This is a genomic window from Massilia polaris (assembly GCF_012927275.1).
Classification (GTDB): domain Bacteria; phylum Pseudomonadota; class Gammaproteobacteria; order Burkholderiales; family Burkholderiaceae_D; genus Telluria_A; species Telluria_A polaris.
The window spans coordinates 115,344-171,542 of sequence record NZ_JABBGG010000008.1 but is presented as its reverse complement, the minus strand read 5'-3'; the positions used below and the strand labels follow the sequence as shown (position 1 = coordinate 171,542).

General features: G+C 63.3%; 53 protein-coding genes and 2 pseudogenes (2 of these 55 running past the window's edge). 33 read left to right on the top strand and 22 right to left on the bottom strand.

Annotated elements, in window-relative coordinates; translation table 11 throughout:
- The 5 genes and pseudogenes from HHL21_RS15420 to HHL21_RS15400 all read left to right on the top strand — a co-directional run.
- Positions 1–1,390: the 3' portion of a PAS domain-containing hybrid sensor histidine kinase/response regulator gene (locus tag HHL21_RS15420; RefSeq protein WP_169467419.1), read on the top strand. 293 nt of this gene lie to the left of the window's left edge; the window shows 1,390 of its 1,683 coding nt (coding positions 294–1,683); its start codon lies off the left edge, out of view; its stop codon occupies positions 1,388–1,390.
- A gap of 200 nt (positions 1,391–1,590) precedes the next feature.
- A pseudogene (locus HHL21_RS15415) lies at positions 1,591–1,818 on the top strand (Hsp20 family protein); the annotation flags it as partial.
- Between the two features lie 136 nt (positions 1,819–1,954).
- On the top strand, positions 1,955–3,475 hold the full coding sequence (locus tag HHL21_RS15410; RefSeq protein WP_169467417.1) for a DegQ family serine endoprotease: 1,521 nt from the start codon (positions 1,955–1,957) through the stop codon (positions 3,473–3,475).
- A gap of 41 nt (positions 3,476–3,516) precedes the next feature.
- A complete protein-coding gene (locus tag HHL21_RS15405; protein WP_169467516.1) occupies positions 3,517–4,179 on the top strand; it encodes a response regulator in 663 nt (220 codons plus the stop codon).
- Entirely contained in the window at positions 4,176–5,507 is a 1,332-nt protein-coding gene (locus HHL21_RS15400) for an ATP-binding protein (RefSeq protein ID WP_169467416.1), read from the top strand. The genes HHL21_RS15405 and HHL21_RS15400 overlap by 4 nt, the downstream gene beginning before the upstream one ends.
- A gap of 42 nt (positions 5,508–5,549) precedes the next feature.
- Here the strand turns inward: HHL21_RS15400 and HHL21_RS15395 are convergent, their stop codons facing one another.
- Positions 5,550–6,446 carry an alpha/beta fold hydrolase gene (locus tag HHL21_RS15395; protein ID WP_169467414.1) on the bottom strand — a complete coding sequence of 299 codons (897 nt, stop codon included), beginning with the start codon at positions 6,444–6,446 and terminating at the stop codon, positions 5,550–5,552.
- 81 nt (positions 6,447–6,527) lie between these two features.
- The gene (locus HHL21_RS15390) at positions 6,528–7,244 is read right to left on the bottom strand and encodes an ArsR/SmtB family transcription factor (protein ID WP_169467412.1); all 717 of its coding nucleotides are present in this window, start codon (positions 7,242–7,244) and stop codon (positions 6,528–6,530) included.
- Between the two features lie 78 nt (positions 7,245–7,322).
- Here HHL21_RS15390 and HHL21_RS15385 point away from each other — a divergent pair, with 78 nt between their 5' ends.
- The 5 genes from HHL21_RS15385 (at position 7,323) to HHL21_RS15365 (ending at position 10,030) form a co-directional block, all read left to right on the top strand.
- Entirely contained in the window at positions 7,323–8,510 is a 1,188-nt protein-coding gene (locus HHL21_RS15385; RefSeq protein ID WP_169467410.1) for a cytochrome P450, read from the top strand.
- Positions 8,510–8,854, top strand: coding sequence for an antibiotic biosynthesis monooxygenase family protein (locus tag HHL21_RS15380; protein ID WP_169467408.1), 345 nt, complete (start codon positions 8,510–8,512; stop codon positions 8,852–8,854). Before HHL21_RS15385 ends, HHL21_RS15380 begins: the two co-directional genes overlap by 1 nt.
- Positions 8,855–9,004: 150 nt before the next feature.
- Entirely contained in the window at positions 9,005–9,292 is a 288-nt protein-coding gene (locus HHL21_RS15375; RefSeq protein WP_169467514.1) for an ArsR/SmtB family transcription factor, read from the top strand.
- Positions 9,293–9,300: 8 nt separating this feature from the next.
- The gene (locus HHL21_RS15370) at positions 9,301–9,558 is read left to right on the top strand and encodes a hypothetical protein (RefSeq protein ID WP_169467406.1); all 258 of its coding nucleotides are present in this window, start codon (positions 9,301–9,303) and stop codon (positions 9,556–9,558) included.
- 31 nt (positions 9,559–9,589) lie between these two features.
- Positions 9,590–10,030: a hypothetical protein gene (locus HHL21_RS15365; protein WP_169467404.1), complete on the top strand. Its 441-nt coding sequence runs from the start codon at positions 9,590–9,592 to the stop codon at positions 10,028–10,030.
- Between the two features lie 50 nt (positions 10,031–10,080).
- Here the strand turns inward: HHL21_RS15365 and HHL21_RS15360 are convergent, their stop codons facing one another.
- Positions 10,081–11,901 (bottom strand): M61 family metallopeptidase, encoded by a 1,821-nt coding sequence (locus HHL21_RS15360; protein WP_169467402.1) that lies wholly within the window; start codon positions 11,899–11,901, stop codon positions 10,081–10,083.
- A 150-nt stretch (positions 11,902–12,051) separates the two neighbouring features.
- Positions 12,052–14,445, bottom strand: coding sequence for a TonB-dependent receptor plug domain-containing protein (locus tag HHL21_RS15355; RefSeq protein WP_370659737.1), 2,394 nt, complete (start codon positions 14,443–14,445; stop codon positions 12,052–12,054).
- Between the two features lie 201 nt (positions 14,446–14,646).
- On the opposite strand from HHL21_RS15355, the gene HHL21_RS15350 reads away from it, so the two are divergent.
- Positions 14,647–17,823, top strand: coding sequence for an error-prone DNA polymerase (locus HHL21_RS15350; RefSeq protein WP_169467398.1), 3,177 nt, complete (start codon positions 14,647–14,649; stop codon positions 17,821–17,823).
- A 1-nt stretch (position 17,824) separates the two neighbouring features.
- Here the strand turns inward: HHL21_RS15350 and HHL21_RS15345 are convergent, their stop codons facing one another.
- Positions 17,825–19,540: a methyl-accepting chemotaxis protein gene (locus HHL21_RS15345; RefSeq protein ID WP_169467396.1), complete on the bottom strand. Its 1,716-nt coding sequence runs from the start codon at positions 19,538–19,540 to the stop codon at positions 17,825–17,827.
- A 202-nt stretch (positions 19,541–19,742) separates the two neighbouring features.
- Entirely contained in the window at positions 19,743–20,147 is a 405-nt protein-coding gene (locus HHL21_RS15340) for a PRC-barrel domain-containing protein (protein WP_169467394.1), read from the bottom strand.
- 229 nt (positions 20,148–20,376) lie between these two features.
- Here HHL21_RS15340 and pyrG point away from each other — a divergent pair, with 229 nt between their 5' ends.
- The 7 genes from pyrG (at position 20,377) to HHL21_RS15305 (ending at position 26,015) form a co-directional block, all read left to right on the top strand.
- The gene (pyrG, locus tag HHL21_RS15335; RefSeq protein ID WP_169467392.1) at positions 20,377–22,065 is read left to right on the top strand and encodes a CTP synthase; all 1,689 of its coding nucleotides are present in this window, start codon (positions 20,377–20,379) and stop codon (positions 22,063–22,065) included.
- Positions 22,062–22,916 (top strand): 3-deoxy-8-phosphooctulonate synthase, encoded by an 855-nt coding sequence (gene kdsA / locus HHL21_RS15330; RefSeq protein WP_169467390.1) that lies wholly within the window; start codon positions 22,062–22,064, stop codon positions 22,914–22,916. The genes pyrG and kdsA overlap by 4 nt, the downstream gene beginning before the upstream one ends.
- Before the next feature lie 89 nt (positions 22,917–23,005).
- A complete protein-coding gene (eno, locus tag HHL21_RS15325) occupies positions 23,006–24,289 on the top strand; it encodes a phosphopyruvate hydratase (RefSeq protein WP_169467388.1) in 1,284 nt (427 codons plus the stop codon).
- Positions 24,290–24,330: 41 nt separating this feature from the next.
- Positions 24,331–24,678 (top strand): cell division protein FtsB, encoded by a 348-nt coding sequence (gene ftsB, locus HHL21_RS15320; RefSeq protein ID WP_169467386.1) that lies wholly within the window; start codon positions 24,331–24,333, stop codon positions 24,676–24,678.
- 131 nt (positions 24,679–24,809) lie between these two features.
- Positions 24,810–25,094 carry a ribbon-helix-helix protein, CopG family gene (locus HHL21_RS15315; RefSeq protein ID WP_169467384.1) on the top strand — a complete coding sequence of 95 codons (285 nt, stop codon included), beginning with the start codon at positions 24,810–24,812 and terminating at the stop codon, positions 25,092–25,094.
- A 1-nt stretch (position 25,095) separates the two neighbouring features.
- Positions 25,096–25,392, top strand: a complete 297-nt coding sequence (locus tag HHL21_RS15310) for a type II toxin-antitoxin system RelE/ParE family toxin (RefSeq protein ID WP_169467382.1) — start codon at positions 25,096–25,098, stop codon at positions 25,390–25,392.
- A 176-nt stretch (positions 25,393–25,568) separates the two neighbouring features.
- Complete coding sequence (locus HHL21_RS15305) at positions 25,569–26,015, top strand: RcnB family protein (RefSeq protein ID WP_169467380.1); 447 nt, start codon at positions 25,569–25,571, stop codon at positions 26,013–26,015.
- A 77-nt stretch (positions 26,016–26,092) separates the two neighbouring features.
- On the opposite strand, the gene HHL21_RS15300 is transcribed toward HHL21_RS15305, so the two are convergent.
- The 4 genes from HHL21_RS15300 to HHL21_RS15285 all read right to left on the bottom strand — a co-directional run bounded on the left by HHL21_RS15300 (position 26,093) and on the right by HHL21_RS15285 (position 28,752).
- Complete coding sequence (locus HHL21_RS15300) at positions 26,093–26,515, bottom strand: NUDIX hydrolase (protein WP_169467378.1); 423 nt, start codon at positions 26,513–26,515, stop codon at positions 26,093–26,095.
- 57 nt (positions 26,516–26,572) lie between these two features.
- Positions 26,573–27,460, bottom strand: a complete 888-nt coding sequence (locus tag HHL21_RS15295) for an RNA polymerase sigma-70 factor (protein ID WP_169467377.1) — start codon at positions 27,458–27,460, stop codon at positions 26,573–26,575.
- 48 nt (positions 27,461–27,508) lie between these two features.
- The gene (locus HHL21_RS15290) at positions 27,509–27,973 is read right to left on the bottom strand and encodes a carboxymuconolactone decarboxylase family protein (protein WP_169467375.1); all 465 of its coding nucleotides are present in this window, start codon (positions 27,971–27,973) and stop codon (positions 27,509–27,511) included.
- Positions 27,974–28,092: 119 nt separating this feature from the next.
- Positions 28,093–28,752 (bottom strand): glutathione S-transferase family protein, encoded by a 660-nt coding sequence (locus HHL21_RS15285; protein ID WP_169467373.1) that lies wholly within the window; start codon positions 28,750–28,752, stop codon positions 28,093–28,095.
- Positions 28,753–28,883: 131 nt separating this feature from the next.
- Between HHL21_RS15285 and HHL21_RS15280 the strand changes: the two genes are divergently transcribed.
- Both HHL21_RS15280 and HHL21_RS15275 read left to right on the top strand, forming a co-directional pair.
- Complete coding sequence (locus tag HHL21_RS15280) at positions 28,884–29,096, top strand: FitA-like ribbon-helix-helix domain-containing protein (protein ID WP_169467371.1); 213 nt, start codon at positions 28,884–28,886, stop codon at positions 29,094–29,096.
- 8 nt (positions 29,097–29,104) lie between these two features.
- A complete protein-coding gene (locus HHL21_RS15275; protein ID WP_370659736.1) occupies positions 29,105–29,416 on the top strand; it encodes a PIN domain-containing protein in 312 nt (103 codons plus the stop codon).
- 73 nt (positions 29,417–29,489) lie between these two features.
- On the opposite strand, the gene HHL21_RS15270 is transcribed toward HHL21_RS15275, so the two are convergent.
- From HHL21_RS15270 to HHL21_RS15260, 3 genes are read right to left on the bottom strand one after another with little or no spacing between them, the layout of a single operon-like run.
- Positions 29,490–29,969, bottom strand: coding sequence for an acyl-CoA thioesterase (locus HHL21_RS15270; RefSeq protein ID WP_169467369.1), 480 nt, complete (start codon positions 29,967–29,969; stop codon positions 29,490–29,492).
- Positions 29,956–30,909, bottom strand: a complete 954-nt coding sequence (gene hslO / locus HHL21_RS15265) for an Hsp33 family molecular chaperone HslO (protein ID WP_169467367.1) — start codon at positions 30,907–30,909, stop codon at positions 29,956–29,958. The genes HHL21_RS15270 and hslO overlap by 14 nt, the downstream gene beginning before the upstream one ends.
- Before the next feature lie 3 nt (positions 30,910–30,912).
- Positions 30,913–31,437: a gamma carbonic anhydrase family protein gene (locus HHL21_RS15260; RefSeq protein WP_169467365.1), complete on the bottom strand. Its 525-nt coding sequence runs from the start codon at positions 31,435–31,437 to the stop codon at positions 30,913–30,915.
- Between the two features lie 145 nt (positions 31,438–31,582).
- On the opposite strand from HHL21_RS15260, the gene HHL21_RS15255 reads away from it, so the two are divergent.
- From HHL21_RS15255 to bamC, 9 genes are all read left to right on the top strand, one after another.
- Entirely contained in the window at positions 31,583–32,464 is an 882-nt protein-coding gene (locus HHL21_RS15255) for an alpha/beta fold hydrolase (RefSeq protein ID WP_169467362.1), read from the top strand.
- Positions 32,465–32,558: 94 nt separating this feature from the next.
- Positions 32,559–33,392, top strand: coding sequence for a 3',5'-nucleoside bisphosphate phosphatase (locus HHL21_RS15250; RefSeq protein WP_169467360.1), 834 nt, complete (start codon positions 32,559–32,561; stop codon positions 33,390–33,392).
- 200 nt (positions 33,393–33,592) lie between these two features.
- Positions 33,593–34,471, top strand: coding sequence for a protease HtpX (gene htpX / locus HHL21_RS15245; RefSeq protein WP_169467359.1), 879 nt, complete (start codon positions 33,593–33,595; stop codon positions 34,469–34,471).
- A gap of 17 nt (positions 34,472–34,488) precedes the next feature.
- Positions 34,489–35,112, top strand: a complete 624-nt coding sequence (locus HHL21_RS15240; RefSeq protein WP_169467356.1) for an L-threonylcarbamoyladenylate synthase — start codon at positions 34,489–34,491, stop codon at positions 35,110–35,112.
- 68 nt (positions 35,113–35,180) lie between these two features.
- A complete protein-coding gene (locus tag HHL21_RS15235; RefSeq protein WP_169467354.1) occupies positions 35,181–35,834 on the top strand; it encodes a site-2 protease family protein in 654 nt (217 codons plus the stop codon).
- A gap of 4 nt (positions 35,835–35,838) precedes the next feature.
- The gene (locus HHL21_RS15230) at positions 35,839–37,041 is read left to right on the top strand and encodes a tryptophan--tRNA ligase (protein ID WP_169467352.1); all 1,203 of its coding nucleotides are present in this window, start codon (positions 35,839–35,841) and stop codon (positions 37,039–37,041) included.
- Positions 37,041–37,613 carry a class I SAM-dependent methyltransferase gene (locus HHL21_RS15225; protein WP_169467350.1) on the top strand — a complete coding sequence of 191 codons (573 nt, stop codon included), beginning with the start codon at positions 37,041–37,043 and terminating at the stop codon, positions 37,611–37,613. Before HHL21_RS15230 ends, HHL21_RS15225 begins: the two co-directional genes overlap by 1 nt.
- Before the next feature lie 84 nt (positions 37,614–37,697).
- Entirely contained in the window at positions 37,698–38,582 is an 885-nt protein-coding gene (dapA, locus tag HHL21_RS15220) for a 4-hydroxy-tetrahydrodipicolinate synthase (protein WP_169467349.1), read from the top strand.
- 51 nt (positions 38,583–38,633) lie between these two features.
- The gene (gene bamC / locus HHL21_RS15215; protein WP_370659735.1) at positions 38,634–39,797 is read left to right on the top strand and encodes an NlpB/DapX family lipoprotein; all 1,164 of its coding nucleotides are present in this window, start codon (positions 38,634–38,636) and stop codon (positions 39,795–39,797) included.
- Positions 39,798–40,266: 469 nt separating this feature from the next.
- Here the strand turns inward: bamC and HHL21_RS15210 are convergent, their stop codons facing one another.
- From HHL21_RS15210 to HHL21_RS15200, 3 genes are all read right to left on the bottom strand, one after another.
- On the bottom strand, positions 40,267–40,560 hold the full coding sequence (locus HHL21_RS15210; RefSeq protein ID WP_169467347.1) for a hypothetical protein: 294 nt from the start codon (positions 40,558–40,560) through the stop codon (positions 40,267–40,269).
- 305 nt (positions 40,561–40,865) lie between these two features.
- Positions 40,866–41,345, bottom strand: coding sequence for a DUF7931 domain-containing protein (locus HHL21_RS15205; RefSeq protein WP_169467345.1), 480 nt, complete (start codon positions 41,343–41,345; stop codon positions 40,866–40,868).
- 9 nt (positions 41,346–41,354) lie between these two features.
- On the bottom strand, positions 41,355–42,476 hold the full coding sequence (locus HHL21_RS15200; RefSeq protein ID WP_169467343.1) for a cupin domain-containing protein: 1,122 nt from the start codon (positions 42,474–42,476) through the stop codon (positions 41,355–41,357).
- 80 nt (positions 42,477–42,556) lie between these two features.
- On the opposite strand from HHL21_RS15200, the gene HHL21_RS15195 reads away from it, so the two are divergent.
- Both HHL21_RS15195 and HHL21_RS15190 read left to right on the top strand, forming a co-directional pair.
- The gene (locus tag HHL21_RS15195; RefSeq protein WP_169467341.1) at positions 42,557–43,102 is read left to right on the top strand and encodes an FKBP-type peptidyl-prolyl cis-trans isomerase; all 546 of its coding nucleotides are present in this window, start codon (positions 42,557–42,559) and stop codon (positions 43,100–43,102) included.
- A 102-nt stretch (positions 43,103–43,204) separates the two neighbouring features.
- Positions 43,205–44,428 (top strand): MgtC/SapB family protein, encoded by a 1,224-nt coding sequence (locus HHL21_RS15190; protein WP_169467339.1) that lies wholly within the window; start codon positions 43,205–43,207, stop codon positions 44,426–44,428.
- A 69-nt stretch (positions 44,429–44,497) separates the two neighbouring features.
- On the opposite strand, the gene HHL21_RS15185 is transcribed toward HHL21_RS15190, so the two are convergent.
- The 3 genes from HHL21_RS15185 to HHL21_RS15175 all read right to left on the bottom strand — a co-directional run bounded on the left by HHL21_RS15185 (position 44,498) and on the right by HHL21_RS15175 (position 48,705).
- Positions 44,498–45,454 (bottom strand): hypothetical protein, encoded by a 957-nt coding sequence (locus HHL21_RS15185; protein WP_169467337.1) that lies wholly within the window; start codon positions 45,452–45,454, stop codon positions 44,498–44,500.
- Positions 45,451–48,108 carry a DNA mismatch repair protein MutS gene (gene mutS / locus HHL21_RS15180; RefSeq protein WP_169467335.1) on the bottom strand — a complete coding sequence of 886 codons (2,658 nt, stop codon included), beginning with the start codon at positions 48,106–48,108 and terminating at the stop codon, positions 45,451–45,453. The genes HHL21_RS15185 and mutS overlap by 4 nt, the downstream gene beginning before the upstream one ends.
- Before the next feature lie 117 nt (positions 48,109–48,225).
- Positions 48,226–48,705 carry a DUF29 domain-containing protein gene (locus HHL21_RS15175; RefSeq protein ID WP_169467333.1) on the bottom strand — a complete coding sequence of 160 codons (480 nt, stop codon included), beginning with the start codon at positions 48,703–48,705 and terminating at the stop codon, positions 48,226–48,228.
- A gap of 119 nt (positions 48,706–48,824) precedes the next feature.
- On the opposite strand from HHL21_RS15175, the pseudogene HHL21_RS15170 reads away from it, so the two are divergent.
- Positions 48,825–49,573, top strand: a pseudogene (locus tag HHL21_RS15170) (MBL fold metallo-hydrolase).
- Here HHL21_RS15170 and HHL21_RS15165 read toward each other — a convergent pair.
- From HHL21_RS15165 to HHL21_RS15155, 3 genes are all read right to left on the bottom strand, one after another.
- Positions 49,574–50,017 (bottom strand): DUF29 domain-containing protein, encoded by a 444-nt coding sequence (locus tag HHL21_RS15165; protein WP_169467331.1) that lies wholly within the window; start codon positions 50,015–50,017, stop codon positions 49,574–49,576.
- 84 nt (positions 50,018–50,101) lie between these two features.
- The gene (cphA, locus tag HHL21_RS15160; protein ID WP_169467329.1) at positions 50,102–52,672 is read right to left on the bottom strand and encodes a cyanophycin synthetase; all 2,571 of its coding nucleotides are present in this window, start codon (positions 52,670–52,672) and stop codon (positions 50,102–50,104) included.
- Positions 52,673–52,763: 91 nt separating this feature from the next.
- Complete coding sequence (locus HHL21_RS15155; protein WP_169467327.1) at positions 52,764–54,935, bottom strand: cyanophycin synthetase; 2,172 nt, start codon at positions 54,933–54,935, stop codon at positions 52,764–52,766.
- Between the two features lie 222 nt (positions 54,936–55,157).
- Here HHL21_RS15155 and HHL21_RS15150 point away from each other — a divergent pair, with 222 nt between their 5' ends.
- Positions 55,158–56,199 carry the beginning of a cyanophycin metabolism-associated ABC transporter gene (locus tag HHL21_RS15150; protein ID WP_169467325.1) on the top strand. Its footprint extends 1,241 nt past the window's final position, so 1,042 of the gene's 2,283 nt are visible here — the first part of the coding sequence; its start codon is at positions 55,158–55,160; its stop codon lies beyond the right edge, outside the window.

The window sequence follows — 56,199 nt, the reverse complement described above, 5'->3', positions numbered from 1 at the left end:
GATCTTTAAGGCCTCGCGCGGCATCGAGGACAGCTACGAACTGACGTATGTTCGCAAAGATGGCAGTCGCTTCCCGGCAATCGTCTCGGTGACGGCACTGAGGGAGCCGAACGGAGACATCATCGGCTATCTCTTGATCGGCACCGACAACACCGTCCGCAAGCAAGCGGAACTGGAGCTCGAGCTGTTGAACCGAACCTTGCGCGAAAATAGTGTCGAGCTTGAGAACGCCCGCGCGCAGGCTGAAAAAGCCAACGTCGCCAAATCGGAGTTCCTATCGAACATGAGCCACGAATTGCGAACGCCGCTCAACGCGGTGCTCGGCTTCGCCCAGTTGATGGAATCCGCGATTCCGCCACCCAGTGCGCCACAACAACGTTCGCTCGATCAGATTCTCAAAGGTGGCTGGTATTTGCTGCGGCTAATTAATGAAATTCTGGATCTGTCGATGATCGAGTCAGGCAGGGTTGCCATGTCGCGTGAGGCCATGGCGCTCACCGACGTGTTACGCGACTGCGAGGCAATGATCGCGCCGCAGGCGCAAAATCGTGGTATCACACTCACGTTTCCATCTTTCGATACTCCATTTTTCGTGCACGCCGACTTGACGCGAGTGAAACAAGTGATTATCAACCTGCTTTCGAACTCGATCAAATATAACCGCATTGGCGGCAGCGTAGTGGTGGAATGCGAAATGTCTGGCAGCGAGCGGGTACGCGTAAGTGTACGGGACACAGGCAACGGCCTGGCCCCAGACCAGTTGACGCAGCTATTTCAGCCGTTTAATCGACTCGGGCAGGAAGCCGGCGTCGAGGAGGGTACCGGGATTGGACTCGTGGTTACCAAGCAGCTAGTGGAACTCATGGGTGGTACCGTGGGTGTAGAAAGCGAGGTGGGTGTCGGCACGCTTTTTTGGGTCGAACTGGCGGCTTCATCTGCGCCTGAGCTGCTGTTCGGCGACCATCCGCCGGGTATGGGCTTGAGACAGTCCTACGACTCGCTACAACGCACGGTGCTTTATGTGGAAGACAATCCGGCCAATCTACTCTTGGTCGAGCAACTGATCGCCCGACGGACGGATTTGAGAATGCTCAGCGCCATTGACGGACATCTGGGAATCGCGCTAGCGCGCAAGTACCAGCCAGATTTGATTATTATGGACATCAACCTCCCTGGCATCAGCGGCACCGAGGTTTTGGGTTTGCTACGTCACGATCCACTGACCGCGCGTATTCCAGTAATTGCGTTGTCGGCTAATGCATTGCCGCGTGACGTGCGCAAGGGTCTTGACGCTGGCTTCCTGCGCTACCTGACCAAACCCATCAACGTGGCCGAATTCATGGACGCGCTCGACACCGCGCTCAGCTTGTCGGCACAGCGCTTGCAATGAGGGCTGAAGCTGGATGGCTTGCCGATATGATCCGTCATTTGCAGTTAGCGTGAGCCGCTCGCCATCGAATGCGAGCCGGCGCCGTCGATTGCAAGCTCGTTTGCAGATAGCGTAAGCACTGGCGCCCGTCATTCGCAGTTAATTCGCGCCGAAAACGGCGTTGAATGCGAGCACGACCACTTTCAAATGCGAGCGGTTACACCTACCTGCACCGCGGCATCGCGGCACGCGATTTCGAACAGCGCTTCCAGCTGGCCAACCACGTCAAGGTCACCACGGCATCGTTCGACAACGGCATGCTGACCATTGAACTGGTGCGCGAAGTGCCTGAAGCGCTCAAGCCGCGCAAGATCACCATCGGTGGCGGGGACGCCGCCATCAACAGCGGTGACAACGTGCAGGCGCTGGAGCAGCGCCAGGCCGCGTAAGCACGGCAGGAGCCGGATAGGAAAGGGGGCGCTCGCGGTTGGGGCGCCCCTGTCTACGACCAGCTTTAAGGAAGCATTAAGTCTGGTGCTGCACTATGAAGCCATCGAAAACCCTTTCAATCCAGGAGTACGTTAAATGCAAAACGTCGGTGCCACCACTGCCATCAGCGCGAAGCGACTCACCCTGGCCCTTGCCGCCGCAGGCGTCATCGGCGGGGCGGTTGGTGCGGTCGCAGTCAATCATAACAATGCGGTAGCGTCGGGCGCTGCCGCAATCCTCGCAGCGCCTGCGCTGCCGGCCGCCGTTGGCGCGCCGGCCCCGGCAGCGGCCGCCGTGGTCCTGCCGGACTTCACGCAGATCGTCTCGCGCATGGGACCGGCGGTCGTCAACATCCAGGTCACCGGCAGCACCAAGACCAGCGCCGGCCCGGATGCACGGCTGCCGCGCGGCAGTGAAAACGATCCGTTCTTTGAGTTCTTCCGTCGCTTCCAGGACCCGCGCGCGCAGCGCGGCCAGCGCGACGTTCCCGTTTTTGGCGCCGGTTCCGGGTTCATTATCAGCCCGGACGGTGTCATCCTGACCAACGCGCACGTGGTGCGCGACGCTTCCGAAGTCACGGTCAAGCTGCAGGACCGGCGCGAATTCCGCGCCAAGGTGCTGGGCTCCGATCCGAAAACCGACGTGGCGGTGCTCAAGATTGACGCCAGCAAGCTGCCGGTCGTGCCGATCGGTAAATCGAACGACCTGAAGGTCGGCGAATGGGTGCTGGCGATCGGCTCGCCGTTCGGCCTGGAAAGCAGCGTGACGGCGGGCGTGGTGAGCGCCAAGGGCCGTTCGATCGATGAGGGCAACGTGCCGTTCATCCAGACCGACGTAGCCGTGAACCCCGGTAACTCGGGCGGTCCGCTGTTCAACACCCGCGGCGAGGTCATCGGCATCAACTCGCAGATATACAGCCAGACCGGCGGCTACCAGGGCCTGTCGTTCGCGATCCCGATCGATGTGGCTTACCGCATCAAGGACCAGATCGTCACGACCGGCAAGGTGCAGCACGCCAAGCTGGGCATTGTGATCCAGGAAGTAAACCAGGCCTTTGCCGATTCGTTCAACCTCGCCACGCCCGAAGGCGCGCTGGTGTCGAATATCGAGCGCGGCGGTGCGGCGGACAAGGCCGGCCTCAAGTCGGGCGACGTGATCCGCAAGCTCAACGGCCAGACTATCATCGCCTCGGGCGACCTGCCTGCGATGATGAGCACGTCCAAGCCAGGCGACCGCGTCGTCCTCGACGTCTGGCGCGACGGCAAGATCGTGCAGGTCCCGGCCAGGCTCGGCAACGCCAGCGACAAGGTGGCCGAGGCCGAACCAGAGGCGGTCGAGGTCGCCGATGGCGGCAGCAAGCTGGGCCTGTCCCTGCGCCCGCTCGAGCCGATCGAAAAGCGCCAGTCGGGCATCGCGTCCGGCCTGGTGATTGAAGACGCCGGCGGCGCCGCGCTCAACGCGGGCGTGCAGGCGGGTGATGTACTGCTGTCGGTAAATGGCCGTCCGGTCAGCTCGGTCGCCCAGGTGCGCGACGTGGTGGGCAAGTCGACCAAGTCGGTAGCCTTGCTGATTCAGCGCGGGAGTGACAAAATCTTCATTCCTGTGCGGATCGGTTAATTTCTTGGCCGGCACCGCATTAATCGAGAAACGGGGAAGTGATGCGGCTACTGCTGGTGGAAGACGATACGATGATCGGCGAAGTAGTGCTCGACCTGCTCAGGGCCGAGCACTACGCCGTCGACTGGGTCAAGGATGGCGAGATGGCCGACACCGCGCTGCTGCAATCGCAGGCCTACGACCTGGTGCTGCTGGACCTTGGCCTGCCGCGCAAGGACGGCATTGAAGTGCTGCGCGCGATGCGCACGCGCAAAGACCAGACCCCGGTGCTGGTCGCCACCGCGCGCGACTCGGTCGAACAGCGCATCGCCGGCCTCGATGCGGGCGCCGACGACTACGTCCTCAAACCCTACGATCTCGACGAACTGCTGGCGCGCATCCGCGCCTTGCTGCGCCGCTCCGCCGGCCGCGGCGAACCGGTTTTCGAGTACAAGAACATCACCATCAATCCCGCCACCCGCGAAGTGCAGGTCGACGGCGCCATGGTCACCCTGTCGGCGCGCGAATGGGCCGTGCTGGAAGCGCTGATCGCACGGCCCGGCGTGGTGCTGTCGCGGCCACAGCTCGAAGAAAAGCTGTACAGCTGGCGCGATGAAGTCAGCAGCAATGCGGTCGAAGTCTATATCCACGGCCTGCGCAAGAAGCTCGGCAGTGAACTGATCCAGAACGTGCGCGGGGTCGGCTACATGGTCCCGAAACAATGAAGGTATCCCACTCGCTGCGCGGCCGCCTGCTGTGGTTCCTGCTGGCCGCCATTTCGATTGCCACGCTGGCGCAGGCGACGATCGCGTACCGCACCTCGCTGAGCGACGCCGACGAGATCTTCGACTACCACATGCAGCAAATGGCGCTGTCGCTGCGCTCCGGCGCGCCCCTGTCGAGCATGGAAGCGCGCGAATCCGCCGAAGCCGCCGCCGAAAACAATGACCTGATGGTGCAGGTCTGGACCCCGGACGGCGTGCAGGTATTCCGCACCTTCTCGCGCGCGCGCCTGCCGCAGCGGGCGGTGCTTGGGTTTTCCAACGTCAAGGCCAACGGCACCACCTACCGCATTTTCTCCGTGCAGACCCACAACCAGACGGTGCAAGTGGCGCAGGACATGGCGGTGCGGCGCAAGATCGCGGGCAACCTCGCGCTGCGTACGGTAGGGCCGATCGCGGTGATGATGCCGATCCTGATGCTGGTGGTCTGGTTGGTCGTCAGCGGCTCGCTGGCGCCGGTCGCGCGCGTGCGCAAGCAGGTGGCGGCACGCCAGGCCGACGATTTGTCGCCCGTCTCCGAGGCGGAGCTGCCCGATGAAGTGCTGCCGCTGGTGCAGGAACTGAACCTGCTGTTCGGGCGCGTGAAGACCGCGTTCGACGCGCAGCAGCATTTTGTCGCCGACGCGGCCCATGAACTGCGCACGCCGCTGGCCGCGCTGAAGCTTCAGGCACAAAGCATTGAAAGAGCCGAGTCGCCCGAAGCACGCAGCGTCGCAGTGGGACGCCTGACGGCCGGTATCGAACGCGCGACCCGCCTTGTGGAGCAGTTGCTGGTGCTGGCACGGCAGGAAGCCAGCGCAGCGAGCGGGGCCAAGGTGGAGAACATCGCGCTCGCGGACCTCGCGCGGCGAACGCTGGGCGACCTGGCTGGTTCCGCGCAAATGAAGGGCATCGATCTCGGGCTGGAACGCGCAGATGACGTCAGCATCCAGGGCCAGCCCGACGCGCTCGCAATCCTGATGCGCAACCTGGTCGACAACGCGATCAAGTACACGCCGGCGGAAGGTAAGGTCGACGTTGAAGTGCGCGCCGGCGATAATGGCGCGACCCTGATCGTCGAAGACAGCGGTCCCGGAATTCCGGCGGACGAGCGCGAGAGGGTATTCGACCGCTTCTACCGCATCGCCGGCAGCGAAGCAGGCGGCAGCGGCATCGGCATGGCCATCGTCAAGGCGATCGCCGACCGGCACGGCGCAAGGCTGGTGCTGGACCAGTCGGAAAAACTAGGCGGATTGCGCGTGCGGGTGGAGTTCCCGCACCTGCGTCCGTAGTTTGTAAAAGCGATTCCAGGCCTGTCCGGCGCACCCTCGACGCTATTTGCCGAGGAACTGCCTGACTTCGGACTGGAACTGTTCGGACTGATCCCACATGATGAAGTGTGCACTTGAAGGAATGCGCTTGAGCGTCGCGGCTTTCAAGGGCGCGTACGCCGCCGTATATGCGCTGTCGATCGCGGCTTCGGTCACGCCCGGAGTCTTCGCCATGACGTACAACACCGTAGTCGGCACGGCGATCTTGGCCAGCTCCGGCCTTAGGTCCGTGACGATCAGTTCGTGGAAGGCGCGCGCAACGACGTCCGGGTCGCTTTTGAGCGAATCATCCAGCGCACCGGGCCGCATCGCGACGTTATCGACCATGCTGTCGATGGTCGCAGCCGAGCGTGCCTGGCGAGCCACCGGATCGGCGGTGCGCAACTTCGCAATGAAGGCGTCGGCCGTCGGCTTGACGCTTGCCGTTGTCGTACCGGGAGGCCCGAACATCGCGCCGAGGAAGGGGAGCATGTCGACGACCATCAGCCTTGACAGCGCGTTCGGATGCCGGCTCGCCAGCATCAGGCCGATGGTGCCTCCCATCGAATGGCCGATGATCGCGGGACGATCGAGGCCTTGCGCAGCGATGTAGCGCGCGATCTCTTCGGCCACCGGCGCGGCCACCGTACCTTCCGCATTTTGGCCGCGCGCGTGGCCTGCAAACCCGGACACCTGAACGAGGTGGTAACGGTATCCCGGCACCGCCCGCACCAGTTCGCGCCAGACGCGTGGAGACGACCCGAGGCCGGGAATGAGGATGACGTCGTTCCCCTTGCCTTCGGTGCTGACAGTAATGCGTTCGGATTTGAATTCGGCAGCGTTGGCGGGCGCCAGTGCTGCGCAAGCGACGGCAAGCAGGGAAATCAGGAACAGGCGGCGGGTCAGGGCGGATCGCGACATGGGAGGTCTCCTCATTGGACACGGAGATACTCGATCAATTTGTTCAATATTGTCAAGTGCCTGTCGCGGCGGCGCCGGCGATCAGGCGGCGAAGCGAGCGTCTTTCTCGTGCACGCCAAAGCGGGCGCGAAACTGCCGCAGGCCCGCACTCGTCACGGTCAGGGCGCGGCTATCCATATCCTGCTCGACCCAACCGCGCTTGAGGGTAAGCTGGAGCAGTGCAGTGCCAAGAGCGCCCGCCAGGTGAGGCTTTCGCTCGCTCCAGTCCAGGCATGCGCAGGCAAAGCGCCTGCGCTTGGTGCGTGCGCCTGCGACATCGACGCCAAGCGCCGCCAGCGCCAGCTCGCCTTCATCGGAGAGCGCGTAATCCGTGCCTCCATTCACCGTGGCCAGCCAACCCTGCGACATGAAATGGTCGTTCAGCGCAACGGCCAAGGACCCCGCCATGTGGTCGTAGCAGGTGCGTGCCTGGCGTAACCGGCTTGGCGTGGTCGGTGTGAATTCCTTCACGGGTGCGCCCGCCACGACCAGCAGCGCTTCGAGCGCGGCCCCGACATCCGTTGACGCCAGCTTGTAATACCGATGCTTGCCCTGTGCGACCAGCTCGACCAGGCGATGCTGTTTGAGGCGGGCAAGGTGAGCACTCGCAGTGGACGCACTGACCTGCGCCACTGCCGCCAGTTCGGTGCTCGTGCGCGCATGCCCGTCCATCAGGCAGCACAGTATGCGCGCGCGGGAAGGCTCGGCTATCGCGGCTGCGACGGCTGGCAGGTGGGTGTCTGACATGTCTGCATTCATACTTCGGCGGTGAACGAATCGTTATGGGTCGGGAGTGAGTATAGTCCAGCCAAAACACCAACCAAGAATCTCATTCCTATGAACCCGATCAATGCGCTAACCGCAGTCACGCACCACGCACCTTATCCTTATTACGCCGGCCTGGTTTCAGGGCCACCGTTAATCTTCGATCGGGAGCTTGGCTTATGGATAGCGTCGAGGGCCGCGGTTGTGACCGAAGTCCTCGAAAATCCGCACTGCCGGGTGAGGCCGGCGCTCGAACAGGTGCCGCGCGCGTTAGCCGGGCTGCCCGTCGGGGATATCTTTGGCCATCTCGTTCGGATGAACGATGGCGAAAAGCATGCACTGCCGAAGATCGCATTGCGGCGCGCATTGGCGAGGCTGGACCAGGCGCGCGTCGCTGGATGCGCGCGCAATGCGGTGCATGCGCTAAACGAGCTATATGATCTCCGGTCCGAACAAGCATTCGCTCCCTGGTCGCACTCGCTGCCGATCTATATCGTCGCCAGCCTGCTGGGATTCGACGAGGCTGCGCTGCCGAAGATCGACGCGTGGATGTCCGCTTTTGTCGCGAGCTTGTCGCCATTGAGCACTGGCGAACAGATCGCGCTCGGCGCTGACGCAGCACACGCACTGCTTGAACGGTTCGCAGCATTAGCCATGGAAGAGGGGACGCAGGAAGGCAGTTTGCTTCGCCTCGTCCGACAGGAAGCGCACATCGCTGGCTGGCATGACGCCTCGGCTATTTTGGCCAACGCCATCGGGCTTTTGTCGCAGACGTACGATGCAACCGCCGGGTTGATCGGCAATAGCGTGGTGGCCTTGCTTACCCAGCCAGGGCTGGAGGAGATCGTGCGCGATCGGCCTTCGGCAATTGCTGAACTGGTGCGGGAAGTGAGCCGCTTCGATCCCCCCGTGCAGAATACGCGCCGCTTCGTGGTTCAGCCGACTTCGATTGCCGGGATCGGCCTTGCCGCAGGCGATGTCGTGTTATTGTCGCTCGCTGCGGCAAACCGCGATCCGCAGGCGAATGCGCGGCCCGGCGAGCTCCTGCTCGAACGGCCGGACCGCCGGGTCTTCGCATTCGGGCACGGACCCCACGCCTGCCCAGGCCAGGCGCTTGCTGCGTCAATCGCCGCTGCCGGTATCAGCACGCTGCTGCAAACCCCGACAGCGATACGGGGACGGGCCGTTAGCTGGAGCTACCGTCCGTCGCTGAACGGACGCATTCCCATTTTTAAATCCGCACCCGCCATGGAGTCGTGATGATCGCTGTAATCTTTGAAGTTGTGCCGCACCCGGAGCACAAGCAGGAATATCTCGACATTGCCGCAGCGCTCAGGCCACTTCTGGCCGAAGTCGATGGCTTTATTTCCATTGAACGGTTCCAGAGCCTGACGCAACCTGGGAAAATTTTGTCACTCTCGTTTTTCCGGGATGAAGAGGCGATCCTTCAATGGCGCCAGCTGGAAGCCCATCGCACGGCGCAATCCGCTGGACGGGGCAGCATCTTCCAGGATTACCGCCTGCGCATCGCCTCAGTCGTCAGGGATTACGGCATGAACGAGCGCCAACAGGCGCCCGGGGACAGCCGTGTACGGCACGGCTAACTGAAGACACGGCCACCCGCAATCCATCACACCTGGGGTGCAAATAACTACATCACCTGCGGATTAGCGCTTGACTCGCTTTCACGTGTCAAGTATTGTTTACATGTGAAAGCGAAAAACCATTCATTAGACGGAGACCAGTTGCTGGCGATGCTGTCGGCCCTGTCCAGTCCCCACAGGCTGCGGATCATCGCGTTCCTGGCGTCCGGCGGCCGCAATTACGTCAGCCAGCTGGCGCGGGAGATTGGCATCAGCCGCCCGCTGCTCCACCTGCACCTCCAGAAGCTGGAAAGCGCGGGCCTGGTGACAAGCCAGCTGGAAGTATCGGACGATGGCAAGGCGCTCAACTACTTTGAAGTCAACCGTTTCAACATCGCGCTCACGCCGGAAGCGATCGCAGAGGCCGTGAAGACCCTGACAACCAACCTTGAGAAGTAGAGAACGATATGTCCGAACGTATTTACCTGCTGACGATCTTCCTCCCATTCGGCGCCGCGCTGATCATCTTCGGCATGAAGTACTACGCCGCGATCCAGCAAGCCAGGGCGCGCCTTGCCAACGACGAGGCTTACCGTCAGCTGGCGGAGCAGGCGGCAGCGGCGCAGGCGGAAACGGCGGCCACGCTGGCGTCGATGAGCGCAATGCTGGGCGACGTCAAGGCGCGCCTTGCGGTGGTCGAGAAAATTCTGAGGGAAGTCGAGTAGAGCAGTCCAATAAACCGTGAAAGGAATTGCCATGTCTGAAGTCAGCACAGTAAGGCTCTACCTGTTAAGGGCGATGTACCTGTTGATCTCCGTCGGCCTTGCATTCAACATCTGGCCCCTGATCATCGCGCCGCCAACGCTTGTCGCGAACGCGAACACGGTTGTCTGGTCGCTGCTCGGCGGGCTGGCGCTGGTGTCGTTATTTGGGCTGCGCTATCCGCTGCAGATGCTGCCCTTGCTTATCTTTGAGCTGGTTTGGAAGGTCATCTGGGTCGTCGCGTTTGCGCTGCCGATGTGGATGGGGCCGGGGCTGGATGCTTATGCGGCCGAGACGCTGTTCGCGTGCGGGATGGGGGTCGTGCTGGTCCCGCTGGTGCTGCCGTGGGGGTATATCGTCAGGCACTATATCAAGGCGCCGTCGACGCCGTGGGGCAAGGTCGGGAGTGGGCCGGTGGGAAGCCACGCGGCTTGAGTGCGTAGGGCGGATAAGCGAAGTGCATCCGCCCTACGTTTAGACAGCGCTTACTTCTTCTTCGCTTCGTCTTTCGGCCACGCCATTCCGAGCCACGCGGCGTTCAACGCCTTCTGCTCCGCGGTCGGCTTATCCAGCGCCTTCACCTTGGCCTTGCCCTTCGGCTGCAGCACAGGATTCAGCGGCACCTCGCGCAGTTCATCGCGGCGGAACATGTGCAGCTTGAACGGTCCGGCCTTCGACAGGTACAGCTTCTCGGACAGGTCCTTGGCCGATACCTTCAGGCCGTTCACCGCCACCAGCACGTCGCCGGACACGATACCCGCCTTCCATGCAGGGCTGTCGCGCTCGACTTCGGTCACAAGCGCCGGGTCGCTGCCTTCGCGCATCTTCCAGCCGGCCCACCATTCTTCCTTCTGCTCTTCGTCCTTCGGCACGTCGATCAGGTACTGCATGCCGACCGTCTTGAGCAGGTCGGCGAACGGGATCTCGGCGGTGCCGTCGACGTACTGGCTCCACCAGCCGCTCCAGTCGTTGCCGCTGACCTGGCGCAGCGCAGCCTTGACCGTGACGGGATCGTAGCCGCCCTGTGCCACCGAGTGCTTGTCGAACAGGATGCGGTGCATGTCTTCGAGGCCCCTGGCGCCCTTGGTCTGGCGGCGCAGTTCGATATCCATCATCAGGCCCAGTACCTGGCCCTTCGAGTAAATGTTGACCGACGCATTGCGCGCCCGCTCGCCGCCTACCGAGATCCATTCATCGAAGCTCGACTCGGTGGCGCTTTGCTGGAAGCGGCCCGGCTGATGCAGGTAGTCGTCGATGGTCTTCGCGTACTCCTCCATGAATTCGTCGCGCTTCTGCAGGCCGGCGCGCAGCACGATCATTTCATCGAAATACGAGGTGTGGCCTTCGGCGATCCACAGCAGCGGATTGTAGTTCTCCTTCTGGTATTCGTAAGGGACCATCTCCTTCGGACGGTAAGCCTTGACGTTCCAGGTGTGGAAAAACTCGTGCGCCGCGGTGCGCAGGAAGCCGAGATAATCTTTGCGCTTGGCGAACATCCAGCGCGGACGCTGGATCACGGTGGAATTCAGGTGCTCGGTCGCGCCGCCGGCGCCATCGGTCGCATGGACGATAAACAGGTAGCGCTGGAACGGCCACTTGCCGCCATACAGATTGCCGCCTTCGATCACGATCTTCTTCAGATCGTCGGTCATCTTCTTGCCGTCGTAGTTCCCGCGGCCCCAGATCGCGACTTCGATGGTGCGGCCGTCGACGGTCGTTGTGTGGAATTCGTGGATGCCCGTTTCAATCGGCGAGTCGACCAGCACGTCGTAGTTCGGCGCGACGAAGCAGTGGCCGCATGCGCCCGCGTCCATGCCCGACCGCGACTGCCAGTTGGCAGGGACATCCAGCTTGACCTTGACCGGCTCATTGCGGAACGGCGCCGCGTACACAAACACGCCGCTGGCGTCGAGGTAGGCGTGGGTGTCGTCGATGTGGCGGGTGCGCTCGCCCAGCACGTTGGCGTACACCTCGTAGCTGACCGTCACCGCGTCGCCCGGTTTGGTCTGGACCTGCCAGGTGCCCTTGTCGGTCTTCGCGACCGGCAGCGCTTCCCCCTTGGCGTTGACCGCCTTGAAGGTGCGCACCCCGTTGGCGAGGTTGAGGATCTGGTAGCGGCCGGTGCGCCAGTTCGGCATCTGCACGTCGAGCGTGGCGCCGTTCACTGCGGGGAAGGCGGCGCTTACTTCAGCCAGGTGCTGGGCGGCGTTGGTGATGCGCAGCTGGTAATCGACATCGGCGCGCGCGGCAGGTGCGGCCGCGAGCAGGAACAGGGGGAGGGCGTAGGCGAGGAGATTCGGTTTCATGTCCAGCGTGGGTAAATGGCGTAACGCGCAAGTGTATATCACGCGAACAAGCCAGGCTAGCGTGGTGTTGCGGTGTATTTATACCGGAGCGGGATGAAAAACGGCGCCCTGTGCCTGGAGGCAGAGGGCGCCGTCGTTACGCTTAAGCGCTTAGAACTTGTGCCACAGGCGCGCGAAGTAGGACGCGCCGTTCAGGCCGAACTGCACTGACTCGTACTTGAAGCCGTTGTCGGTCTCGTTCTCGTCCTGCACGGTCGGCTTGACGTTGAAGATGTTCGCGCCGCCTACTGTCAGCTTGGTCTTCTCGCTGAAGTTGTAGGTGAGGCTCAGGTCCGCCGAAGTCTTTGGCTTGTAGTGCTGGTTCGGTACCGATTCGCTGCCCGACCAAGTGCCCAGCGTCTGCGAGCCGAAGTGGATGATCTTGAATTCGGTGCCGACTTTGCCAAGCAGGTATTCGAACGCCAGCGTGGCCTTGCGGCGCGGGCCGCCCTGTTCGATGAACAGGCGCTCGCGCTCCGACAGCAGCACGTCTTCGAAGCCCGTGAACACTGCCGGTGCGTGCACCGCGGTGACTTCGGTCTTGCTGATGTTCATGGCCAGGAAGGTATTCAGCTTGCCCGGTCCGACCGCGGCGCGGTGCGCCACCGTCAGGTCGAGGCCCTGGGTCTTGGTGTCGATCGAGTTGACGAAGAACTGCGCTGCGCCGACGCCGAGGGTGTTCAGCAGCGGCACGATCGGCGCGAAGTTGTCGGCGTCGAAGCGGCCCGAGAACACGATGCGGTCATCGATGGCGATGCGATACAGGTCGGCGGTCACCGAAGTCGATTGGGTCGGCGCCCAGGTCGCGCCCAGCGTGAAGCTGGTCGATTCTTCTTCCTTCAGCTTCGGAATGCCGATGGCGTTGGCCACCGCGCCGCCGTTCGGTGCGAACACCGAGTCGATCGGACGGCCGTTGACGAATTCCGTGAAGGTCGACGAGAAGTAGGCCTGCTGCAGTGACGGTGCGCGGAAGCCGGTGCTGGCGGAGCCGCGCAGCAGCACGCCGTCGGCGATCTTGTAGGCGGCGGCCAGCTTGCCGGTGACGCTGCTGCCGAAGTCGCTGAACTTTTCGTAGCGCACGGCGCTCAGCACCTTCAGGCGGTCGGTGACGTCGGTTTCGACGTCGACGTATGCAGCCACGCTGTGGCGGTCACGGTCGGTCACGTCGGCAGGACGGAAGCCGGGGAAGCCCTGGCTGCCAGGGTCGCCGCCGAAGCCTGGACCGTCGGCGTCGATGTAGGAGCCAGCTTCGCCGGCGAAGATCTCGTAGTTCTCGGTGCGGTACTCGGCGCCGAATGCGAGGTTCAGGCCATTCATGATGCCCGGGTAGAAGCGCGCCACGTCCACGTTGGTGGTCATCTGCTCGGCCGAGAAACCGCCGGCGTCGAACTCGGACTTGCTCACGCCGCGGCCGCCGGCCAGCAGGTCGGCATTGGCGATCGACGCGTTCAGCGTGTTGCGGATCGTGTAGTGCATCTTGTTGTAGCCGTAGGTCTGCGACAAGTCCGCAGTCCAGTCGCCCAGGTTGGTGCGGTAGCCGATGGTGCCGTACTGGTCGTCGATGATCGCGTCGATGTAGGGCGCGAAGCCGTTCGGGTACATCGCCTGTGCATTGCGGGTTGGGATCTGGTCCGGGCCGCGGCCGAAGGCGGCCGACGACGCGTCGCGCTTCTGCAGGCCGGCGGTGAAGTACACCTTGCCGGGGCCCGCCGGGATTTCGCCGTTCAGGTAGACGGTCTGGTTCTCGACTTTCGAGTCGCCGATGGTGCGCAGGCTGCCAGGATCAGCGCGGTTGGAGCGGTCGCGGTCGAGGTATTCGGCGGTGATGCCGACGACGCCGCCGGCGACAGGAACACCGCAGTAGCCGGAAGCCAGCAGGTTCTCGCCATCGCCTTTGGAGTACTGGCCATAGCCCAATACCGTTTCGCAGCCGAGCGATTTTTTCAGTTCGACGTTGATCACGCCGGCGATTGCGTCGGAGCCGTACTGCGCTGCCGCGCCGTCGCGCAGCACCTGGATGTTCTTCACTGCCAGCAGCGGGATCGCGTTCATGTCGGTGCCGGTGTTGCCGCGGTTGCGCGCACCGAAGATGTTCACCAGCGAGGTGCTGTGGCGGCGCTTGCCGTTCATCAGCACCAGCGTCTGGTCCGAACCGAGGCCGCGCAGCGCGGCCGAATCGACCAGGTCGGCGCCGTCCGCGCCGGTCTGGCGGGTCGAGTTGAACGATGGAGAAATGTAGGTCAGGGTCTGGGCGAGGTCGAACTGGCCGCCTTGTTCGGCGAGCTTGGTCATCGGGATGAAGTCCACCGGCACCGCGGTTTCGGTGGCCGACGTGGTGGCGACGCGGCGCGAACCGACGATGCTCACGGTCGGCACCACGTCGCCGGACTGCGCTTGCGGGGCGGAAGTGGCCTGGGCGTAGGCGGTTGGAGCGAGTGCGGCCAGGGCGACACTACCGTAAAGGCTGATGAGAACCGAACGGCGAAGGGGGGTGAGTTTGAACACGCGGCAGTCTCCGAAAACGAAAAAATTCATTCTAAACACTTATCACTGAGGAAAGTGTGGCTAGGTGACAACATCGCAAATAAAGCGGCGTGCACCGTCCGGCAGTCGCCGGGGCATGGTAGGGACGGGCGACAAGGCGGAATCGGTATTTGTTCCTCCTTGATTCATGGTTTATACTGGGTTTTTATACAGTCTATTTCCATGTTTCCTGCCCCTCTGGCGCAGAGCCTGCCCGACTACGCCGAGCTGTTCTGCCTGACCAACTTCTCCTTCCTGCATGGCGCCTCGCACGCCGAGGAACTGGTCGCGCGCGCCGTGCAGCTGGGCTATTCGGCGTTGGCGATCACCGACGAATGTTCGCTGGCCGGCGTGGTGCGGGCGCACGCGGCGGCCAAGCGCGAGGGGCTGCCGCTGCTGGTCGGCGCCCACTTCCATTTGCAGGACCGGGACGGCAGCGCGGCGCTGTCGCTGGTGGTGCTGGCGCAGAACCGCAACGGCTACGGCAACCTGTCCGAGCTGATCACGCTGGCGCGCACCCGCAGCGAGAAAGGCAGCTACCTGCTCACGCCTGCCGATTTCGCCGAGCCCGCGCCCGGCCAGGCGCACCTGAAAGGACTGCCCGACTGCCTTGCGGTCCTGCTGCCGTCCTATCCCGGGCATGACGCGGCCGACGTCGACCGCCTGCACCGGCAAAGCGCCTGGATGGCGGCCACCTTCCCGGGCCGCGCGTGGGTCGGCCTGAACCTGCTGCAGCGCGCCTACGACGACGCCCATCGCACCACCATCGAGGAGGTCGCGTGGCAGCACCGGCTGCCAATTGCGGCGGTCGGCCACGTCTGCATGCACGTCCGCTCGCGCAAGCCGATGCACGACACGCTGTGCGCGATCCGGCTTGGCAAGGCGGTGTCCGAATGCGGCTACTCGCTGTCGCAGAACGCCGAGCAGCACCTGCGCGCGCGGCTGCGGCTGGCCAACATCTACGCGCCGGAGGTGCTGGCCGAGACGCTGCGCATCGCGCGCCTGTGCACCTTCTCGCTCGACGAACTGCGCTACGAATATCCCGACGAACTGGTGCCAAAGGGGCAGACCGCGGCCGCCTACCTGCGCAGCGAAACCTATATCGGCGCGCACCACCGCTTCCCGCAAGGGATACCGGCGAAGGTGCAGGCCCAGGTCGAATATGAGCTCGACCTGATCGGGCAGCTGAAGTACGAGCCTTACTTCCTGACCGTGTACGACATCGTGCGCTATGCGCGCTCGGCCGGCATCCTGTGCCAGGGCAGGGGATCGGCCGCCAACTCCGCCGTGTGCTACTGCCTTGGCATCACCGAAGTCGACCCGGCGCGCGGCAAGCTGCTGTTCGAGCGCTTCATCTCGAAGGAGCGCAACGAGCCGCCCGACATCGACGTCGACTTCGAACACCAGCGGCGCGAAGAAGTCATCCAGTACATCTACCAGAAGTACGGACGCGCGCGGGCCGCGCTGGCGGCGGTGGTGATCTCGTACCGGCCCAAGAGCGCGCTGCGCGACGCTGGCCGCGCGCTCGGCATCGACCTGGCGATTGTCGAAAAGGTCGCCAAGAACCACCACTGGTTCGACAGCAAGGAAGACCTGGTCAACCGGCTGGCCGAAAGCGGGCTCGATCCCGACTCCGAGCTGGCGCAGCAATGGGCCACGCTGGCCCAGCGCCTGCTTGGCTTCCCGCGCCACCTGTCGCAGCACCCGGGCGGCTTCGTGATCGCGCAGGGCAAGCTGTCGCGCCTCGTCCCGATCGAAAACGCGGCGATGGCCGACCGCAGCGTGATCCAGTGGGACAAGGACGACCTCGAAGAACTCGGCCTGCTGAAGGTCGACATCCTTGCGCTGGGCATGCTGTCGGCGCTGCGCCGCACGCTTGAGCTGGTCGGCCAGCAGCGCGGCATGGTGTTCTCGATGCAGGACATTCCGCCCGAAGACCCGGCCACCTACGACATGATCTGCGCGGCCGACACCATCGGCGTGTTCCAGATCGAATCGCGCGCGCAAATGAGCATGCTGCCGCGGATGCTGCCGCGGACCTTCTACGACCTGGTGATCGAAGTGGCGGTGGTGCGCCCGGGGCCGATCCAGGGCGGCATGGTGCACCCGTACTTAAGGCGACGGCAGGGGATCGAACCGGTCAACTATCCCAAGCCCGAGATGAAGGTCGCGCTCGAACGCACGCTGGGTGTGCCGATTTTCCAGGAACAGGTGATGCAGGTGGCGATGCTGGCGGCCGGCTTCACGCCGGGCGAAGCGGACCAGTTGCGGCGCGCGATGGCCGCGTGGAAGCGCAAGGGCGGGCTCGAAAAATACTACGACCGGATTGTCGGCGGCATGCTCGAACGCGGCTACGAAAGGGAGTTCGCCGAATCGATCTTCAGCCAGATCCAGGGCTTCGGCGAATACGGCTTCCCCGAATCGCATGCCGCCAGCTTCGCGCTGCTGGCGTATGCCAGCTCCTGGCTCAAGTGCCACGAACCGGCCGCCTTCATGTGCGCGCTCTTGAACAGCCAGCCGATGGGCTTCTACAGCCCCTCCCAACTGGTGCAGGACGCGCAGCGGCACGGCATCGAAGTGCGGCCGGTGGACATCGCCATCAGCGGCTGGGACAGCACGCTGGAAGATACCGGGGGCGGGGGAGAGCGGCCGCAAGCCGCGGTGCGGCTCGGGCTCTCGCTCCAGCGCGGCATGCGCAAGGAAGCGGCCGCGCGGATTGAAGACGCCCGCGCGATCCGGCCGTTCGCCAGCGTCAGCGACCTGGCGCGCCGCGCGCAGCTGGACCGCCACGACCTGCAAGTGCTGGCCGGCGCCAACGCGCTGCAGTCGCTGGCCGGCAACCGGCGCCAGGCGCTGTGGCAGGCGGTCGGCGCGGTGCCCGACAAGGACCTGCTGCGGCCAACCTCGCTGGCCGAAGACACGCCGCAGCTAGCGGCGCCGAGCGAAGGCGACGAGATCATCGGCGACTACCGCTCGCAAGGCTTGACGCTGGGACGGCATCCGCTGGCGCTGCTGCGGCCACGGCTGCTGGAGCAGCGCTTCATGCCCGCATCGACACTGGCCGACTACCAGCACGGGCAACTGGCGCGCGCCTGCGGCATCGTCACCGTGCGGCAGCGGCCCGCGACCGCGAAGGGTGTGCTGTTCGTGACGCTGGAAGACGAGACCGGCAACGTCAACGTGATCGTGTGGCCGTCGCTGGTGGAGCAGCAGCGCCGCGAAGTGCTGGGCGCGCCGCTGCTGGGCGTGTATGGCATCTGGCAGCGCGAAGGGGAAGTGCGCCACCTGGTCGCCAAGCGGCTGGTCGACATGTCGCACCTGCTCGGCCGGCTCGACACCTCCAGCCGCAACTTCTGCTAAATCAGAACTGTTCCCAGTCGTCGCCCGCCGTGGTGGCCGCAGCGCGCTTGCGCTGTGGGGCCGGGATCGATGGCTTGCTGGCCGCCGGACGTGCCGCCGCCGGACGTGCCACGGCAGCGCGGGCGACAGGCGCGCGCGCTGCAGCAGCTTTGGCCGCTGGCGCTGCATCGCGATCAAGCTTGAACACGCTGACCACCTGCGCCAGCTGGCCTGCCTGCTCCTGCATCGAGCCAGCCGCTGCCGCCGCTTCCTCGACCAGCGCCGCGTTCTGCTGGGTGACTTCATCCATCTGCCCGATCGCCGCGTTGACCTGCTCGATGCCGCCGGTCTGCTCGGCGCTGGCGCTCGAGATCTCGGCCATGATGTCGGTCACGCGGCGGATGCTGGTGACTACCTGTTCCATCGTGGTCCCGGCCCGGTCCACCAGCGCGGTGCCGGCGTCGACCTTCTCGACCGAGTCGCCGATCAGGCCCTTGATCTCCTTGGCCGCCGCCGCCGAACGCTGTGCCAGGGTACGCACTTCCGACGCCACCACGGCGAAGCCGCGTCCCTGTTCGCCGGCACGCGCCGCTTCCACCGCCGCATTCAGCGCGAGGATATTGGTCTGGAACGCGATGCCGTCGATGACGCCGATGATGTCGACGATCTTGCGCGACGAGTCGTTGATCGAGCCCATGGTCGCAATGACCTGGTCCACCACCGCGCCGCCCTGGACCGCGATTTCGGAGGCGGTAAGCGCCAGCTGGTTGGCCTGGCGCGCATTGTCGGCGTTCTGGCGCACCGTGGTGGTCAGTTCTTCCATCGAGGCGGCGGTTTCTTCCAGCGCGCTGGCTTGCTGTTCGGTGCGCGCCGACAGGTCGAGGTTGCCGTCGGCGATTTCACGCGAGGCGGTGGAGATCGAGTCGGTGCCGCTGCGTACCTGGGACACAATGCCGACCAGGCTGTCGTTCATCTGGCGCAGCGCGCGCAACAGGGCGCCGGTTTCGTCGCGGCTCGACACGGAGATCTGGCGCGTCAGGTCGCCGCTGGCGACCGTCTCGGCCAGCGCCACCGCTTCGCGGATCGGACGGACGATACCGGTCGTCAGCAGCCATGAACACAGCGCGCCGAGCAGCACCGCGCCGGCGGCGAGGGCGGCGATCATTTTGGTGCTGAATGCGGCAGTTTCGTCGATCGAGCGCGCGGTGGCGTCGATATGCGCGCGTTGCATGGCGACCAGCTCGCGGACCGATTCCTGGTACACCTTGGAGGCGGGCACGAAGCCGTGCTCGAAGATGCGGGTCGCTTCTTCGGCGTTGCCGTCCGCCTTGGCCTTGATCGCGCCGTCGCGGCCGGCCGTGTATGCCTTGCGCTGTTCGACGATCTTGGCGTACAGGGCCTTTTCGTCATCGCCGGTGATCAAGGGTTCGATCTGCTTCATCAGGTCCGACGTCGTCTTGGCGGTGGCCGCCGCATCTTCCTTGAAGAAGGGGCCGAGTTCAGGGTCGCTGCTCTTGACGATTGCCGCAGTGCGGCGTACAGCGGCAAAGATCTGCGTGTACCAGTCGACGATCATGCGCTCCTTGGCGAGCGGCTGCACCATCATCACGCGGGTCGAGTCGGCGACCTGGTTCAGGCGCCAGATACCGCCCATCGCGATCAGCGCCGTCATCGCCAGGATCAGCGCAAAGCCGATCGCCAGGCGCTTGCCAATTTGAATATTTGCCAAAAATCCCATGTCGCCACTTCCTCAGAAAAACATCGCCGATGCGAATTCGAGGAGTGATTCTAAATGCCTTTGGGCAATACTTGGTGAGTTTTAGTCCTCATCCGTCGTATTTTCCCACACGTTTTCAAAAGATAAACAGAAAAAATTCGGAGCCAGGCCGTTATTTAAAACGAAAATTTCGTTTGATCGGCGGACTGGCCCCGGGCAACGATTATTGGGCGTGCTGCGTTCCGTAGTAACTGTGGATCTGAAGCGCCCATTTCTGCTCGGCCATGTCGGGCCAGTGATCGGTGTCGAAGCCAGGCGCGTTTTCGATGAGGGTCTTTTCGACATCCATCGTGAAGCGCTTGTGCACGGTATCGAGCGTCAGCGCTTCCCACGGCACTGCGAACAGTTTCTCGCCGATCGACAGCATGCCGCCGCTCGACATCACGGCATACGCCACTTTGCCGGTACGCATGTCGAGCATGATTTCCTTGATCTCGCCAAGGTGCTCGTTCCTGAGGTTGTGCACGTGGTTGCCGATCAGCGTCTCGGCGCCCATCAGTTCAGGACCCGGGCCCTTGTGGCCCTTGTCGGCATACATGCCGTAGGCATCGCGTTGTTCGTAGGACATATCAGCCTCCATGGTGGGAAAAAGTTCAAGGATGAACTTTGAAGGCGGGCAAGTCTGTTCGGTGCTTCACGCAGTCAGCCCATATACACTTGCGTTCCGCTCCGTTTCATATTGCAGTTATGTACACATGCCGTGACGATGATGTTTTTTTACCTTGTTCTGCGGAAGTATTGGCCGGTTTAAGGTATAATTTCAATTTCCCGCGCGTGCCGTTCGGCACCATTCTGCAATGACCAAATTTGTCTTCGTCACTGGTGGCGTCGTGTCTTCCCTGGGTAAGGGGATTGCCGCCGCCTCCCTCGCCGCGATCCTTGAATCGCGCGGCCTCAAAGTCACCATGCTCAAGCTCGACCCGTATATCAACGTCGATCCGGGTACCATGAGCCCAATGCAGCACGGTGAAGTGTTCGTCACCGACGACGGCGCCGAGACCGACCTCGACCTCGGCCACTACGAGCGCTTCATCAGCACCCGCATGCGCAAGGTGAACAACTTCACCACCGGCCAGATCTACGAATCGGTGATCCGCAAGGAACGCCGCGGCGAATACCTCGGCAAGACCGTGCAGGTCATCCCGCACATCACCAACGAGATCCAGGATTACATCTACCGCGGCGCCGAAGGCGTGGACATTGCGCTGGTTGAAATCGGCGGCACCGTGGGCGACATCGAATCGCTGCCGTTCCTCGAAGCCGCGCGCCAGCTGTCGTTGCGCGCCGGACGCAAGTCGGCGGCCTTCGTTCACCTGACCTTGGTGCCGTACATCGCGTCGGCCGGCGAACTGAAAACCAAACCTACCCAGCACAGCGTGCAGAAGCTGCGCGAGATCGGCATCTCGCCGAACGCGCTGCTGTGCCGCGCCGACCGCCCGATCCCGGACGACGAGCGCGCCAAGATTTCGCTGTTCTCGAACGTCGAAGAGCAGGCCGTGATTTCGGTCTGGGACGTCGACACCATCTACAAGGTGCCGCAGGTGCTGCACGACCAGGGCCTCGACGAGATCATCCTCGAAGCGCTCGGCATCGAAGCGCCGCCGGCCGACCTGTCGGTATGGACCAAGCTGATTCACGCGCTCGAGCATCCGAAGGCATCGGTCACGATCGGCATGGTCGGCAAGTACGTCGACCTGACCGAGTCGTACAAGTCGCTGACCGAAGCGCTGCGCCACGCAGGCATCCACACCGAAAGCCGCGTCAACATCGAATACCTCGACTCGGAAGACATCGAAACCCGCGGCTGCGAGCACCTGGCCAAGTACGATGCGATCCTGGTGCCGGGCGGCTTCGGCAAGCGCGGCGTGGAAGGCAAGATCATGGCCGCACGCTACGCCCGTGAAAACAAGATTCCATACCTGGGCATCTGCCTCGGCATGCAGGTTGCGCTGATCGAATACGCCCGCCACAAGGCAGGCCTGGCCAACGCAAACTCCACCGAGTTCGACACCGAGACCGACCAGCCGGTCGTCGCCCTCATCAACGAGTGGCAGAACCACGACGGCAAGGTCGAAAAGCGCGACGAGAATTCGGACCTGGGCGGCACCATGCGCCTTGGTGCGCAGACCTGCGCGGTCAATCCGGGCACCTTGGCAGCGGAAATCTACGGCAGCGTCGTGACCGAGCGTCACCGCCACCGCTACGAAGCCAACAACCACTACCTGTCGCGCGTTGAAGCGGCTGGCCTGGTGGTGTCGGCCCGCACCCCGACCGAAGACCTGTGCGAGATCATGGAACTGCCGCGCACCGGCGACAATTCGCACCCGTGGTACATGGGCGTCCAGTACCACCCGGAGTTCAAGTCGACCCCGCGTACCGGCCATCCGCTGTTCACGTCGTTCATCAAGGCTGCCCTGGCCCACCAGGCGGCAAACAGCCAGGCCGCCAACACCGGCGCGCCGGCCTTGCAAGGAGATGCAGCATGAAGCTATGTGGTTTCGACGTAGGCCTTGAGCACCCGATTTTCCTGATTTCCGGTACCTGTGTGATCGAGTCGCGCCAGATGGCGATGGACACCGCCGGCACCCTCAAGGAAATCACTTCGGCGCTGGGTATCCCGTTCATCTACAAGTCGTCCTTCGACAAGGCCAACCGCTCGTCGGGCAAGACCTTCCGCGGTCCTGGCATGGAGAAGGGCCTGGAGATCCTGGCTGACGTCAAGCGCGAGATCGGCGTGCCGGTCCTGACCGACGTGCATACCATCGAAGAAATCCCGATGGTCGCCAGCGTGGTCGACGTGATCCAGACCCCGGCCTTCCTGTGCCGCCAGACCGACTTCATCGTCGCCTGCGCCCAGTCCGGCCTGCCGGTCAACATCAAGAAGGGCCAGTTCCTGGCTCCTGGCGACATGAAGAACGTGATCGACAAGGCACGCGCGGCAGCACGCGACGCGGGCCTGAACGAAGACAACTTCATGGCCTGCGAGCGCGGCGCTTCGTTCGGCTACAACAACCTGGTGTCGGACATGCGTTCGCTCGCCATTATGCGCGAATCGAACTGCCCGGTCGTCTTCGACGCCACCCACTCGGTGCAGCTGCCGGGCGGGCAGGGCACGTCCTCGGGCGGCCAGCGCGAACACATCCCGGTGCTGTCGCGCGCAGCGGTGGCAGTCGGTGTTGCCGGCCTGTTCATGGAAACCCACCCGAATCCGGCCGAAGCGATGTCGGACGGCCCCAACGCGGTGCCGCTGGGACGCATGAAAGAGCTGCTTGCCACCCTGGTCGACATCGACCGCGTGGTGAAGAGAACGGCCTTCCTCGAAACCAGCTTCAACTGATGTAAATAATATGCCAACCTCCCGAGCGCCCCATGTGGGCGTTCGGCGTTTGCGCGCGATGAATTTTTTACCTTTCCGGAGACTGAAACATGAGTGCTATCGTTGATATTATCGGCCGCGAGATCATTGACTCGCGCGGCAATCCGACCGTGGAATGCGACGTGCTGCTGGAGTCGGGCGTGATTGGCCGCGCGGCTGTGCCGTCGGGCGCATCGACCGGTTCGCGCGAAGCGATCGAACTGCGCGACGGCGACATGAAGCGTTACTTCGGCAAGGGCGTGCTGCAGGCCTGCGAAAACATCAACACCGAAATCTCCGAAGCGATCATGGGCCTGGACGCGAACGAGCAAGCGTTCCTCGACCGCACCCTGATCGACCTCGATGGCACCGAGAACAAGAGCCGCCTGGGCGCCAACGCCATGCTGGCCGTATCGATGGCAGTGGCCAAGGCTGCCGCTGAAGAAGCCGGCCTGCCGTTGTACCGCTACTTCGGCGGTTCGGGCGCGATGCAGATGCCGGTGCCGATGATGAACGTCATCAACGGCGGCGCGCACGCCGACAACAACCTGGACATCCAGGAATTCATGATCATCCCGGTCGGCGCACCAAGCTTCAAGGAAGCGGTCCGCTACGGCGCGGAAGTGTTCCACACGCTGAAGAAGATCCTGCACGCAAAAGGCCTGGCCACTTCGGTCGGCGACGAAGGCGGTTTCGCGCCGAACGTCGCCAACCATGAAGAAGCGATCAAGCTGATCATGCAAGCGATTGAGGAAGCCGGCTACGAGCCAGGCACGCAGATCGCGCTGGGCCTCGATTGCGCCGCCAGCGAATTCTACAAAGACGGCAAGTACGTGCTGTCGGGCGAAGGCCTCTCGCTCACCGCGACCGAATTCACCAACATGCTCGCGACCTGGTGCGACAAGTACCCGATCATCTCGATCGAAGACGCGATGGCGGAAAACGACTGGGACGGCTGGGCGATCCTGACCGAAGCGCTGGGCAAGAAGGTGCAGCTGGTCGGCGACGACCTGTACGTCACCAACACCAAGATCCTGAAGGAAGGCATCTCGAAGGGCATCGCCAACTCGATCCTCATCAAGATCAACCAGATCGGCACCCTGACCGAGACCTTCGCAGCGATCGAGATGGCCAAGCGCGCTGGCTACACCGCCGTGATCTCGCACCGCTCGGGCGAAACCGAAGACTCGACGATCGCGGACATCGCGGTTGGCTGTAACGCCCTGCAGATCAAGACCGGCTCGCTGTCGCGTTCGGACCGCATGGCCAAGTACAACCAGCTGCTGCGCATCGAAGAAGACCTGGGCGACATCGCCAGCTACCCTGGCCGCGACGCGTTCTACAACCTGAAGTAAAAACAGGCCTGGCCGGTTGAACCCGGCCAGCTTCCGACGCCATGCGCCTGATTACGCTCGCCCTTGCAGCGTTGCTGCTCCTGATCCAGTACCCGCTTTGGCTGGGGAAGGGCGGCTGGCTGCGCGTGTACGACCTTGAAAGCCAGGTCGCCACCGCGCAGCAGAGCGCAGCCGACCGCAAGGCGCGCAACGCCAAGCTGGAATCGGAGGTCATCGACCTGAAGACCGGCACCGGCGCGGTCGAAGAGCGTGCGCGCTTCGAGCTTGGCATGATCAAGCAGAACGAGATCTTCGTGCAGGTGCTCGGCAAGAACGGCAAGCCAGTTGAATCGGCGACACCGCCGCCGCCGCCGCCGCCGCCGAAAGGCGAGAAGACGTCGAGTCATTAAGCGTCGTAAGCCCACGAAACCGCCCGTCCCGATACGCGGCGGTTTTTTTTCGTCCGCGCCCGATTCATCATCCGCATGTCGGCCGGCGCGCGTCACAAGTGTGCTACATTCACGAATAAATCGGAGGTTTTATGTCCACCACGACGATCCGCTTGCCAGACGACTTGAAGGCGCGAATTGCAGCCGCAGCCGAACGCACTGGAAAATCCACCCATAGCCTGATTCTTGAAGCCATCAGCGAAAAAGCTGATCTTGAAGAGCGGCGTCTTGAGTTCTCCGATCAGGCCGACGCGCGAATGGCCAGGATTGCGGCGACGGGCAAGACGGTTGCATGGCCCGACATGCGCCGGTATCTCGAAGATCGCGCGGCGGGCAAACCCTCGCCGCGTCCCAAAGGCACAAAAATGCGCGGCTGATATGGCCCGCATCGAACTCGCTCCTGAAATTATGGAGGACTTCGAACGTATCCTCGTACATCTTCTTCAGACGCGAATTCAAGATCTTTCGTCGCGGATGAAAGAAATCACCACCGCCATCGGCATCCTCGAACACAACCCATTGATTGGTAAGCCAGCGAGAGGCGAAAAGCGCGAGCTCGTGATCGGACGCGGATCGCATGGTTACGTCGCGTTGTACCGCTATGTGGAAGAGATCGATACCGTGTTTATCCTTGCTATACGCAGCCAGCGCGAGGCAGGTTACGCCAGATCCTGACCGATCCCGGTAGATACCTCGCGTAACACTTCTTACTGGTAAACGGTAGAACTGTACATTTGTACGGGGTTTAATGCATTCATGGGCGAAGGAACTGTACTAGCTCATCTCCTGGAGACGATGGTTCTGCAGGAGCCCAGGCAGACAAGTGGTTTCACTTCACCTCAGGAGTTCATATGAACACGAAAGCCCTCATCATCGCCGCTGTTGCAGCGACCTTTACTTCCGGTGCCGCATTCGCGCAGTCCTACGACCGCGACGACCGCGACAACCGCAATGACCGGTATGAGCAGAACGACCGCAGCTACCGCGGCGAGCGTTATGACAACAACCAGCGCGCGCAGTACGGCCATGACGGACGTTATGACCGCCATGATCGTTACGATAACCGCCACGGTGCCGAGCGCCGCCACTACGGTTACACCACCGGCTCACACTACCGCGTGCAGCGCGGCGCATACCTGGCGCACGAATATCGCGGTTCGCGTTATGTGGTCAGCGACTGGCGCGGCCGTCGCCTGTCCGCGCCTCCGCGTGGATACCAATGGGTCCAGGCCGGCAATGACTATGCGTTGGTAGCATTGGCCACTGGCCTGATCGCACATGTCCTTTTGAATAATTAGCGTTGTAGCGCAGGTCCGGTTAACTACAGGAGCGGATGTGAAAGCAGCCCCGATGGGGCTGTTGTCGTTTGCAGGGACTACCAGTCCATCGCCGCCAGGCGTTCCGCCATTCTTGGCCAGCATAGCTTGGCCAGTTCGTCGCGCGACGCCCAGCGGAAGCCGTCCGCTTCGGGCGTTGGATCGCCCGTCACGTGGTGCGGGAAGAAGCTGGTGCATTCCAGGTGGTCGAGGCAGTCCAACGCCGCGGGCGCGCGCACCAGGAACAGGTGCAGCATCTTGTCCTTGCGGTAGTCGAAGCAGCCCAGGTCCGTAAACATCGCCGCTTCGAATTCGAGTCCGGCTTCTTCCTTCATCTCGCGCATTGCCGTTTCAATCGGCGTCTCGCCCGGGTCTTGCATCCCCTTCGGGATATCCCACTTGGCCGTGCCGGTAACGTGGCAAAGCAGCAGCTGACCTGCGCCGTTGACAATGAGAGTGCCGCAGGAAACAGGAAGTGTCATCTCGAAGACAGGAGAATGAAAACCTGATTGTGGCACATTCATCCTGCGCCGGGCAGTTCAAATAAATTGCGGGATCGTGGTGAGCTTGTCGGGGTTACGCATGATGAAGACCACCACAATGCGGCCGTCGTCGACGATGAAGGACTGGGCCGATTCGATTTTTCCTGCGACGTAGCGCAACAGTCCTGGCTCGCCATTGACCACGGCAGCGCGGTACGCAACCTGAGACGGATTCTGGTTTTCCAGTGCCCAGTAAACGCCAGCCACGCGGCCAGCCCCGTGCAGGATATGCTGGAACGAGTTGACCTTGCCGCCGCCGTCGGCCACCAGCTGCACATCGTCCGACATCATCGCCTTCATGGCTGCGCGGTCGCCGTTACCGGCAGCCTGCATGAACCTGGCCAGCAGGTCGCGGTGCATATCCTTCGGTACCTCGAAGCGGGGACGTTCCTGCTGCACCCGCGCCTGCGCCCGGTGCACCAGCTGGCGGCAGCTGGCTTCGGATTTGTTCAGCATGGCCGCGATGTCGGCGTAGTCCTGGTCGAACACCTGGCGCATCAGGAATGCGGCGCGCTCTTCGGGCGCCAGCCGTTCCAGCACCCACATGAGCGCCACCGATACGTCGCTCGCCAGTTCGGCGGCACTTTCCGGCGTGTGTTCGTCCAGCTCGACCAGCGGCTCCGGCAGCCACCAGCCAGTGTAGGTTTCGCGCTCCGCCTTGCGGGTGCGCAGCCGGTCGAGGGCGAGGCGCGTGGTGACCGTCACCAGCCAGGCCTCGGGCGATTGCACGCCGGCCTGTTCGGCGCCGTGCCAGCGCAGCCAGGCATCCTGCACGACATCCTCCGCATCGGCGCGCGTGCCGAGCATCCGGTACGCGATCGAAAACAAGCGCGGACAGAGCGCGTCGAAAGCGAGGATCTCGTCGGTCGTGGGTTGCTGGGTCATGGCTGGCACTCGGTCGGTTTGACAGTGTAATGCCTGGCGGATCAATGCTTAAAAGCCCGGCGCAGGGACTTGCGGGATCTGGTTGCGCAAGCTGAGGTTAAGCACATTCCAGCCCTTGATTACGGCTACCGCGTAGCTCAGTTCAGCGATCTCGGTCGGGTCGAAATGCTTCTCCAGTTCAGCGTAGGCGGCGTCGGTGTCGTCGCGCTGGGGCAGCGCGTTGACGGCGTCGGCCCAGCCAAGTGCAGCGCGCTGGCGCGGGCTGAAGAAGGGCGCCTCGCGCCAGCCCGGCACGGCGTTCAGGTGACGCGGATCGGCGCCGTTCTTGGTCAGTTCGCGCCAGTGCATGTCGACGCATACGCCACAGCCATTGACCTGCGAGACGCGCAGGAACACCAGTTCGACCAGGTATTCGCCGAGCGAGTTTTTCTTGACCGACGCGGACAGGTTGATCATCGCCTTCAGGTTGGCTGGGGCGAGTGTATAGAAGGGGATGCGGGCGACGTGCGACATGATGAGCCTTTCGAATAGGGAGGAGGCACCCGTTGTGCCTTCCATACCTATAAGACGTCAGCGCCGGCCGGCTTGTGACAGGAATCGCGAAAAAAATGGCGCGTTACATGGAATCGCCATTAATCCTGGTCAGGCGCCCCCAAAGGGAACAGCTGCCGGTACGGCCGCGCCTCGTCCACCGCGCGGGCGAAGGCCGGGCGGGCCAGCAAGCGGGTGCGGTAGGCGCGCAGTATGGGGTAGGCGTCAGAAATCGGGTGCGTCCAATCCGCATAGAACAGGGAGGGGGCGGCCGCGCAGTCCGCGAGGGTAAAGTCCCCGCCGGCAGCCCAGGTCCTTCCGGCAAGCTGCGTGTCAAGCCACGCGTACGCGAGATCCAGCTTTTCCCTGGCAAAGGCTAAACCATCTTCACGCTTCACCGGGTCGCCAGTCATGGTGCCGCTTACCGCGTGCTGAATCGGGCTCATGACATGCAGGTCGAAGAAGCGGTCGAGAAAGCGCACGTCCATCGCGGCCACCGGGTCCTCGGGCAGCAGGCGTATTGGTCCCGGATGCGCGAGCTGGAGATACTCGATGATGATGCTGGTCTCGACGATGTTGCGATCATTGTCGACCAGGAGCGGGAATTTGCGCAGCGGCCAGCGCCGCAGCCACTCTGCCGAGTGCTGCGGCGTCTCCGGTCCGATACAGCGGAATTCGAAGGGGATGCCGTTTTCGTACAGCGCGATGAGCACTTTCTGCGTGTACGAGGAAAAGGGATGACCGTAAAGCGCTAGCGACATGGTGGGATCTCCAATTTTTGCAGTTGCTTGTAAGTGGCACCGGTAAAACGTTACCCCTGACTCAGTACGCTTGCGGCAGATTTCACAGGAAGGTACTATGCAATCATTGATTGCATCTCTGGGAAGCTGCCATGGCGACAAATTTAATCGTTCGCAATATCGATGAAGATGTGGCGCTTGCCTTGAAAAAAAGGGCCGCCGCCAACGGCCGCAGTGCCGAGGCCGAGCACCGTGAGATATTGAAAGCCGTGCTCAAACGGCCTCGCCGCCGAAGTGTCGCGGACGTGCTCGCAAGTATGCCCGACGTGGGCGAGGATGCCGACTTCGATGTACGTAAAGGCTAAAATCAGGAATGTACCTGATCGATACGAATGTGATTAGCGAAGCGCGGAAAGGGAGTCGTGCCAATCCGGGTGTCGCATACTTTTTCCGTTCGACACCGGTTGCCGAACGTTACCTGTCTGTGCAGACAGTTGGTGAAATTCGACGTGGAATTGAAAACATCCGCGGCCGCGGTGACCAGCCCCAAGCTGACCGGCTGGAGCTTTGGCTCAATCTGGTCATGGACGAATATGCGGATCGGGTATTGGCCTTCGATGCGGACTGTGCACAAGTGTGGGGGCGTTTGATGTCTCCCAATGCGAACCATCCCGTCGATAAGTAAATTGCCGCGATCGCGTTAATTCATGGGCTTGACGTTGTGACTCGCAACGTCCAGGATTTTTCAAACACTGGCGTTAATTTTTTGAATCCCTTTGGCTAGGAAGACCGCTCGTGGTACCGCGAATGGTTTCGAGCACGTCGCGCACACGCGGGGGAATCGGCACCGTGCGATTGCTGCTGCGCTCCACGTAGACGTGGACGAAGTGGCCGACAGCGGCAGGTGCAGCGTCGTCGTTACGGTAAATCCCGATCTCATAACGTACGCTGGAATTGCCTAGCCTGGCGACGCGCATGCCTACGTGCACCGTGTCCGGAAACGCAATTGGACTGAAGTACGAACAGCCGCTGTCCACAACGAATCCGACGATCTCGCCCTGACGGATGTCCAGCACGCCGTTCGCGATCAGGAACTGGTTCACTGCCGTGTCGAAATACGAGTAGTACACCACGTTATTCACGTGGCCATAGACGTCGTTGTCCATCCAGCGCGTGGCGATCTCGCAGAAGTGCGGGAACGCCGCGCGCGGGGTGGTGCGCAGGTCAGTGCTTGACATCGCCCGCCGGGATCAGGATCTCGACCGGGGTATCGGTGGCGAACAGCTGCGCGCAGTCGACCTTGTCGAATGCGTAGTGCTTGCCGCAGAAGTCGCAGTTGATTTCGAGCGCATCCAAATCTTCCAGCGCCGCCTCGACTTCCTCGGTGCCCAGCATCTTCAGCATGTTGCCGACCTTTTCACGGGTGCAGCTGCAGTGGAAGTGCGGGTGCGCCGGGTCGAACACGCGGATGGTCTCTTCCCAGAACAGGCGGTTCATCAGGGTCTGGATATCGGCCGACAGCAGCTCTTCCTGTTTCAGGGTCGACGCCAGCATCACCGCGCGGTTCCACGTTTCGAGTTCTTCCGCTTCGCTGGCCTGCTTGGTCTGGTCGTCCTTGCCGCTGTGGCGCGGCAGCTTTTGCAGCAGCAACCCGCGCGAGATATGGGCGTCGGCAGCGATCCACAGGCGCGTGTCGAGCTGCTCGGAACGCAGCATGTAGTTTTCGATCACGGTCGCCATGTCTTCGCCGTCGAGCGGCACGATGCCCTGGTACGGCTGCTGGCCGGGCATCTTGTCCATCGGGTCGAGGGTGATCACGAAACGGCCCTTGCCGGTCGCGTTCAGCAGCGACGTCAGGGTGGCGTCGTCGGCCACGTGCGCGCCTTCGGCCAGCTTGGCGGTGGCGCGCAGGCGCAGTTCGGAGTCGCATTCGACGACCATCAGCTTGACCGGGCCATCGCCGTGGATCTGCATGACGATCGCGCCGTTGAACTTCAGGTTGGCCGACAGCAGGGCGGCGGCGGCCAGCATCTCGCCCAGCACGGTCTTGACCGCCGGCGGGTAGCTGTGGCGCGCCTGGACTTCGCGCCAGGTGTCCGAGATCTCGACGAACTCGCCGCGCACGGCGGCGTTCTCGAAGATGAATTTTTGCAGGGTGTCTTTGGTTTCTGTTGTCATGTCTTATCCGATTCTTTTGAGTTCAGCCTTGAACAGCTGGCCGCGCTTCACATAGCTGGCGGCGCTGGCTTTCAGGCGGGCGACGTCTTCTTCGCCGAGCGTGCGCACCGCTTTGGCCGGGGCGCCGATAATCAGCGAGTAGTCCGGGAATTCCTTGCCTTCGGTGACCAGGGCGCCGGCGCCGACCAGGCAGCCCTTGCCGATCTTCGCGCCGTTCAGGATCACGGCCTGTATGCCGATCAGCGAGCCGTCGCCCACGGTGCAGCCGTGCAGCATCGCCTGATGGCCGATGGTGACACCCTTGCCGATGTCGAGCGGGTAGCCCATGTCGGTGTGCATGACCGTGCCCTCCTGGACATTGCTGTCTTCGCCGATGGTGATGCGTTCGTTGTCGCCGCGGATCGTCACGCCGAACCACACCGACGCGTTGGCTTCGAGGGTGACCTTGCCGATCAGGTTGGCGGACTCTGCGACGAAAGCCGATGCGTCGATCTCGGGAGCGTGCTCGCCCAGCTGGAAGATGGCCATAGTAGTCTTAGTGGAAACGTTGGGATGGCGCTATTTTACGCCCGGAGCCCGCTTTGCCGGCTGAATGCGAGCAAATGGGGCCGCCAGCCGGAAAATCAACAGCAGCGTATAATTCGAACGGTCGTACTTTTATTCCGAGGCAAGCATGAAACCATCCCGTTCCGAATTCCTGTCGATCCGCGGCCTGCGCAGCCATACCCGCCACTGGGGCAGGGAAGGGGCGCCGAAAATTTTCATGGTGCACGGCTGGATGGATGTGTCGGCCTCGTTCCAGTTCGTGGTCGACTGCCTGCAGCAGGACTGGCATGTGATCGCGCCGGACTGGCGCGGTTTCGGCCAGTCGGAGCGCACGCAGTCCGATACCTACTGGTTCGCCGACTACGTGGCCGACCTCGATGCGATCCTCGACCATTTTGCGCCGGGCGAAGCGGTCAACCTGCTCGGCCACAGCATGGGCGGCAACGTCGTCAATGTCTACGCGGGCGTGCGGCCAGGCCGGGTGCGCCGGCTGATCAACCTCGAAGGCTTCGGCCTGCCGGCCACCAAACCGGAGGATTCGCCGAAGCGCTATGCGAAGTGGCTCGATGAATTGCGCGAGCCGCCGGTATTGAAGTCCTATCCGAGCCGCCAGGCCGTGGCGGCGCGCCTGCAGAAGACCAATCCGCGCCTGAAGGACGAGCGCGCCGATTTCCTGTCGCAGCACTGGTCGGCGCCAAATGCGGCGGGCGAGTGGGAAATCCTGGGCGATCCGCAGCACAAGAAGCCGAGCCCCTTGCTATACCACGTCGAGGAAGTGCTGGCCTGCTCGCGCGCAATCACCGCGCCGGTGATGTGGGTGGAGGCCGAGGACACCAATATGTGGCAGTGGATGGGGCCGAAGGAACAGGCGCGCATTGAAGTCGACCGCCGCCTGTCGCACCTGGCCAACGTGACGGCGCACATGATGCCGGACGCGGGCCACATGCTGCACCATGACCAGCCCGAGCTGCTGGCGCGCATGATCGAGGACTTTGTCACGCGCGAATGAGCCGCTGTTTGCTCCTCGCCGCGAGGCAACTTCCTCAGTCGGCGTACAATGAAGCCTTCGCGACCATGTTCCTGATCCGAGGCTTGTTTTCAGTATGCAGACAGTAGATCTTCATTGCCATTCCAATGTATCCGACGGCGTGCTCGCGCCGGAAGCCGTGGCGAAGTACGCGCACGGCTCCGGGGTCGACGTGTGGGCGCTGACCGACCACGATGAGGTGGGCGGCATCGCACGGGCGCGCGCAGCCGCGCACGAGTTCGGCATGCGGTTTGTCGCTGGCGTGGAAATCTCGATTACCTGGGCAAATTCGACCGTCCATATTGTCGGCTTGCAGATTGATGAGCAGAACCAGACGCTGGCGCAGGGGCTTGCCGAAACGCGCAGCGGGCGCGATGCGCGCGGACGCGAGATTGCCGCGCAGCTCGAGCGTGCCGGCATCCCCGGCGCGTATGAAGGCGCGCTGAAATATGTGGGCAATCCTGACCTGATGTCGCGCACGCACTTCGCGCGCTTCCTGGTCGAATGCGGCGTCGCCAACAACACGCCGGATGTGTTTCGTAAATACCTGACTGAAGGCAAGCCGGGCTATGTGCCGCATCGCTGGGCCAGCCTGGAACAGGCGGTTGGCTGGATCAAGGCCGCTGGCGGGGTCGCGGTGATTGCGCATCCGGGGCGCTACAAGATCAGCGTGACCGCGCAGGGCGTGTTGTTCGATGAGTTCAAGCAGCTCGGCGGCACGGCGATCGAGGTGGTTACCGGAAGCCATACGCCGGACCAGTATCCACAATATGCCGAGTTGGCTCGCCGCTACGGCTTCCTGGCTTCACGGGGAACCGATTTCCATGCGCCGGGCGAGAACCGGGTCGAATTTGCGCAGTTGCCGCCATTGCCGGGCAACGTGACGCCGGTTTGGCACGATTGGTTCTGAGGTCAAGCCCGCTTCGCCAAGGAGTATCCGCTTGCAGGCGGATACCGTTTCGCAGGCGAGTCGCATGCAATTCGAAACCCCTGCTTCACCACCCGCCGATTTCAGCCTTAAGCCCCAGTTAAGTATCCCGACTTGAATTTTCCCCTGAGCACCCTTATCTTATCGACCTGTCAACCACACTTTAAGCCGGGAGGCTTTCCATGAAGCGCATTGTTCTATTTATCGCCACCAACCTTGCTGTGATGCTGGTGCTGTCCCTGGTGCTGAATATCCTCGGCATTGGTCGCGGCGTGAGCGCAGCGGGCATTAACGTCGGCGAACTGCTGGTGTTTTCGGCAGTGGTGGGCTTCACCGGATCGATCTTCTCCTTGTTGATCAGTAAGCCGATGGCCAAGTGGTCGACCGGCGCGCGCGTCATCGAAACGCCAGCCAACTCGACCGAACAGTGGCTGGTCGCCACCGTGCGCCAGTTGTCCGAGCGTGCCGGCATCGGCATGCCTGAAGTTGCCGTGTACGACGGCGAGCCGAACGCGTTCGCCACCGGCGCCTTCAAGAACTCGGCGCTGGTCGCCGTCTCCACCGGCCTGCTGCAAAGCATGAACCGTGACGAAGTCGAAGCCGTGCTGGGCCACGAGGTTGCCCACATCGCCAACGGCGACATGGTCACGCTGACCCTGATCCAGGGCGTGGTCAACACCTTCGTCGTGTTCCTGGCGCGCGTGGTCGGCTACTTCGTCGACAAGGTCCTGCTCAAGGGCGACTCCGACCGCGGCCCTGGCATCGGCTACATGGTCACGGTGTTTATCTGCGAAATCATCTTCGGCCTGCTGGCGTCGATCATCGTGGCCTGGTTCTCGCGCCAGCGTGAATTCCGCGCCGATGCCGGTTCGGCTAAGCTGATGGGTTCGCCCGTGCCGATGCAGCACGCACTGGCCCGCCTCGGCGGGCTGCAGCCCGGCGCGTTGCCGACTTCGATGGCGGCTTCCGGTATCTCCGGCGGCGGCGGCGGCTGGGGCGCGCTGTTCTCGACCCATCCACCGATGGAGCAGCGTATCGCGGCCCTGTCGCAACTGCGTTAAGCGACAGCCGCGCCTCTATGAGTCAATTTTTCCAGATCCACCCGGAAAATCCGCAGCTTCGCCTGATCAAGCAGGCTGCGCAGATTCTCCACGGCGGGGGCGTGGTCGCGCTCCCGACCGACTCCAGCTATGCGCTGGTGTGCCATCTGGATGACAAGGCTGCTGTGGAAAAATTGCGCCGCATCCGCGGCATCGATGAGAAGCATCACCTGACCTTGCTGTGCCGCGACCTGTCCGAGATCGCCGAGTACGCGCGCGTGGACAACAAACAGTTCCGCCTGCTGAAGGCGACCACGCCGGGCCCGTTCACGGTGATCCTTGAAGCGACCCGCGCCGTGCCGCGCCGCCTGTCGCATCCGTCGCGCAAGACCATCGGCCTGCGCGTGCCGGAAAACGCCATCGCCAGCGCGCTGCTGGAAGAACTGGGCCAGCCGCTGATCAGCACTACACTGATCCTGCCGGACGACGGCGAAGTGCTGAACGATGCCGAAACCATCCGCGACCGCATTGAGAAGCAGCTCGACCTGATTATCGACGGCGGCGCCTGCTCGCTCGAGCCGACCACCGTCATCGACCTGACCGGGTCCGAACCTGTGCTGTTGCGCCACGGACGCGGCAATCCCGCCCTGTTCGGCGTGTAACAAGGGCTCGCCCAACCTCCATTCACCGCCCGGCGGCCGCGCCGCCACGCTCTGTTAGAATCCACCCTATGAATGAAATTATCCAGGCGATCGCCGTCTACGCAATTCCGGTGATCTTCGCCATCACCTTGCACGAAGCGGCCCACGCCTATGCTGCAAAGTATTTCGGCGACAATACCGCCCACGCCGCCGGACGCATGAGCATGAATCCGCTGCGCCACATCGACCCGATCGGCACCATCGCGCTGCCGGTGCTGATGTATATCTTCACCCCGTTCGTATTTGGCTACGCCAAGCCGGTGCCTATCGATTTCGGCAAGCTGCGCAACCCGAAAAAGCAGATGGCATGGGTGGCCTTTGCCGGTCCGCTGGCGAATTTCATCATGGCCTTTGGCTGGTCGCTCTTTGCGCTGCTGATGGTAGCCTCCGGCGTTGGCGAAGCGTATCCCTACAAAGTGGCCCAGGCCGGTGTGTTGGTCAATATCCTGATGTTCGTGTTCAACATGCTGCCGCTTCCGCCGCTCGACGGTGGCCGCATCATGACCAGCATCCTCCCGCACAAGCTTGCCTTTCAATACGCGCGCATCGAGCCTTACGGCTTCTTCATCGTGATTGGCCTGCTGATGTTCAGGTTGCTGGATTACTGGTTCGTGCCGATGGGTGCGCTGACGGGCACATTGCTGAACCTGTTCGTCGCGCCTTTCCGGCTTCTCCTGGGCTAACCCCATGTATCCCGGCCGCGTTGTTTCCGGCATGCGTCCCACTGGGTCGATGCACCTTGGCCACTTTCATGGTGCGCTCAAGAACTGGATCAAGATGCAGTCCGAACAGCCCTGCCTGTTCTTCGTGGCCGACTGGCACGCGCTGACCACCCATTACGACGACCCGGGCATCATCGAGCGCAGTACCTGGGACATGGTGATCGACTGGCTGGCGGCCGGTGTGGACCCGTCGCAGGCGACGCTGTTCATCCAGTCGCGGGTACCGGAACACGCCGAGCTGCACCTGCTGCTGTCGATGGCGACGCCGCTCGGCTGGCTCGAACGGGTGCCGACCTACAAGGACCAGATCGAGAACCTTGCCAGCCGCGACCTCGCCACCTACGGCTTCCTCGGCTATCCGCTGCTGCAGGCGGCCGACGTGCTGATCTACCGCGCGACCGAGGTGCCGGTCGGTGACGACCAGGTGCCGCACATCGAAATGATGCGCGAGATCGCGCGCCGCTTTAACCACCTGTACGGCAAGGAACGCGGCTTCGAAGAAAAGGCGATGGAGGCGGTCAAGAAACTCGGCGCCAAGCGCGCCCGCCTGTACATGGAACTGCGCACCGAATACCAGCAGGAGGGCAAGGATGATGCGCTTGAGCAGGCCCAGGCCATGCTGAACGACGCCCAGAGCCTGTCGATGATCGACCGCGAACGCCTGTTCGGTTACCTGGAAGGCAGCCGCAAGCTGATTTTGGTGGAACCGCACGCCAAGCTGACGGTCGCCTCGCGCCTGCCAGGCCTGGACGGCCGCAAGATGTCCAAGAGCTACGGCAACGCGATCGCGCTGCGGGAAGACAAGGACTCGGTGGTCAAGAAAATCCGCACCATGCCGACCGACCCGGCGCGCATCCGCCGCACGGATCCCGGCGACCCGCGCAAATGTCCGGTGTGGCAATTGCACGAAGTCTATTCCGCGGAAGCGACGCGCGACTGGGTGGTCAAGGGCTGCACCACGGCCGGCATCGGCTGCCTCGAATGCAAGCAGCCTGTCATCGACGCGATCATCCAGGAACAGGAACCGATGCACGAGCGCGCCCAGCAGTACCTGGACGATCCGTCGCTGGTGCGCGCCATCGTCGCCGACGGCTGCGACGCCGCCCGCAAACTGGCGCAGGAAACCATGCGCGACGTGCGCGAAGCGATGGGCCTGTCGTATACCTGATGAACAGCCACGCCGCCGCTCCCGTTTCCGCCTGGGTCGCGCGCTTCGCGCCGCTGGCGCCGCAAGGGGAGGTGCTCGACCTGGCCTGCGGCAGCGGACGCCATGCGCGCCATTTCGCCGCGCTTGGCCATCCGGTGCTGGCGGTCGACCGCGACCCCGTCGCATTGGCCGAGGCTGCGGGGCAGGGCATCACGGCCATGGCCTTCGACCTCGAAGACCCGGCGCTGGCATGGCCGTTCGAGGCGGGGCGCTTTGCCGCCATCGTCGTCACCAATTACCTGCACCGCCCACTGTTTGGGTACCTGGCCGCCAGCCTGCGCGGCGATGGCCTGCTGATCTACGAAACCTTCGCGCTTGGAAACGAAGCGTTCGGCAAGCCCTCCAACCCGGCCTTCCTGCTGGAACATGGCGAATTGCTGATGCAAGCGGCGGCGCATGGCCTCAAGCCAATAGCCTATGAAGACGGGTATGTGGAAAGCCCGAAGCCGGCGATGGTGCAGCGGCTGTTTGCTGCGAAGGAAGGCTTTGCATGGGCAAGCGCCCGGCTCGAGCGGGGCGTAGCGCCGATTTGAACGGCAAATCTAGACAAGAATGAACCAATTGTGCGGGCTATCCGCTACAATCAGGCTTTTATTGACCAGCATATTCACATTCATATGATCAAGGGCAGCATAGTAGCAATCGTCACCCCGATGCACGATGACGGCAGCCTCGATATTCCCGGCCTGCGCAAGCTGATCGACTGGCATATCGCCGAAGGCACGGACAGCATCGTCATCGTCGGCACCACCGGCGAATCCGCCACCGTCAGCGTCGAAGAACACTGCGAACTGATCCGCATCGCGGTCGAGCACGCCGCCAGGCGCATCCCTGTCATCGCGGGCGCGGGCGGCAATTCGACCGCCGAAGCCATCAAGCTGACCGAAGCGGCCAAGCAGGCCGGCGCCGATGCGACCCTGCAGGTGGTGCCGTACTACAACCGTCCGACCCAGGAAGGCATGTACCGCCACTTCAAGGCGATCGCCGAAGCGGTCGACCTGCCGGTGATCCTCTACAACGTGCCGGGCCGTACGGTCGCCGACATGTCCAACGAGACCATCGCGCGGCTGGCGTCCATCCCGAACATCATCGGCGTCAAGGACGCGACCGGCAACATCGGGCGCGGCCTCGAACTGCTGCGCATGGTGCCGAAATCGTTCGCCGTGTATTCCGGCGACGACCCGACCGCCATGGCCCTGATGCTGTGCGGCGGCGCCGGCAACATCTCGGTGACGGCCAACGTTGCCCCACGCGCCATGCACGAACTGTGCGTCGCGGCGATGGCCGGCGACATCGCGCGCGCCGTCGAGATCAACAACAAAGTAATGCCGCTGCACCAGAAGCTCTTCGTCGAGCCGAACCCGGTCCCCGTCAAATGGGCCCTCGCGGAAATGGGCATGATGCCAGCGGGCATCCGCCTGCCGCTGGTCCCGCTCGCCGACAATTACCACGACACCGTCCGCGCTGCCATGCGCGAAGCGGGCGTCCTTCCACAGTCCTGACCCGCAAGGGCCGGAACCATCCCTGACACCAGCTTCTCAACCAGTTACGACATGACTACTCGCAAGACAACTAGCTCCGCCTTGACGACGACCGCGACCCGCGGCCTGGTATTTACCGCGCTGATGGCCAGCCTGGCCGGCTGCGGCATGATCAACTCGATGGTCGAGTCCGACAAAGTCGATTACCGCGGCGCCAAGAAAGCCCAGCCGCTGGACGTACCGCCGGACCTGACCCAGCTCCAGAAGGACAACCGCTACGCCGTGCCTGACGGCCGCGGCGTCGCCACCGCCTCCGGTTTCCAGCAGCAGCGCGGCACGCCGGCTGTCGGCGTAGCATCGACCAGCGGCGAGCAGGTGGCACCGCTCAACACCGGCGACATGCGCGTCGAACGCATCGGCAGCCAGCGCTGGCTGGTGGTCAAGCAGCCCCCTGAACAACTGTGGCCGCAGCTCATGCAGTTCTGGTCCGACAACGGCTTTAGCGTGGTCAGCGAATCGACCGCGGCCGGCACGATGGAAACCGACTGGGTCGAGAACCACGCGAAGATGCCGCAAGGAGCCATCCGCGACACGCTGGGCAGGGTATTCAAGACCCTGTACTCGACCGGCGAGCGCGACAAGTTCCGCGCCCGCCTCGAGCGCGCCGCCGACGGCTCGACCGAGATCTACATCAGCCACCGCGGCATGGAAGAAGTGTTCGTCGGTTCGCAGAAGGAGACCACCACCTGGACCGGCCGTCCGAACGACCCGGGCCTCGAAGCCCAGTTCCTCGGCAAGCTGATGGCCAAGCTGTCGGGTACGCATGACATGAAAACCGCCGAGACCGCGGTACAGAACGCCGTGGTCGCGCCGCAGCACGCCAAGCTGGTTGGCGACGCCGTCGAAGTCGACGAAGGCTTCGACCGCGCCTGGCGCCGTGTCGGCCTGGCGCTTGACCGCGTCGGCTTCACGGTGGAAGACCGCGACCGCGTGCAAGGCGTGTACTTCGTGCGCTACGTCGACCCGGACGCGGAAGTCAAACAAGGTTTCCTGAGCAAACTGCTGAGCTTCGGCTCCGACGACAAGGCCAAGGAAGCGCAGCGCTACCGGATCCTGGTCAAGAGCGAGCAGGGCGCCAGCACCAGCATGGTGACGGTGCAGAGCAACGACGGCAAGGCGGAAGCATCGCCGACCGGCGCCAAGATCCTGAAGCTGCTGAGCGACGAGCTCAAGTAAGCCTCAAGCGCCAAAACAAAAACCGGCCTGACGGCCGGTTTTTTTTCGCCTGAACAATTCGGTCCAGCCGTCCTAACTTCGGGGTCCGTCCCCGGGGACAGACCCCGGGGACAGTTGACCCAGACATAAGCAACAAACCATGGCAGATTGAGGGCTTTCGGGTGCCCGAACAATCTCCGGTTCGGTGCCCGAAACATCGGGGTCCGTCCCTGGGGACAGACCCCGGGGACGGACCCCGACGTTTCGAAATCGAGGTCAGACCACCATCAATTTGGAGCGTTTCGGGGGACATGGGCACCGCGCGCGGTTTTGGTAATTGGTAACACTTCGTAAGAACATTCTCTCGGGCATTCAATTCGCATCAATCGGGCGGTTTGCAAGGCCGCGATAACGCGGCTCAAATGCGCCTTACAAATGTCCAGGCGAAAAAAAACCGGCCCGCAGGCCGGTTTCTTCTAAATCATGCTGATTACTTAGCAGCCGATGCAGCAGCTTCAGCAGCGGTCGAAGCTGCGGTCGAAGCTGCAGCAGCAGCGTCAGCAGCGGTCGAAGCAGCCGAAGCGGCGGTTGCAGCAGCAGCAGCAGCGTCAGCAGCTGGTGCGTCAGCAGCAGGAGCAACAACGGTGGTGTCAGCTGGAGCTGCGGTAGCGTCAGCAGCTGGTGCGGTTACTTCAGCAGCTGGAGTAACTACGGTCTCTTCTTTTTTCGAGCAAGCAGCCAAAGCAACAGCCAGCAGGGAGACGATCAGCAAAGATTTTTTCATGGGTTTTCCTTAGATTAATTCAAAGTTAAAACTACTCGTATTGCGATGAATAATTACCGGTAATTATCGCTCGTTAGAAAATTCTCGTAGGCTTTCATTACCTGTGATGGTGCCTGACAGACAACGGAAACTTCCTAACCCGATATTATAGCTAAATATCCTACTTCGCAATAGCGCAATCATGCTTCAGTGAAAGATTGAGCAAAAAATCAAGCATCATTTTGTAGCAAACGACACAATTGCAACAAACTTGTCAATCTCTTTGATGGGTGGCAAATATTATTCGGCGAAAAGCAGAAACTGGCTTATAAACCGGTGGTCGTCGCGTGTAGTCCGGGAAGCGACTCGGCCCAGATTCCCCTGAACCTTTCCGCACTTATTTCCGCGGATTGTGGCATTTTGAATGCAGCCTCGCCCCGCATGTGGTCGCTGTGGAAGCGCCGGACGATGTTGACCTCGTCGCCGATGCAGAACGAGTCGGTCAGCTGCTGCAGCTTGCGTCCGGTAACGCGGCATTCGATGCGGTGGCTGTAGTCCTCCAGCAAACGCAGGAAGCGCGGACAGTTGCGCTCGATGTGCGCGGTCTGGTGCATCGCGATGCGCAGGTGGCCGCCAGTCTTGAGGAAGGCGCGCAGCAATGCATCGACCTCGCTGGCTCCCAGGGGAAACACGGAAAAGTCAGGATCGAACATGTGCAGCGACGCCACCGACCGTTCAATGCACGCGCGCAGGTGCACGCCGAATTCCTGGTGGCTCGCAAACGGATATGCGCCTGCCTCGTCCATGTCGCCTCCTTAAGCTAGTTCGATCCAGCCATCCTGGTACCAGGTGTACAGCGCTTCCATCACGTCGTCCGACGCGTCCGCCAGCGCGGCGCCGTCCAGCCTGCGGTCGTTGGCCAGCACATCCAGCACCGCCTTGTCGGCCTTGCTGACCGAGAACGACTCGCCATTGATGAACACGTTCTTGCCGCGGTACAGCATCTGGGTCTTGAGCGACAGCGCCACGCCGCGCTTGGCGACGGCTTCAGCGAAGCGTCCGACGGTCAGCGGCTTGGCCGGTCCCTTGAAGAACACATTGTGCTTCGGCTCGGACAGGTGTTCGCCGAGGAAGATCGTGACGTCGTCCTCGGTGAAGCGCACCTTGTTCAATTCGTCGGCGATGGTCGACAGCATGTGCTTCGGGATCTCGGCCGGATGCTTGCCCGCATCGAGGTCAGGATCGGCATAACGTCCCGGCAGGTCGATCGAATCGGCCATGAACTGCAGGAAGGCCTCGCCCAGTTCCTGGTACGAGGGCGAACGGAAGCCGATCGAGTAGGTCATGCACTCGCCCTCGGCGATGCCGTCGTGCGCGTAGTGCGGCGGCAGGTACAGCATGTCGCCCGGCTCCAGCACGAATTCTTCCTGCGGCGTGAAGTTGTTGAGGATCTTGAGCGGCAGCCCCTCGACCAGCGACAGGTCCTTCTGCGGACCGATGCGCCAGCGGCGCTTGCCCTGCGCCTGCAGCAGGAACACGTCGTACGAATCGAAGTGCGGGCCGACCCCGCCGCCGTCGGTGGCGTAGCTGATCATCAGGTCGTCGAGGCGCGCGTCCGGGATGAAGCGGAACTGGCGCAGCAGCGCATCGGCGTCGGCGTTATACAGGTTCACGCCCTGGACCAGCATGGTCCACTCGCCGCTGGTGCGCGGAGGGAGTTCCTCGATCGGGCCGTGCTGCATGTCCCAGCTGCCGTCGAAGTGGGTGATCAGGCGCGATTCGACGTGGTTCAGCCTGGCCATCTCGGCCAGCGCCTCGAGTTTGACCAGCGGTTTGAACCCTGGGATCGCGTTACGGATCAGGAGCGGTTTTTTATGCCAGTAATCGCGCAAAAACTGGGCGGGCGTGATGTCGCCGAGGAGCTGTATTTTTTTCATGCCCCATTATAACCACCATCGAAACAGGTACAGCCAGCACCTTAGGTATAATCTGCCTGACTACAATGAAAGGAAGTACGATGAAGATTGCCAAGAACACGGTCGTGACAGTTAACTACAAACTGTCGGACGCACAGAACAACCTGATCGAAGACGGCCGCCAGCCGATGGTATACCTGCACGGCGGTTATGAAAACACGCTGCCGAAGATCGAAGAAGAACTCGACGGCAAGGAAGTCGGCTACGCGTCGACCATCCAGATCGAGCCGGACGACGCGTTCGGCGACTACGATCCTGAACTGGTCAAGATCGAAGAGCGCAAGCGCCTGCCTGAGCCGCTGGAAGTCGGCATGCAGTTCGAAGGCATGCCGGACAATCCGGAAAGCGCCGAAGAGCCGATGGTCTTCACCGTGACCGAAATCGCCGACGACAAGGTTGTCCTCGACGGTAACCACCCGCTGGCCGGCATGGCGCTGCGCTTCGAACTGTCGGTGACCGACGTTCGCGCCGCGACCGAAGAAGAAATCCAGCACGAACACGTGCACGGCGCCCACGGCCACCATCACGGCGATGACGACGACGAAGGCGACGAGGGCGACGAGTTCCGTACCCGCCCGATCCACTAAATCGTCAAGCGCGGACGTCGTCCGCGCCATGCAATACCGCGCGGTTGCGGCGCCCGTGCTGCAACCGCGCACCCTCTCGGCCCTGCGCAGAAAGCGAGTGCTGTGGACTGGAACCAGCTCCTTCCCGGCCTGGTCACGGCGCTCGGCGTCGGCCTGCTGATCGGCGTCATCCGCGAACGCCGCCACGACCCTGGCACCGCCAAGGCCGGCACCCGGACGCACGCGCTGGTCGGCGTGCTGGGCTATGTCGCCGCCAGCCTTGGCACCACGGTGTTCATCGCGGCGCTCCTCATCGTTGGATCGCTGGCCACCGCCGGCTACCTCAAGACTGCTGGCAAGGACCCCGGCCTGACTGGCGAAGTCGCACTGGTGGTGAACCTGTCGCTCGCCGCGCTGGCGCTGCACAATGCGCCGCTGGCCGCCGCCCTCGGCGTGCTGTGCGCGATCCTGCTCGAAGCCAAGCAGCGCCTGCACCGCGTCAGCCGCGACCTGATCAGCCAGCAGGAACTGCAGGACGCGCTGATGCTCGCCGCCGCCGCGCTGGTGGTGATGCCGCTGCTGCCGGCCGAACCCGTCGACCCATGGGGCGTGCTGCGCCTGACGACGGTGTGGCGCATCGTGGTGCTGGTGATGGCGGTCGGGATGCTCGGCCACATCGCAATGCGCGCGGCCGGGGCGCGCTGGGGGCTCGCGATCGCCGGGTTCTTTTCCGGCTTTGCTTCATCGACGGCGGCCGTCGCCAGCTTTGGCCGGCATGCGAAGCACGATGCGGCGCTCTCGGTGCCGGCGGCGGGCGCCGCTTTGCTCGCCAACCTCGCCTCGCTGCTGCTGTTCGCGGCGGTCATCGGCGCGGTATCGCCGGCTATGCTGCGGTCGATGAAGGTACCGCTGACAGGCGCGGCGTGCGCGCTGGCCGTGGCGTCGGTATTCTGCCTGCGGCCCGGGCATGCGCGGCTCGCACCCGACCGGCCCGAGGCGCACTCGTTCCGGCTCAGTCATGCGTTGATGATCGCCGCGCTGATTGCGGCGGTATCGGTTGTGGCGGCGTGGCTGGGGGAGGTGGCTGGCGATGCCGGTGTGCTGGTTGCCGCGACCTTGGTCGGTTTGGTCGAACTGCAGGCGGCGGGAGCGAGCGTCGCGCAGCTCCTGGCTGCCGGTGGGCTCAACCCCGAACTGGCACGGTGGGGCGCGGTGGCGGTGCTTGCGTCGAGCGCGGTGGCGAAGGCGGTGCTGGCTTTTGTCAGCGGCGGCGGGAGCTACGGCAGAGTCGTGGCGATTGGACTGGCTGCGATGATTGGCGGCGCGCTGATCGGGATGTTTGCGTGAGACCGCATTTTGGCAGGGCGGATGCGCGCTGCGCGCTTGTTCGCCCACAAATTCCGTCGAACGCGATGTTTAATCCTCGGCATCCGCCTTCTTCAGCGTGAACACCACTTCCTCGTCCTTCGCCACATGCACCTCCAGCGCGCGCGATCCCGCGCTGACATGCCCGACATTGTCCTGCCACTCAATCACCGGCCTGGCCTTGCTGCCCGGCGGCGGCGCCGTATCGACCAGCAGCACCTTGCCCGGGAACTGGCGCGCCAGCTGTGCCACCTGCCGCCGCGGCGCATCGAAGCCGTCCTGCGGCCGCCGGTTACGTCCCAGCAGCGCGCGCAATCCCTTCTCCTGAACCAGCGGCTTGATCTCGCCCTCGGAAAACAGCACCACCGCATCGTGCTTCTTGGCCCGCGCCAGCGCGAACACGCGGTTCAGCCAGTAACGGTTGGCCACCAGCCGGTCTTCGAACTCGCTGTTGCGCCCCGCCTCGGGCAGATAGTGGTTGTTATTCGCCGGTACATTCAGGGTCGCATACAGTACATTCCCATCGACCCAGTACATGTTCTCCGCATAGCTGCGGAACTTCGCATTCGCCGATTGCCGCGTCACCTCGATCTTGCGCCGCCCAAGCGACTCAGGCTCGGCGTAATACAGCTCGCGCACGCGGTTAAGCCGCTCGATGGCGGCAGTCCGCCCGTTCGAATTCTTGCAGCCGCTCCAGTCGGTCGCCGACGGCATCACGATCATCGGCCGGCGCGCATTCGCTATCAGCTTGCGCCGCTCCATGTACAGCATGTCGCTGCACGGCTCGCTGGCCGCCTTGAGCCCGGTGAGGACGACGAACGCCAGGGCGGACTCGCTCGACTCGTCGATCGACTGCTTCAGGCGTTCTTCGTCACCACCTTTTTCGAAGCTGTGGCCGATCACGCCGAACTGGTGTTCGTCCTTCGGCGCATGCACGGCTGCCGCGCTGGCCGCGGCCGCCAGCCAGGCGGCTGCAGCCAGCGCCGCCAAGGACGCGCGCCGCATCATTGCGTGGACAACCGCTTGAGCAGGTACAGCTGTTCGAGCGCTTCGCGCGGCGTCAGCGCGTCCGGGTCGATGCCGCCAAGCGCCGCGAGCAGCTCGCTGGATGCAGGCGCCGGTTGTTCCGGCGCATCCTCCGGTTCCACGCAGGGCAGGGCGAACAGGTCGAGCTGGGTAGTGCGGTCGAGCGCCTGCGATTCAAGGCGCGCCAGGTGCTTGCGCGCGGCCTTGATGACAGGCTGCGGCACGCCAGCCAGCTGCGCCACCTGCAGGCCGTAGCTCTGCGAGGCAGGTCCCGCCTGCACCGCGTGCAGGAACACGATGCTGTCCTTGTGTTCGACGGCCGACAGGTGAACGTTCGCAGCGGTCGGATGTGTGTCGGGCAGCTGGGTGAGTTCAAAATAGTGGGTGGCGAACAGCGTGAAACTGCGGCTGCTGTCGATCAGGTGGCGCGCTATCGCCCACGCCAGCGCAAGGCCGTCGAAGGTCGAGGTGCCGCGGCCTACTTCATCCATCAGCACCAGCGAATGCTCGGTAGCGCCGTTCAGGATCGCGGCCGATTCGGTCATCTCCACCATGAAGGTCGAGCGTCCGCCGGCCAGGTCGTCGGTCGCGCCGATGCGGGTGAAGATGCGGTCGATCGGACCAATGGTTGCGCTGGCCGCAGGCACGTAGCTGCCGATATACGCCAGCAGCGTTATCAAGGCCACCTGGCGCATGAAGGTCGATTTACCACCCATGTTCGGGCCGGTGATCAGCAGCAGCCTGCGCTCGTCATTCAACTGGCAGTCGTTGGCGATGAAGCGTTCGATCTGGTTTTCGACCACCGGATGGCGGCCTTCGCAGATATCCAGGCAAGGCTCGGACACCAGCATCGGCGCCACCCAGTTGTGCTGGAGCGCGTGCACCGCCAGCGCGGTCAGGGTGTCGAGCTGCGCCAGTCCTTGGGCGATCGTCTGCAGCACGCCGATGTGCGGCGCCAGGTCGGCCAGCAGCTGGTCGTACAGCAGCTTCTCGCGTACCAGCGCCTTGTCCTGCGCCGACAGCGCCTTGTCTTCGAATACCTTCAGTTCCGGCGTGATGTAGCGCTCGGCGTTCTTCAGCGTCTGGCGGCGGCGATAATCTTCCGGCACCTTGTCGGTCTGGCCGTGGGTGACCTCGATGTAGAAGCCGTGCACCTTGTTGTACTCGACCCGCAGGTTGGCGATGCCGGTGCGTGCGCGCTCGCGTGTTTCAAGGTCGACCAGGAACTGGCCGGCGTTCTCGGACAGGCCGCGCAGTTCGTCGAGCTCTGCATCGAAGCCGCGTGCGAACACGCCGCCGTCGCGCACCATCGCCGCCGGTTCTTCTGCCATCGCGCGCTGGAGCAGGTCCAGGCACGCCTCGGGCGTTGCGATGGCGTTGTGGATCGCAGCCAGCAGGCTTTGCTCGCCCGGCGCGAAGCTGCGCTGCATCGCGTGGCGCAGCGCCGGCAGCTGTTTCAGGCCGTCGCGCAGGCTGGCGAGGTCGCGCGGGCGCGCGGTCAGCAGCGCGATTCGGGTCGTAATGCGTTCGATGTCCGGCACTTGCGCCAGGGTCTGCGACAGCGTGCCACTGGCGTCTGTTTCGGCCAGCGCACCGATGGCGGCGTGGCGGGCGCGCGCCACGTTCTGGTCGCGCCGCGCGTGGTGCAGCCAGTGGCGCAGCATGCGCGAACCCATCGCCGTGCGGCAGTGGTCCAGCAGCGAGAACAGCGTCGGCGATTCCTGGCCGCGGATCGTTTCGGTCAGTTCCAGGTTGCGGCGCGTGGCGGCGTCGAGTCCGATGAATTCGGTTTCGGTTTCGGTCGACAGGCTGCGCACGTGCTGCAGGCCGCGTCCCTGCGTCGATTGCGCATAGCGCAGCAGCGCGCCGGCCGCGCCGAATGCGGCGCCAAGGCCATCCGCGCCGAAGCCGGTCAACGTGGCGACGGCCAGCTGGTCGAGCAGCGCCTTGTGGCCTCCAACAACGTCGAAGTGCCAGTCCGGCACGCGCTGGGTGTGCGCGATCGCGTGTTCGGGTGACAGTTCGGCACCGTCGCCGCACAGGATTTCAGCCGGCACGATGCGTTCAAGTTCCTGCTGAAGGCGCGCGCCAACGGTGCGTGCGTCGCCGGAAAACTCCATCAACTTCACCGCGCCGCTGGCGAGCGACATCCATGCGAGGCCGGTGGTGACGACCTTGCGCTGGCTGATCATGCACACGGCGAGCAGCGGGCGCTCCGATTTTTCAGGCAGCAGGTCGGAGTCGGTCAGCGTGCCTGGCGTGACGACGCGCAGGACTTTTCGCTCGACCGGGCCTTTGCTGGTGGCAGGATCGCCGATCTGTTCGCAGATCGCGCACGATTCGCCCAGCTTGACCAGTTTGGCCAGGTAGCCGTCCAGCGAGTGGAAAGGCACGCCGCACATCTTGATCGGGTTACCGTTCGACGCGCCGCGCGCGGTCAGCGTGATGCCGAGGACGCGCGCAGCTTTTTCGGCGTCCTCGTGGAACAGTTCGTAGAAGTCCCCCATGCGGTAGAAGACCAGCATGGTCGGGTAGTCGCCCTTGATGCGCAGGTACTGCTGCATCATGGGGGTATGTTTTTCAGTTGGGCCGTTCTTGGCTGCGGCAGCGTTGATTTCGGAGGGGACAGTCGTCATTTCGTCTTCGTTGTGAGGCGGACAAGGCGCGGCGCAATGTCAGGACCGCCATTTTACCGCTTTCACCGCTTCCGAATCGACGAAAACGGCCGGCGACGAAGAAGTTTTGGCGACAGGTCAGGGAATGAAGCGAAGACCTAGCACTTCTTCCTCGGAAAAAGGCGGGGTGGCTGGAAATGCCGATTCCGGCAGTCCTGTTTCCACTGAGGCAGGATAAACTGCCGAACGATATGCAGCGTTGATGTAGCGATCGACATACCGTCGAAGGCTAGGGCTGCGTTGAAGTCGGATCGCAATCTGGTCGCGCTGCTCACCAAGGGTCGAAAACCAGCTCTTGCATTTTCGCTGTGGCTGGTGCTTGCACTTGAGTAGATGGGCGAGTAGGACGATCATGCGACTGCGCAGTTCATGGTGTTCATTCGAACCCATCGATTCCAGCTCCTCAAGCAGGTTTTCGCAGTCAAGTTCGCTAAATTGCCCTGCGCGCAGCAAAGCAGCCTGTCGTTCAACCCAGGCGACGAAGTCGGCCTCATAGTCGCTATCGTCCGGGGGGCGATCAGGCACCGCTTGCTGCTGGCGGCTAATTATTCGGCTCATGCGCGCGCCATTCACTAGTTTGACCCGTTGGGCTGAGGTTGAGTTCCGTCGGAAGATGTCTGATACTGAGTAAATCACACGTGCTGCGTACGGGCACGCGCACAAGAGGAGAGGCAAGCATGATCTTCCGCCAATTATTCGAACCAGTATCGAGCACCTACACCTACCTGCTCGGCAGCGAGGAAACGGGCGAGGCGATCTTGATCGATCCCGTGATCGTTACCCAGGATCGCGACCTCGCCGAGCTGGCGCGGCTCGGCTTGAGGCTTGCCTGGACCGTCGACACCCACGTGCATGCCGACCACATCACCGGTGCGATGGAGCTGCGCAAGCGCACTGGCTGCAAGATAGCCGCCCCCGCCCCGGAGGACGTGGCCTGCGCCGACCTGTCGCTGGAGGAGGGCGCACCGCTCCAGGTGGGCGCGATTACGCTTAATCCGCTGCACACGCCCGGCCACACCAGCGGCCATTTCGCCTACGTGGTCGGTGGCCGCGTATTCACCGGCGACGCCCTGTTGATCGACGGCTGCGGCCGCACCGATTTCCAGGATGGCAGCTCCGATACTTTGTATGACAGCGTGCACCGGAAATTGTTCGCGCTCCCCGACGATCCCTGGTGTACCCGGCACACGACTACCAGCAGCGCCATGTGTCGTCGATCGCCCAGGAAAAAGCCCGCAATCCGCGGCTGGGGCAGGATAAGTCGCTGGAGGAATTCCGCACGATCATGGCCGGCCTTCACCTGCCGTATCCGAATTTCATCGACTACGCGGTTCCCGGCAACAAGCAGTGCGGCGTGTGTCCCGACCACTTGCCCGACAAGCTGAACAAGTACTGCCCGCAGATGACGCACAGCCCGCAGGGCTGATCAGGTCGGCACGAAATCCGGATCGAGCAGTTGCTCTTTGCTGTACGGGTTTGCTTGTGGGAATGCAGCACGTGGGATGCCGGTTTCGGCGCCCGCGCGCTCATAGGCAGCCTTGTAGACGTGGTTCGCATACTCGGCAATGGCACCGCCCAGGCTAGGACTCTGTGCGAGGATGCGTTCGATTTCCGAGCGCTGCTCGCGCACGGCGCCGAGCCAGGCGCGCGACTTCGGTTCGGGCTGAAACTGGCATTTGAGCAAGTTCATCATCAGCGTTTCCAGCCGTGATTGCAGTTCGCGCCGTTCATTGCCACCCATCGTGTCCAGCTCCTTGACCAGCGTATCCAGGTCCAGTTGGTCAAACTGCTTGCTCCGGAGAAGCGCACACTGGCCCTCGATCCAGAGGACGAAGTCTGGGCCGTCGGCAACAGCGGGGGTAGCTTCCATGCGTTCCTCCGTCCTGCAAATTAGCATTGAACGGAGCAAGAGTCCAGCGGCGCACGCGGCGCGGCGCGCGCCGCGTGGAGAGGGTCAGCCTGCCGCGACGCGGCCTGCGATGCGCGCCAGCGCCTCGTCGACCTGGTCGATCAGGATCAGGCACAGGTCACCTTCGGACAGGCGCGCCAGCGCCTTGTCGATCGCGACGAATTCGCCGGTGATTTCATCGACATGGGTGGTGCGGCTCGCGCCCACCAGGCCCTGGCGCAGCAGCCCCACGACTTCGCCGTCTTCGCGCCCGCGCTGGCACTGGTCCTGGTACAGCAGCACATCGTCGAACGCGCTGCCGAGGATCTCGGTCTGCTGGCGGATGTCCTCATCGCGCCGGTCGCCCGCCCCGCTGATGACAACCGAACGGCGCTTGGCCGGCATGCTGTCGACCGCGCGCACCAGCGCGAGGATCGCGTCGGGGTTGTGGCCGTAGTCGGCGATGACGGTGGCGCCGCGGTAGTTGAAGACGTTGAAGCGGCCAGGCGCGTTGTCGCTCTCGTTGGCGAACGACTTCAGGCCCGCGCAGATGCGGTCCCACTCGACGCCGGTCGCCCATGCCGCCGCTACCGACGCCATGACGTTCTCGACCTGGAAACCGACGGTGCCGTTGCGCGTGATCGGCACTTCCGATAGCGCCACGCGGTGCACCGCCTTGCCCTGCGCCGCGACCAGCATGCCGCCGTCGACGTAGACGACGCGGTTGCCCTGTGCGCGGTGGGTGGACATGACCGGATGGTTCACGTCGGCCGCGAAGAAGGTCACGCTGCCGCGGCAGTTGTGCGCCATCGCGGCGACGATCGGATCGGCCGCGTTGAGCACGGCGACGCCGTCGTCGGCCACATTTTGCACGATGACGCGCTTGAGTACCGCCAGGTCTTCGAGCGTGGTGATGTAGTTCAGGCCAAGGTGGTCGCCCGAACCGATGTTGGTCACCACCGCGACCTTGCAGCGGTCGAAGGCCAGGCCTTCGCGCAGCAGGCCGCCGCGCGCGGTTTCGAATACGGCTGCGTCGACGTCGGGGTGCATCAGCACGTTACGCGCGCTGCGCGGGCCGCTGCAGTCGCCGCTGTCGATGCGGCGGCCTTCGATGTAGACGCCGTCGGTATTGGTCATGCCGGTACGCAAGCCGCCGGCAGTCAGCAGGTGGGCGATCAGGCGCACCGTGGTGGTCTTGCCGTTGGTGCCGGTGACGGCGACCACGGGAATGCGGCCGTCGTCGCCGGAGGCGAACATGGTCGACACAATCGCTTCGCCCACCGCGCGGCCTTTGCCGAACGATGGCGACAGGTGCATGCGCAGGCCGGGGGCCGCGTTGACTTCGACGATGCCGCCGTTCTGTTCTTCGATCGGCTTGAGCACGCTGTCGCACACGAGGTCGACGCCGCAGATGTCGAGGCCGACCATGTGGGCGGCCGCAATCGCGCGCTCCGCGACTTCCGGATGCACGTCGTCGGTAACGTCGGTAGCGGCGCCGCCGGTCGACAGGTTGGCGTTGTTGCGCAAGATGACGCGCTGGCCCTTGACCGCAACCGAATCGGCCTGCAGGCCTTGTTTGGCAAGGCTCGCCAGGGCGATGTCGTCGAAACGGATCTTGGTCAGCGAGGTCGAATGGCCATTGCCGCGGCGCGGGTCGAGATTGACCTGGTCGACCAGTTCGCGCACGGTGTGCACGCCATCGCCGACCACTTGCGGCGGGTCGCGGCGCGCGGCTGCAACCAGCTTGTTGCCGATGACCAGCAGGCGGAAGTCGTTACCCGGCAGGTAGCGTTCGACCATCACGTCGTCGCGGAATTCGGCGGCGGCGGTAAAGCCCGCAGCCAGCTGTTCGCGCGTCGTGACATTGACGGTGACGCCCTTGCCCTGGTTGCCGTCCTTCGGCTTGATCACGACCGGCAGGCCGATTTCCTGCGCGGCGGTCCATGCGTCTTCCGGATCGCTGACGACGCGGCCCATCGGCACCGGCACGCCAGCGGCGTGCAGCAGCTTCTTGGTCAGTTCCTTGTCCTGCGCGATGGTCTCGGCGATCGCCCCGGTGGTGTCGATTTCGGCGGCCTGGATGCGGCGCTGGCGGCTGCCCCAGCCGAACATCACCAGGCTGCCTTCGGTCAGGCGGCGGAACGGGATATTGCGGGCGACCGCGGCATCGACGATGGAGCCGGTCGAAGGGCCGAGGCGCACGTCTTCGTCGAGGTCGCGCAGTTCGGCCAGCGCGGCTTCAAGGTCGAACGGGGTGTCATCCTGCGCGGCGGTGCAGAGCTGCTGCGCCAGTTCCAGCGCGCGGCGGCCGACGGCCTCTTCGGAATACTCGACGACCACCTGGTAGATGCCCGGCTCCAGCGTGGCCGTGGTGCGGCTGAAGGTAACGGGGCAGCCGGCCTGCGCCTGCAGGTCGAGCGCGGCTACTTCAAGCACGTGCGCCATCGGGATAACGTCTTCATGGCCGCTCGGCTGCAGCGGCGTGATGGAGGGGAAGCGTTCGCGCAGGCGTGCTTCGAAACCCGGCAGGTTGCCCAGCGACTGTTCGTTGCTGTCGCATGCGACGATCGCTTCCACCGATGTGTGGTGGCTCCAGAGGTTAGGGCCACGCAGGGCCCGTACGCGAGATACTTCCATAAACCGTCATCCTAAAGTGGTCGATTTGCCCGCGCGCGCCGTGGCGCGGGCGGGCGCAGGGCCGGCGGCAAGCCGCCAGGCCCGCTGTTGTTTAATGGCCTGCCGGGCTGGCGTCGAAGTTGCGAAGTCCTGCGGCGATCAGTCCTGGCTCCATGCCCAGCGCCCAGGTGGCGGCAGCTGCCGCCAGCACCGCGCCAGGCACCGCCGCCGTCGCCGGCTTCAGCGCGGACAGGGCCAGCAGCACTGTCTCGTCGGCCCCTTCGGCCAGCACGATGGCGCCGTCGCGCGGGAATACCGCACGGTGGCCGCCGGCGCGATGCTCGGCGATCGCCGGCAGCGCGTGGTCTTCGGCATAGAAGATCACTTCGCCGTCGCACAGGGTCGCCAGTTCGGCGACTTCGATCACTGCCGCGTTCAGCACCGCCGCGCCGTTCGACATGATGACGTCGACCTGCGCGCGGACGACGTTCGCCATCGCGTCCATGTCTTCGATATAGAACTCGCCCAGCGCTTCGACGCCGTCCATGTCGGTGACGATGCCGACCGCGCAGCGGTCGTAGGCAAGGCCTTCGGCCAGGATCATGCGCGCGTCGCTTTCGAATACCGCGGCCTGCACGGTGCGGTTGATCAGCAGGCGTTCGCCGGCATCGAAGGTCATGCTGTTGGCGCTGCTGACCTTGCGCTCGTCGAGGTACAGGCCGTTGGCGTTGACCACGCCGGTGTGCATGCCGGTCAGTCGCAGCATGCAGCCGACCATGCGCGCGATCAGGCTGGTGTCGCGCTTGCCGGTCACGCCGATGATCGGAATGCGTCCGCTTTCGTCAGGCCCGAACAGGTTGCCGACGATGGCCGAACCGATTTCGCGCGGCTTGCCGACCGCTGGCTTCAGGTGCGCCAGCAGGCCAGGGCTTGCGTTGACTTCGATGATCGCGCCGCCTTGTTCTTCCAGCGGGCGCGAAATGTCTTCCATGACCAGGTCGATGCCGGCGATGTCGAGGCCGACCACGCGTGCAGCCAAGGTCGCGGCGGCAGCCACCGACGGATGCACGTCGTCGGTGACGTCGATGGCGACGTTGCCGTTCGGCTGGATCAGCACCTTCTGGCCGGCCAGCGGCACCGAATGCGCGGTCATCGCCTGGCGTTCGAGTTCCAGGATGATTTCGGCGCTGACATCGGGCTTGATCAGGCCGAGCGGATGGTCCTCGGTCTCGCCGCGGCGCGGGTCGATGTTGATGTCGCGGTTGCACAGCTCAATAATATTCAGTACGCCATCGCCGGTTACCCATAGCGACTCGCCCTTGGCTGCGGCGACCAGTTGCCTGCCGACTACCAGCAGGCGGTGTTCGTCGCCGGTGACGAAGCGTTCGACGATGACGCTCTTGCTGCCGCCCTTGCGGGCCGCGAGGTGGTAGGCCGTTTCAACGGCGGCCTGCGTCATCAGGTTCAGCGATACGCCGCGTCCGTGGTTGCCGTCATACGGCTTGATCACCACCGGCACGCCGATGTCCTGCGCTTCTTCCCATGCTTCGTCCGCGCTGCGAACAAGGCTGCCCTCCGGTACCGGCAGGCCGCATGATTTAAGCAGCGATTTGGTCAGGTCCTTGTCGCTCGCGATGCCTTCGGCGATGGCGCTGGTGCGGTCGGTTTCGGCGGTCCAGATGCGGCGCTGCGCGGCGCCATGGCCAAGCTGGACCAGGTTGCCGTCGGTGAGGCGGATCGATGGAATGCGGCGGTCGGTGGCCGCTTCGACGATGTGGCCGGTGCTCGGGCCCAGGCAGTAGTCGTCGACCATCTCCTGCAGGCCGCGCACGATGGTGTCGAGGTCGAACGGCTTGTCTTCGATCGCGGCCATCAACAGGTCGCGGCCAGCCAGCAAGGCGGCGCGGCCGACCTTTTCCTGGCGGGTGCGGAACGCCATCTTGTAGATGCCGATCTTGCTGGTCGAGCGCGTCTTGCCGAACCCGGTGCGCATGCCGGCCAGGTTTTGCAGTTCAAGCACGACGTGTTCGAGGATGTGGCCGGACCAGGTGCCGTCGCGCAGGCGTTCCAGGAAGCCGCCGCGTTCGCCAATGCCGCAGCGGTGCTCGACCAGGCCGGGGAGCAGGGCCACCAGGCGTTCGTACAGGCCGGGCAGCAGGTTCGATGGGAAGTCCTCAAGCGCGCCGATATCGAGCCAGGTTTCGATCACCGGGCGGTAAGTCCAGATGTTCGGGCCGCGCAGATGCGTCACACGGAGAAATTCGATTGCTTTCTTCTTAGTCATGTAATTTGTTTCTTAATAACAGGCTGTTGTTCTCGTCGTCTAACAGGCCTGTAGTGAAGCTTCTTGATCCGCATCATGTTGTATACTTGCCAAAGACGAAGCTTACCGCGCTGAACCGATTTCTGCCAGTCTGGTTTTCCGAGCTAACAGCTGCTGCCGCCTTCCCCGATTTCCAAAAAACCTGCTTGTCAGGCGTGGCCTTGTGCCGGAATATGCAATACGATGACATCTGAACAACTTATTTCTCCCGATCTTCTCGCGCCAGCTTCGGTTTCTATCCCGGAACAGTGGCAAACGGAGGTCGAGAAAAAACTTTCATCTGGGGAAAACGTTTTAAGTGCCCTGGAGGTTGACCTCGATACGCGATTGCGTTTCGGCGAGGGCCTGGTGGTGGTCACGAACCGCCGCCTGATGGCGCGCGCGGCCGGAGAAAAAACCTGGCATGAGTGGCATTTCCGCGACGGACTGTCGCTACTGCACCACGATCACGCCGGTGTCGGGCATCTCGAGTTAGTGGACAAACAAGGCCGGCTGGCCGCCTGGCGCTTCACGCTGGGTAAAAACCTGCAGGCGATCCGTGTCGTCGACCAGTTCCGTGAACATCTCGACAGCCACCTGAGCGGCATGCCGGTGAAGGTCGCCGAGCAGAATGTCTGCCCAAGCTGCAAGGCGCCGCTCGCGCCGGACGAAGAGGAATGCCCGATCTGCACCAAGGTGCTGCACACGCCGCCGTCGACCTGGACCCTGTTCCGGCTGTGGCGTTTCGCCCGGCCTTACCAGTGGCAGCTGGCGCTTGGCTTCTTCCTGATGGTGGCCAGTACCGCGGCGCACATGATCCCGCCGTACCTGACCATGCCGCTGATGGACAACGTGCTGATCCCGTACCAGAACGGCCAGAAGATCGACAACGACCTGGTGATCCTGTACATGGGCGGCCTGTTGGCGTCGGCCGTGCTGGCGTGGGCGCTTGGCTGGGGCAAGACCTACGTGCTGGCGCTGGTGTCCGAACGGGTCGCCGCCGACCTGCGCTCGACTACCTACGAACACCTGCTCAAGCTGTCGCTTGAATTCTTCGGCGGCAAACGCACCGGCGACCTGATGTCGCGCATCGGCAGCGGCAGCGACAGGATCAGCGTGTTCCTCTCGCTGCACCTGCTCGACTTCGTGTCCGACGTGTTGATGATCACGATGACCGGCGTGATCCTGTTCTCGATTAACCCATGGCTGGCGGCGATCACGCTGGTGCCGCTGCCGTTCATCGCGT

Coding starts and splice junctions, on each gene's coding strand:
- HHL21_RS15205 (WP_169467345.1), bottom strand. CDS start 41,345: ATGGACGAGGCAGGCGCATATCCGTTTGCGAGCCACCAGGAATTCGGC.
- hslO (WP_169467367.1), bottom strand. CDS start 30,909: ATGACAACAGAAACCAAAGACACCCTGCAAAAATTCATCTTCGAGAAC.
- HHL21_RS15165 (WP_169467331.1), bottom strand. CDS start 50,017: ATGGAAGCTACCCCCGCTGTTGCCGACGGCCCAGACTTCGTCCTCTGG.
- dapA (WP_169467349.1), top strand. CDS start 37,698: ATGATCAAGGGCAGCATAGTAGCAATCGTCACCCCGATGCACGATGAC.
- HHL21_RS15405 (WP_169467516.1), top strand. CDS start 3,517: ATGCGGCTACTGCTGGTGGAAGACGATACGATGATCGGCGAAGTAGTG.
- ftsB (WP_169467386.1), top strand. CDS start 24,331: ATGCGCCTGATTACGCTCGCCCTTGCAGCGTTGCTGCTCCTGATCCAG.
- HHL21_RS15250 (WP_169467360.1), top strand. CDS start 32,559: ATGCAGACAGTAGATCTTCATTGCCATTCCAATGTATCCGACGGCGTG.
- HHL21_RS15230 (WP_169467352.1), top strand. CDS start 35,839: ATGTATCCCGGCCGCGTTGTTTCCGGCATGCGTCCCACTGGGTCGATG.
- HHL21_RS15370 (WP_169467406.1), top strand. CDS start 9,301: ATGTCCGAACGTATTTACCTGCTGACGATCTTCCTCCCATTCGGCGCC.
- HHL21_RS15380 (WP_169467408.1), top strand. CDS start 8,510: ATGATCGCTGTAATCTTTGAAGTTGTGCCGCACCCGGAGCACAAGCAG.
- mutS (WP_169467335.1), bottom strand. CDS start 48,108: ATGACGACTGTCCCCTCCGAAATCAACGCTGCCGCAGCCAAGAACGGC.
- kdsA (WP_169467390.1), top strand. CDS start 22,062: ATGAAGCTATGTGGTTTCGACGTAGGCCTTGAGCACCCGATTTTCCTG.
- HHL21_RS15385 (WP_169467410.1), top strand. CDS start 7,323: ATGAACCCGATCAATGCGCTAACCGCAGTCACGCACCACGCACCTTAT.
- pyrG (WP_169467392.1), top strand. CDS start 20,377: ATGACCAAATTTGTCTTCGTCACTGGTGGCGTCGTGTCTTCCCTGGGT.
- HHL21_RS15260 (WP_169467365.1), bottom strand. CDS start 31,437: ATGGCCATCTTCCAGCTGGGCGAGCACGCTCCCGAGATCGACGCATCG.
- HHL21_RS15295 (WP_169467377.1), bottom strand. CDS start 27,460: ATGACCCAGCAACCCACGACCGACGAGATCCTCGCTTTCGACGCGCTC.
- HHL21_RS15360 (WP_169467402.1), bottom strand. CDS start 11,901: ATGAAACCGAATCTCCTCGCCTACGCCCTCCCCCTGTTCCTGCTCGCG.
- HHL21_RS15290 (WP_169467375.1), bottom strand. CDS start 27,973: ATGTCGCACGTCGCCCGCATCCCCTTCTATACACTCGCCCCAGCCAAC.
- HHL21_RS15185 (WP_169467337.1), bottom strand. CDS start 45,454: ATGATGCGGCGCGCGTCCTTGGCGGCGCTGGCTGCAGCCGCCTGGCTG.
- HHL21_RS15275 (WP_370659736.1), top strand. CDS start 29,105: ATGTACCTGATCGATACGAATGTGATTAGCGAAGCGCGGAAAGGGAGT.
- htpX (WP_169467359.1), top strand. CDS start 33,593: ATGAAGCGCATTGTTCTATTTATCGCCACCAACCTTGCTGTGATGCTG.
- HHL21_RS15285 (WP_169467373.1), bottom strand. CDS start 28,752: ATGTCGCTAGCGCTTTACGGTCATCCCTTTTCCTCGTACACGCAGAAA.
- HHL21_RS15280 (WP_169467371.1), top strand. CDS start 28,884: ATGGCGACAAATTTAATCGTTCGCAATATCGATGAAGATGTGGCGCTT.
- cphA (WP_169467329.1), bottom strand. CDS start 52,672: ATGGAAGTATCTCGCGTACGGGCCCTGCGTGGCCCTAACCTCTGGAGC.
- HHL21_RS15395 (WP_169467414.1), bottom strand. CDS start 6,446: ATGTCGCGATCCGCCCTGACCCGCCGCCTGTTCCTGATTTCCCTGCTT.
- HHL21_RS15255 (WP_169467362.1), top strand. CDS start 31,583: ATGAAACCATCCCGTTCCGAATTCCTGTCGATCCGCGGCCTGCGCAGC.
- HHL21_RS15175 (WP_169467333.1), bottom strand. CDS start 48,705: ATGAGCCGAATAATTAGCCGCCAGCAGCAAGCGGTGCCTGATCGCCCC.
- HHL21_RS15400 (WP_169467416.1), top strand. CDS start 4,176: ATGAAGGTATCCCACTCGCTGCGCGGCCGCCTGCTGTGGTTCCTGCTG.
- HHL21_RS15410 (WP_169467417.1), top strand. CDS start 1,955: ATGCAAAACGTCGGTGCCACCACTGCCATCAGCGCGAAGCGACTCACC.
- HHL21_RS15155 (WP_169467327.1), bottom strand. CDS start 54,935: ATGACTAAGAAGAAAGCAATCGAATTTCTCCGTGTGACGCATCTGCGC.
- HHL21_RS15240 (WP_169467356.1), top strand. CDS start 34,489: ATGAGTCAATTTTTCCAGATCCACCCGGAAAATCCGCAGCTTCGCCTG.
- HHL21_RS15340 (WP_169467394.1), bottom strand. CDS start 20,147: ATGTCCTACGAACAACGCGATGCCTACGGCATGTATGCCGACAAGGGC.
- HHL21_RS15375 (WP_169467514.1), top strand. CDS start 9,005: ATGCTGTCGGCCCTGTCCAGTCCCCACAGGCTGCGGATCATCGCGTTC.
- HHL21_RS15210 (WP_169467347.1), bottom strand. CDS start 40,560: ATGAAAAAATCTTTGCTGATCGTCTCCCTGCTGGCTGTTGCTTTGGCT.
- bamC (WP_370659735.1), top strand. CDS start 38,634: ATGACTACTCGCAAGACAACTAGCTCCGCCTTGACGACGACCGCGACC.
- HHL21_RS15315 (WP_169467384.1), top strand. CDS start 24,810: ATGTCCACCACGACGATCCGCTTGCCAGACGACTTGAAGGCGCGAATT.
- eno (WP_169467388.1), top strand. CDS start 23,006: ATGAGTGCTATCGTTGATATTATCGGCCGCGAGATCATTGACTCGCGC.
- HHL21_RS15345 (WP_169467396.1), bottom strand. CDS start 19,540: ATGGGATTTTTGGCAAATATTCAAATTGGCAAGCGCCTGGCGATCGGC.
- HHL21_RS15235 (WP_169467354.1), top strand. CDS start 35,181: ATGAATGAAATTATCCAGGCGATCGCCGTCTACGCAATTCCGGTGATC.
- HHL21_RS15350 (WP_169467398.1), top strand. CDS start 14,647: ATGTTTCCTGCCCCTCTGGCGCAGAGCCTGCCCGACTACGCCGAGCTG.
- HHL21_RS15365 (WP_169467404.1), top strand. CDS start 9,590: ATGTCTGAAGTCAGCACAGTAAGGCTCTACCTGTTAAGGGCGATGTAC.
- HHL21_RS15270 (WP_169467369.1), bottom strand. CDS start 29,969: ATGTCAAGCACTGACCTGCGCACCACCCCGCGCGCGGCGTTCCCGCAC.
- HHL21_RS15310 (WP_169467382.1), top strand. CDS start 25,096: ATGGCCCGCATCGAACTCGCTCCTGAAATTATGGAGGACTTCGAACGT.
- HHL21_RS15390 (WP_169467412.1), bottom strand. CDS start 7,244: ATGAATGCAGACATGTCAGACACCCACCTGCCAGCCGTCGCAGCCGCG.
- HHL21_RS15200 (WP_169467343.1), bottom strand. CDS start 42,476: ATGAAAAAAATACAGCTCCTCGGCGACATCACGCCCGCCCAGTTTTTG.
- HHL21_RS15225 (WP_169467350.1), top strand. CDS start 37,041: ATGAACAGCCACGCCGCCGCTCCCGTTTCCGCCTGGGTCGCGCGCTTC.
- HHL21_RS15300 (WP_169467378.1), bottom strand. CDS start 26,515: ATGACACTTCCTGTTTCCTGCGGCACTCTCATTGTCAACGGCGCAGGT.
- HHL21_RS15305 (WP_169467380.1), top strand. CDS start 25,569: ATGAACACGAAAGCCCTCATCATCGCCGCTGTTGCAGCGACCTTTACT.
- HHL21_RS15195 (WP_169467341.1), top strand. CDS start 42,557: ATGAAGATTGCCAAGAACACGGTCGTGACAGTTAACTACAAACTGTCG.